Genomic DNA, 57,671 nt, shown 5'->3' on the forward strand with positions numbered 1-57,671 from the left:
CGCCAACATCGTCGAACACGGCGCCGCCGGCGCGCCGGCCGCGGCGGCGGACATCAACGCGCTGCTGGGCGATATCCACGCCAGCCTGCGCGGCGACGGCGCGATCGGCAAGCTGTTCCGCTTCGACATGCTGGCCAGCGCCGACCGCCTGAAGCACCTGGACCGGCTGGCCGTCTGCAATGCCGACGGCTCCGTGTCGGCATTGCCCGCGCCGGTCACGCCGGATGGCAAGTACATCGCGCCGGTGAGCCGGCTGGCGGCCCGGCTGCTGCAGCGGATGACACAGCTCGACAGCATCGGCACGCCGGCCCGCAAGCTGACGATGAAGGGCGACGCCGTGGTGCTGGCGCACCTGGCCTGGCTGAACGAGCAGCTGGACCGCGATGAATACTACGTGGAGACGGCGCAGGGCCGGCGCCGCGTCGGCAGGCTGCTGCTGATCAGCGGCTCGCAACTGCTGCCGCGCGCCATCCGCGACCTGGGGCTGGCGGAACTGGAACGCTGCGTGTTCACGCCGCTGTCGCTGCTGGGGCACCGGCTGATGGACGACTACGTGCAATCGTCCGGCGTCGATGCGCCGCCGCCGCGGCAAGGGACCGGCGGGGTCAGCGCGTCGTCGCTGATCAACTTCCTCGATTCGATGCGCATGTCGCTGGCGCAGGCGATCCGCGAGGACGACTACAACAAGATCGGCGAAACGCTGAGCCGCGTGCGGGGCGAGCATTCGCGGCTGATCGATTCGTGGCAGGGGCGGCAGCTGTTCGGCGAACACAGCCGGCCCGATGGCGTGAGCGCCGCGATCGCCGACCTGCACCGCCAGGGCTTCGAGCTGGAGGGGCTGGAAGGCTTCATGCAGCGCCTGTCCGTGAAAGCATGGCAGGCATTTGCGCGCTCCATCACGCTGCTCGGCTTCAAGCGGGCGGACCGTGCCGGCGTGGTGCAGCGCAACTTGCCGCCGCTGCTGCTGGCCGGCTACCCGAAGGCGGCCCGGCTTGCCGCCGAGCTGTATCGCTTCGTCCACCACAGCGCCTTCGGCCAGGAGGCGGAAAGCCCGATGAGCGCCGGCACGATCCTCTCCGTGACGAACGAGGATCCGTCGCATTACACGGAATTCCTGTGCTACGCGCTGTGGGCGCTGGCGCACCGGCTGCTGCGCAGCGCGCAGGGCTGCGCCGAGCTGGCGCTGTCGATCGCGGACCAGGAACCGGCGGGCGCGTCGCGCTCGGCCAAGCGGCTCGAAGCGCTGTACCTGCGCGCGCACGTGATGAAGCTGCGCGCCCTCACGGCCGACGAACTGGCCGCCGCGCGCCAGGGGCTCGATGAATGGCGGCGGGAGGCGCCCGGCCACGGCGACATCGATCGCGCCAGCGCGATCCGCGTCGACGGCGAACTGTTCTCGATCGATTGCCATGCCTGCTTCGTGATGGCGTTCGGTTCTTCCGGCAAGGTGGTTCCGGCGCCGCACGTGCGCACGCGACAGCATTGCCGGCAAACCTTCGAGCACGGCCAGGCGCTGCTGCGTTCGCTCGATGCCGCGCCGGACCGTTCGCACCCCGGCGAATACCTGGGCGAATTCGTCCGCCAGCAGGTGCTGGTCAACCTCGTGCAGCTCGCGCTGCTGTGCCGGTTCGGCGTGACGCTGAAGGACGATGGCGCCGTCGACGTGTTCGTGGCCCTGGAAGAAGATCCGGAGATCGGCGCCCTGGAAGGCGCCTTCGCCGCAGCGGCCCGGGAACTGGTGGCCCAGTACCGCAACCTAGACGCCGACAAGTCCGGCGACCTGCCCCGCCCTTCGGTGCTGATCGCCTGCGTGGCCGATGCGGCAAGCGCCGTCTGGGCCACGCAGCGCACCGGGCCCACCGCCGCGGAATCCGGTGCCGGGCACCTGGGCTCGTTCGACGACCGGCGTTTCCGGTTCCTGGAAGCGGTGTGCCGCTACCGGGCGCGGTGATGCTGCACCGGCGCAGGCGCAGGCGCAACCACGGATGCGGCCGGTTAGCTGCCGGGACGGGAAAAATGATGCTCGGTTAAGCACGTCAAAGAGCACCTGACAGGAAGTGTCCGCCAAATCGGTAGGATGCCAAGAAGTTTATCAAGGAATCACTGACCTAATTCGGACAGGAGAGAATCATCCTAAAAACCGTCTGGCAAGACGTGAATCATCGTCAACGTCTGGGAATCGACGATTATTTACAACGCAGCATGGTGCCTTTCTCGCGGCGCAGCCGCTTCCACGAATAAATCGGCGACTCCTTACGTCCTCTACACTATCATACGAAATAACGAGTTCTCGAAGTACGCTATTCTCCGACGATGGCGATACAGTGCGTATTTCTCTACCGGCTCGATGAGCTCTTTCATTATAATCTTACTGGCCTCTTCAAGTGGCGCACGCCAATCCATGCGTGTCACTTTTGGGAGATAAGTATAGGTATGCTCCACTCCGAATATCGCAATCAGTGCCAGCGTGCCCAGCATTTCGTCAAAACTGATTTCTTCCGCTCCTGTCGCAGCCTTGCAAAATCTGGAAAAGTCTTGGTGCAGTCGCTGCGGTGAAAGTGCTGGCAAAAAAGCAGCAGCAGGAAAGCAATTATGGTAGTGCAACTGCATAGCTGCACAATCAGCACTGTTCCATCCATTGCTGACATCGGCATCACCCGCAGGATGAATCGGTGCGATGCTAGCCCAGATACGGTCCAGTACCGAGTCGTGCAAAAATTCCGACGCAAGTTGGCGGGAACCGGGGTTAAGTAAAGGATGGCGTAATTGCACCGGTCGCAAGCGGTAAAAATTCTGATAGGAATTAGTGGGCGCAGTCGCGCCAATGGGCATGCTGTTGGCATACTGACCAGCCAACGTCAACCCTGCCGCTGCGGCTTCACTACGCATCCAGTTCAATGCAGCGTCGGCAAACACAGATGTCGTGCCGGGTGGTACGTCATACCCACCTCCAACATCGGCGTGAGCCCCGGCAAACCATGCTTGCTGAAGGGTCTGTGTGGCATCGTCATGGCCAGCCCACATCATTGGTTCAAATGCACTGCGCAGCTCATGCAGAGCAAGCGCATGGCGGATATGCCGAATCCACGTGGGCACATCCTGATCCTGCTCGCGCTTGACAATGGCGAGAAGACGCGCTTCGCTTGCAGCAGGCTGACCGAACGGTTCGAGCGCTGCGACAGCATCCCACTGTCCCAGGAAATGTGTGGGAATTCCGGCTTCCAGTTGGGTTTGAGTACGCTGCTGAATCTCTTTTAGAAACTCGGCAAAACGGTGGCCTGCTTCGTCTTTCCAATACAAATAGAAAGCGTATTCGATATATCGCTGTTCAGTATGGGTAGCCAAAAGCTTTCCCACTCTATCGAGAAATCCCGCAAGCATTCTGGCAATAAAAGCGCCACGACTGAATCCGAAAAGAAAGAGTGCATCATCATTCTCGAAGTTTTCCGCAACGATGAGATACGCGCGCTTGATGCGCTGGGTCGCACCGCGCCCAAACGCCAGGTCGATTTTCTTGGATATGTATGGAAAAATTCGTTGCTTTTTGCTGGCCGGGGCATCCTCACCTCGCCCGATACCTTCGATATAACGAACAATCTGATTTTCCTGACTGACTTGCTCATACAGCCTGTAGACGTTTGTGTTTTCCGGATGAGCAGCTCTCCCTTCATTATCCGTACCATCTATGAACAAGGCTAAATTTTTCATTTTATCTATGGGCATCGGGCGTCGGCAAATGGAGATAATTGTCTGGACAATTATTCTGCGGAGACTACCTATGAATGATCTCACATCCCGAAGCTGTATTTCAACGACATTAAAAAAATGGTAGAAAGCAATCCTTTCTATGGCTTTTTTACGATAGCAATGCAGCGGAACCGCACTCGACGGAATGTGGCTGCTCTTCGGTTCGGTCTATTCCACAGTCCGCTCGTGGCACACCCGGGACTCAGCTGATCGACGACTGCCCGGAAAATTCGTGGCCACGGCGCCGAGCAACTACTCCAGATCTATCAGCTTGGACACGTCGTGGATTTGTAGAAGCCGGAATGTGTCCGGCATTCCACATAGAACGGCGCGAGGGCGGCGGCCTTAATGTCCCGCGGCGGCTATCGGCGCGGGACCGTGAAGCCGACGCTGTAGGTGCTCCTTCGCCACCGCAAGCGCCCTGTCCGGCTTGGCTGCAATATCCGGGGTGACGCCCACGCCTTCCCAATTGGAGCGGGTAATCGGACTGATGCTGCGCGCGTCGGGTATCACGGCGAAGAAATGGTCGCCGAGCCGGTACGGGCGCGCCGGGTGGGCGCCGCCCCAGGTCCGTTCGCCGATTACCGTGGCGCGTTTCAGTGCCTGCATCGTGTAGGCGAAGTCTTCGCCGGCGGACATCGTGCCCGGGCCGGCCAGGATGACGACCGGCTTCTTGCCGCCATAGCGTTTGCCGTCAAGCTTGTCCACCGTCCAATGCTGCGTGGCGGTGCCGGTCTTGCGCGTCCAGATGTCGTTGAGGCGCGTACGCCCGTCGACGAAATAGCTGACCAGCAAGGCCACCGAGTCCGGTCCACCGCCGCCGTTCTCGCGCAGGTCCACGATGAGGCCGTCGGTGTCGGCGAGTTTATCCATCGCTGCCGCGTACTTTCCGGCCACGAGGAAATGCGGAGGGAACCCGGAGATTTTCAGGTAGCCCACATTGGAGCCCAGGTGATCCACCTCTTCCACGCCAAGGTTCGACACGTGGCGCAGCAGGCGCATCGGAAGGGGGGCCCGCTGTTCGAACTCCGCCAGCGTCGCAGGGGGCGGACCGAGCGCGTCGTCGGGCGGTACCAGCCCCGGGTCGTACCCGACCGTCATATGCTTGTCATGGACGATGCCGTCAAGGTCGGCCGTGAGCCGTTTCGCCAGCTGTTCGCCGTCCGTCATGCCATCGTAGCGGCCCTCGCGCTGGCGCTGGCGCAGGACCGCCTCGATCTGCCTGGCCTTGTCGGGGAAAACATAATGATCGTTCAGCTTCGCCACCAGCGCATCGATGGTCCGCGACCGCATCGCGCCATCGACGGGCACTTTCGGCGGTGGATTGAAGCGTTCCCACAGAGGCCGCCACATCGGCTGGGCGACAACCCCTCCGATCGCGGCAAGCACCAGCAAAGACGGTATGACGATCCATTTCTTTTTCATTTCTTTTCTCCTCCTGGTTGATGACAATGGGTGGTGCGGATCGAGCGGGCGTGCGCGATCGACGGCGTTGTCCACAGCCCGTCGGGCGGCGTCATTGCGCGCTTACAAAATTCTCGATTGACCGGTTTCTGCCGGCAGTGAACCTGTGGGATGGCACGACCGGACATCCCCGTGCCGGGCGGCGGCCCGGCGGCGCCAGCCCGGCTACATCTGGCGGAACTGCCGGGTAAATGCTTCGCTGACGGCCAGGCGTTCGGCCCGGCCTTTCAGGATCACCTCCAGGCCGCCGCCCCGCCCCGCGGGTTCGCTGCGTTCGATCCGGTCGACGGCCTGCAGGTTGACGATGGCGCTGCGGTGGATTTGCGCGAACTGCTGCGGGTCCAGCTGCTCGAGCAGGTTCTTCAGGGGCAGCCGGATCAGCGCATCGCCCCGCTCCGTCACTACCCGCGTGTACTTTTCGCTTGACGTGAAGTACAGCACTTCGCTCACCATCACCAGCCGCACCGTATTGCCGCTCGAAGCCTTGATCCACTTGAGGTACACCGGCGGACTATCCTGCTCGAACAGCTTTTCCCACACGGCCGGCGGCGGGCTCGCGGCCGCGCGCGACTTCAGGCGGCGGATCGTCTGCAGCAGGCGCGCGGTCGTCAGGGGCTTGACCAGGTAGTCGGACGCGCCGGCATCGAAGGCGGCCAGCGCGTAGTCGGCATAGGCCGTGACGAACACCACCTGGCAGGACTCGGGAATATGGCGCGCCACCTCCATGCCGTTCAGGCCGGGCATCTGGATGTCCAGGAACACGATGTCCGGCCTCAAGGCGTCGATGCACGCCACCGCCTCGATGCCGTTGTCGGCATGGCCGGCGATCCGCAGCCCGGGCCACAGGACGCCCAGCTGGTCCGCCAGTTCCGCCCGCAGCAGCGGCTCGTCTTCGACGATCAGGGCCGTCGGCATCAGGCGTCCTTTCCTGCCACGGGTACCGTCAGCATGGCCCGCACGCCGCGTTCTTCGCCTTGACTTTCGCCCGGACTTTCGCCCGGACTCTCGCCGGGTTCGACGACCAGGCCTGCCTTGCGCCCGTACAGCAGCATCAGGCGTTCCGCGATATTCGCCAGGCCCGTGCCCTGCCCGGCCTGTTCCGTCAAGCCGATGCCGTCGTCGACCACGGACACGGTCAGCAGCTCGCCGTCTGCGCTGCTCTCGCACCTCGCGCCGACGGTGATCAGGCCCGGCCGGCTGGCCCGCTCCAGCCCGTGCTTGACGGCGTTTTCCACCAGGGAGATCAGCATCGCCGGCGGGAACGGCAGGCTGCGCAAGGCCTCGTCCACGGCAACGCTGAAGTGCAGGCGTTCGCCCATGCGGATACGCATCAGGGCCAGGTAGTCGCCGACCAGATCCATTTCACGCCCGAGGGTCGAGGACACGGAGCGCATGTCCGGCAGCGCGTTCTGCAGGTAGCCGACCAGGTGGTCGAGCATGTCCTGCGCGGCCTGCTGGTCGGTGCGGATCAGGTACTTCAGGTTGGCCAGGGTATTGAACAGGAAGTGCGGCTCGACCTGGGCCTGCAGTGCAGACAGGCGCGCCTGCAGCGAAGTGCGTTCCAGCTCGCGTCCACGCCGCGCCGCTTCGAGCGCGGCCGCATGGCGCGCGAGCTGCTGGCGCAGCTGGGCGCACACGATCTCGGCGGCCTTCAGCGACTCGCCCTGCTGGATCGCGAACCAGGCCAGACCCGCGTGGCTGCGCAGCTCGATGTGGCAGCTGGGCCCCGGTTCGGACGATATCCTCACCTCGACATGGCGCCCCAGCGCCAGCGGACGCCAGCGGCCCAGCACGATCCGGCCCTTGAAAGGGTCGTGGAAGAACGCCGGCGGAGCGGCGTAGCCGAGCGCCATGCCGAGCGCCAGTCCCGACAGGGTCTCGGTGCACAGGTCGAAGGTGGTGTAGGCATTGAACGGCGCATCGATGCGGCGCGCGACCGTGGATGCCATCCCCTCCGCGCACAGCGCCTTGCCCTCCTCGCCCAGCCGGGCAAGATAGCTGCGGGCGATCCCGCCGGACACCAGCGCCAGCCAGGCCATCGTCGCCAGTGCGACGCCGCCGACGAGGTACGGATTGAGTTTGTGAAGCGTGAATCCGCCCGGCGCATCCATGCCGATTTCGAGCCCGAGCGGCAGCATCGCGATCGCCAGCGACAGGAACAGCAGCGAACCGGCGTTGAAGCGCAGCGCCGACTGCAGCAGATAGCGGCGCACCAGGCGGCGGTCGTGCACGACTTCCGGCACGGGAGGCGCGTTGAATGGCAGGAAAGCGGGAGAGCTCATCTGGTTCCTCGTGTTGGGCTTGCCCCGCCATTCTAGCGGTGCGCGCGCGCGTTCTTTCGCCCATGCGACGAATGGCCGCGAATCGTGGAGGAAACCGGTGCCGGCCGGATGAATGCTGTTGAGCGAATCGCGGCCCGGGCCTGGTGGTCTGTTTCGATGCGGGATGCGAACATGGGCTGGAGGACGCGCATTGCAGGCTGCGCCCGCCGCGGATCAGGCTGGACTGGACGCAAAGCTCACGCCTGCGTTGACCGTCGAGCGGGGTGCCACATCACAAATTGCTGACACATGTCGTGCGGAACTGGGCCGCTGACGTCGGGTTCTCGCCGCAACCGGATTCCCACCCGAACCAGACATTGTGGTTCGACAGGATTTGCACTCACCTAGTCACCGTCCAATGCTTCCTGCGTTCGCCTGACGCCTGCGCCGGACATTGCGAAATCGTCCCCCGCATCGAGATCCTGGCGGTATTTCCCGGACGGTTTCTCGGGTTTCCGATGCAAACCGAAGACGATCAGGGAGCCTAGTACCGGAATACCCCAAACCAGCGCCAGCTGGGCAATTTTTTGCAGGGGACTCGACAACTCATCGACAATGACCAGAATGCTTGCCCACATGGTCAGCAGTGCATACAAGACGCCTGCGAAGACGACAACTTCGATGCGCATTGCCGTCTCCCATTTCCCGAATCAGTACTCTGTAGTGAGAACGCCGTGCCGTATCAGTTGGCTGGCGACTATTGTTACTTCCAGTCCGATTCCATTCTAACTCCATTGTTCGAGCCAGCATGGCAACGCATCGCTCCCGCTGACTTGGCGGGTGTCCCTGCCTGGGGAGGCGCTGGGATCGCAGGTTGTCGTCATGGTCGAGACCAATCCTGCATGATTGCTGGGGATTGACGAAATCAGGACAAGCCTGGCGACAGCACGCCGATGCAAGCAGAAGCCGGTTCCACTGCAACGCTGCTGCGACAGCTTGAAACAACACGAACTTCGTGGCAAACCAACCCGGCAATTTTTAAACACATTAGTGAAGTATTGACTTCACAATGGCGCATTCTTAAACTGAAGCACCCACTTCACCAAACGAGGCTGATCATGACTGAGCGCGCGCAGTTCGATACCTTTTCCCTGGAACGTACCTTTGCCGTCCCGCTGGCGCGGGTGTATCGCGCATTCAGCGATCCACGCGAGAAGCAGCGCTGGTTCGCCGAAGGGGCGCAGCACGAGATCGAACGGTACGACATGCAATTCGAAGTTGGCGGGCGCGAACAGGCGCGCTATCGCTTCAAGCCCGGGACGCCGTTCGCAGGCGCAATGCTCGGAGCGGATGGGTACTTCCTCGATATCATTCCTGACCATCGGATCGTCAGCGCCGCCACGATGGCGATGGATGGACGGCGTTTTTCCGCCTCGCTCCACACCTTCGAGTTCCACGACGACGGACCGGACGCCACGCGCCTGGTCTTCACCCACCAGGCAATGTATGGAGACGGCGCGGACGGTCCCGAATTGCGACGGGCCGGCTGGCAGCTGCTGCTGGACCAGCTGCATGGCACCCTGTCGGTCGAGTAAGGAGCCTGCATGCTGCAAGTAAAGGCAATGCAGCCTGGCGTGGCGGACGAGGTTTTGGCCGCGCTGGGAGACGCCACCCGCCGCGCGATCGTCAGGCTGGTAACGGATGGACCGCAAACCGTGAGCTCGCTGGCCGCGGCGCTGGACGTAACGCTCACCGCCATCATCCAGCATCTGCGAGTGCTGCAGGCCTGCGGCCTGCTGCAGACGCGCAAGGTGGGCCGGGTGCGCATCTGCGAACTCGACCACCGTGGACTCGATGTCCTGGCGAGCTGGGTGGCATACAACCGCCGGATGTGGGAACAGCGCTTCGATTCGCTGGGCGCGATGTTGCAGGAGGATGCGGAGGGGAAGTAAAGCCTGGTTCACATGCCGATACAATATTTGCTTCCCTCGTGCGTCTATACAGGTATGGACACCAGCCGACCACTTGATGCAGAGGCAACCCGCGCGGACGACGCCGTGGCCGAGACCATACGGCGCGAGCGGCCGCGCCTGCGGGCATGGCTGCGCCGCCAGCTGCCGGACGCGCAGGACATCGAAGACATACTGCAGGATGCATTCTATGAACTGGTGCTCGCCTCGCGCCTGATCGAGCCGGTACGCAATGCCGGCGCGTGGCTATTCACGATCGTGCGCAACCGCGTGACCGACCGGCACCGCAGGCGCAGCCATCGAACTTTCCCGCTTTTCGGGAACTTGGGTGATTCGGAGGACGACGATGATTCCGGGACGCTCGACGACCTGATACCCGACGCCGAAGCCGATCCCGAACGTGCTTTCATGCGCGCGCGGCTGGTCCTGGCCCTTGAGGAGGCGCTGCGGGAACTGCCCGAGGATCAGCGGGTTGTCTTCATCGCCCATGAAGTCGATGGCTTGTCGTTCAAGGCTATTGCGCAGACCAGCGGCGTCGGCATCAACACGCTGCTGTCAAGGAAGCACGCCGCGGTCAAGGCACTGCGCACGCGGTTGCGGGCCGTCCATGACGAACTGTCCGATAACTGAGGTTAAGCCGGACAGGCCTTTCACTGTATTTCATCCACGGAGGTAGCATGAAACGTCGCGCGCACAAACTGACTCTGCTGATCGTTGTCTGGGGCACGATTGCCATCGCCGGCTTTGGCTCGGCCGTATGGCAACTATGGAACTTGCTGATGCCAACGCTGTTCCACCTGCCAGCGATCGGCTTCTGGCAAGCCGTCGGCCTGATGGCCCTCAGCTGGCTGCTTTTCGGCGGGTGGCGCGGCGCTGGCGGCCTGCGCAACGATGGTCGACATGCCCGCCGTCACATGTTGACGGACGAAGAACGCGACCATCTGCGTGCGTCGATGGCGCGCGACGGTCGCTGACGGTCCGTGCGGTTGCTTGTGTCGACAACGCCGGGTGACTCGCCCATGTCCTGATTGCCTCCTGCCGGCATGGTGCAGCATCGCACCGATCCCCTCCAGCCTTCGGCGTATGGTGAGGATGCAACCGAACGCCCCTCCCGGGCCGAGGGTGGTTCGTCATTCACTTTTAAATAGGAATTTCATGGAAAAGCACAAAGCAGCAATATTGGGAGGACTGGTCGCCGGCGTCGTCACGACCGTGTTCATGGTCGCGGGCCGCAAGACCGGACTGCTGACCAAGACGCTGGACCGCGACGCCGTCGACTGGATCGACCGTACGACCGGCTCGCGGGACGTCATTGGCGACGCCGGCACCAGCGTCGTGGAATTCGCCAATCACCTGGGCGCTTCTGCCGCCTTCGGGGCCGCCCTGCCAACGCTGCGCGACTGGGCACCAAACCTGTCGCCCGTGGCGCTGGGCACGCTGTACGGTACCGCGCTGTACGCCGTCAATATCGCCGGCATCGCACCTCTGATCGGCATAACCCAAGGCGAAGTGCGGGCCGGACCGCGCAAGGCGGGCGAGCGCTGGGCCGTGCACGTTTTACAGGCCATCGTCACGGCGCTGGTCGCCGAGCGGCTGGAACGAGAGGCCGACTGATCCTAGGCCCCGGCCCGGCACGCATGGCGAGTTTGCAGTATTCGCATAGCCTGCGGACGCCATCCATCGCGGAAGACCGGAACCGGCGCGTGTCCGCCCACATGGGCGGAACCCAATCAGCTCGTAGCGCGCGACATCGCATGGGCATCTGCACCAGCCGGTAGACGTAGCGGGACTGTCGGGTCGGTTGCTGCCTGCCAGATCGCTTCCGCTACGTCAACGGGGTGCGTCACCATGGTGGACTCGCCCATCCGACCAAAAATTCCCTGTACGAATTCGCTGTAAGCTTCTGGAACCGCGCCTTCCATACGGGACTGCGCGTTCCTGCTGAATGGGGTTTCCGGCGCACGGCCTGGAATGACCAGATTGATCCGGACATTGAACTGCGCAAGCTCCAGTGCCAGCGATTCCGAGAAAGCATTGACAGCGGCTTTGCTGGCTGTATAGACCGCCAGCAATGGATGAGGTTGGTATGTCGTCGCCGAGGTCACGTTAACGATCACACCCGAACGCTGTTTTCGGAAGTGCGACAACATGGCATGGGTCATTGCGATAGTCCCCAAGGTATTTGTTTCGAATATTTCCCGGATTGTCTCCATCGACGTCCCTTCGACAATGCCGAGCAGGCCCACGCCGGCATTGTTCACCAGGACGTCGACCGGTCCGATCGATTCGACCGCTCGTTCAATGCTTTCCGGGTCGGTAACGTCGAGTTTCACGACGCGCAGATTTGGAGATTCGAGAAAATTGTCGGGCTTCGGCGAGCGCATCGTTGCAACGACTTGCCAGCCTTTGGCCAGGAAGTATTCTGCTGTTTCCAAGCCAAAACCCGAAGAAGCTCCGGTAATCAAGACGGTTTTCATTATCGATCCTTTCAATTGTGTGAAAGCAGAATAGACGATGCCGCCCGGACGATCTACAATTGGAGGTCCGCAATTTGTGCGCAGGAGTCCAGAATGGTAGATCCGCTATCCGAAGTCGTCTCACTCCTCAAGCCAAGCGCCCCTTCCTCGAAAATCGTCAGCGGGTCTGGCGAGTGGACTGTGCACAGGACCGAATCAGGGGGGCCTTTTTTCTGTGCAGTCATGGAAGGGGAATGTGTGATCGCTGTGGAGAAGCGGGAGGCCATCCGTTTGCAGCAAGGCGACTTCGTCCTCATCCCTGCCGCCTACAGTTTTGACATGTCGAGCATCCAGCGGTGCGAGAACAAGACATATCGTCCCGAAGATGTTTGCGTTCTTGATGGCGAGACCAGGCACGGCGACCCGTTGGGGCCCGCAAATGTCCGGCTGCTGGTTGGCTATTGCGTTTTCGAGTCGCCGGACGCGATGTTGCTGGTGTCCTTGCTTCCGGACATCCTGCACGTGCGCGGAGAAAATCGCCTGCAGTTAATGATGGAACTCGTCGTCAGCGAGTGTCGTGCAAATCGCCCGGCCCGCGACGTGGTTCTCGGACACTTGCTTGAAGTGCTGGTGATTGAAGCATTACGGTCCACAGAGGGCGTTTCTTCCTCGCCCGGGTTGGTACGTGGCCTTTCCGACGAGCGGCTCGCAAAAGCCATACGTTGCATGCATGAGGCACCACAGCATCCCTGGACCGTGGCACAGCTCGCGAAGGAAGCCGCCTTGTCACGCTCGACTTTCTTCGAACGCTTCAGTCGAGCAATCGGCTCTGCACCAATGGAGTATCTGCTTGCGTGGCGCATGGCTTTGGCAAAGACCCTGCTGGGACAACCGGACCACAGCGTGGCAGACGTCGCTGAGCGGGTAGGCTATAGCTCCGCGAACGCCTTTAGCGTCGCCTTCGCCAGACAGGTGGGACACCCACCGGCCAGATATGCCCGGTTGTATTGTGGCGCGTCCCGGGGATGACGCGGGCATTGGCTTGATTGACAGGAGTCGCAGCGCTGTCGCGCCGCAGATATGTTGTAACTCAACATTGCGATAGTCCGCGTTTGGCCGAACTCGACCGTTCGCCGCAGAATATCTGGTTGGAAATTCACAGACTGCCACGACAGGCAGCTGCCGGCCCAAAAGCAGACTGCCACGGCGCCCGTTGCAACCTCGATCAGACCCGTTAAGTCGCGCGAAATCCATTGGCGGGACAGCGCGCGACTTCGAGGTTGCATCAAGCCTTGTTGTCCAGTTCAGGGATGCCACTGCTACGATCCGCATACGCGGCCCGGAAGCTCGGACGTTGCTGCCAGCGCTGCCAGTAGGCATCCAGGAACTCGAAACGCTCGTCCAGCGGCGTAGCGTTCACCGGGAATTTCGAGAACGCAATTGCGGTTGCCAGCGTGATGTCGGCGAACGTAGGCTCGTCGCCCCCCAGCAACCATTGCCGTCCGTCCGAAAGATGTTTGTTGACCAGGGCGGCATGGGCCAGTGCTTCTTTGCGGCAGTGTTCGCCCCAAGCTTCGTTCTTCGTCAGTTCGAGTTTGAAGCCGAGACCGGTATGCAGAACATGGAAAGCCGTGACGATGCGATACAGGATGTGAACCCAGATGCGGTTATCCCACATGTTGTCCAGGCCCTGTTCCAGCGGCGTGTCCCCCATGATCTTGCGGCCGGGGTAGGACTGGTCCAGATAACGGACGACAGCCGCCGTTTCGGAGATGTAGCTACCGTCAGCGAGCTCGAGGGTCGGTGTCTCGCCCCAGGCATTCATTTTCAGATGACGCCAACCACGCTGCTCACCAACCGGGGTCATGTCGTAAATGGTCTCCTGGAACTGATCGGCGATCCCCTTTTCATGCATGAACAGGCGCAGGCGTTGCGGGTTGGGGAAAGCCGACGGCGAGGTGAAAACGTTCAATTTGCTGGTCATTTTGAATTCCTTTAAGTATGTCGAGGTGTAGGCCAAACCGTGTACTGCTTCAGTAGCGAGGCTCTCGGTGCGTTGTTGCTGAAGCAGTGGACGTACTTTAATACGTTGTTCCTGGTCGATAAACCATGTGATAATCAATTCATTTATTACAAATGGTAATGAATATGGCAGCAGGCAACGCACTTCAGCTGGGCAGCATCGAACAGTTTTGTAGAGCAGCGGAGACTGGCAGCTTTACCAGTGCGGCCGAGATTCTTGGCTTGACGCCGGCCGCGGTCAGTCGGTCGATCAGTCGGCTCGAGCAGCGCCTCGGTGTACGCCTTTTTTTAAGGACTACCCGCGCCGTCAAGCTGACAGCCGAAGGCGAGCTCTATTGGAAGGAATGTCAGCTCGCACTCGAGCAAATCGCCGAGGCCGAGCGTGCGATTACAGGTGCCCAGACTGTCCCGAGTGGGCCGCTGCGCATCAGCGTCAGTGCTGCTTATGGAACGTTTCGGTTGCTGCCTTTGATGCCTGCGTTTACGGGGCTTTATCCGCAGATCGACATCGAGATCAGCATTTCGGACAAGATCATTGACTTCGTCGAAGAAGGCTTCGACCTGGCAATCAGGCTTGGCATTCCACAAGATTCACGTCTTGTCGCGTTCAAACTTGAGGACGCCACGCTAGGTGTATTCGGTACCCCAGCATACCTTGCAAAGAAAGGCGAACCACGCGGTATTGATGATCTCGGTGAACACGATTGTATCCAGTACATATCGCCGAATACCGGGCGGCCGCTGCAGTGGCAGTTCACCGATGATCAAGGTACTGCAATCGAGAAGCCGATAACCAGCAGGATGCGTGTACTTAACGATGCGTTGGGGGCTGTCGCTTGGGTAAACGCGGGCGGAGGTCTTTATCAAACGTATCGCTTTGCAGTAGGCGACGCTCTGCAGCGTGGTGACCTCGTGGAAGTCCTCCAACAGTACGGTGGCCGCTCCCGCCCCTTTTCGATCCTCTATCCCCAGAACCGTCACCTATCGGCGAGAGTGCGTGCATTTGTCGATTTCTTGCGCTCAGCAGTGAAAACGTAAACGATCTCAACCTTATGAGGACTCCTGTTCCCAAGGGCGGTTGCGACGCCCGCTTCCGGGCGGTTGCTGCCATCCAGTACAAGGCAGCTTCCGCCACAAACGGGACATGCCCGTCCGCTATTGATAGTCTGGCTGGTCAGCCTGGTTGACATGCGCGGCCAGTGCGCCGAGCGTCACCTCTCCCATCCGTTCAAGCATGAATTCCTCTGTTCGTTGAAATACGGCGCCCAGTCTGGCCACCACGGCTTGCTCGACCGGACAGGTCTTGTGGTCGACCGCTACATTGATCGCCAAGGCGGCAGGTGAGCCGAGTGCCTCGTAGACCTCACGCACCGTGACACCATGGATTGCACGAGCAAGCGACCAGCCGCCGCCGGCACCGCCATCTGAGGTCACCAGCCCCGCATGCTTTAACGGCGCCATGGTGCGGCGAACAACCACCGGGTTAGTGCCAAGCATGAGAGCGATCGTCTCGGATGTAGTCTTGCCGCCACGTTTGTCCATGTGGATCAGTACATGAAGCATGCGCGACAGCCTGCCGTCGTGTCTCATTCCTACCTCGCGTAGTTCTGGTCAAAATTCGTAACCCGATATGTTACGCCACTTGACCGACTGAAATGCGCAACATATGATGTTACGCATTCGAACCCAGGAGAATGACATGCAGCGCAGGTCGGTGGATGTGAATGGAATCACGTTGTCGTATCTCGAAGCCGGCGAAGGCCCCGCAATACTTCTTTGCCACGGCTTTCCGGAAACGTCGCAATCATGGCGCAAGCAGATTCCCGTACTTGCTGCGGCAGGTTATCGCGCCATTGCCCCGGACCTGCGTGGGTACGGGGAGTCCTCCTGCCCGGAAGCAAGCGACGTGTACACGATGTTTCATATTGTGGGCGACTTGATCGGCCTGATGGATGCCCTCTCGATCGAACGCACTGTCATCGTCGGCAACGACTGGGGGGCGTCGGTCGCGTGGCAGATGGCACTCATGCGCCCGGACCGCATACGTGGCGTTGCCGCCTTCGGCGTACCCATGATGGCTCGTGCTCCCATGCCTCCGACAAAGCTTTTCCCGCGCACGAAAGAGGCGATGTTCTACATCCTGTATTTCCAGGAACCTGGGCTGGCCGAGCGCGAAGTCGAACGCGATATGCCGACCACGCTACGCAGGATCTATCATGCGGCATCTGGCGAAGCAGGACCGCGCCAGCCGGGAGACGATACGCCCAATCCTTTCGGGATGGTCGTGCCGGAACGCGGGATACTGCGCGACCTTCCCGAGCCGGTAAGCTTACCCGCATGGCTATCCAGTGCCGACTTCAACGCATTCGCCGCTGCTTTCGCGCGTAGCGGCTTTCGTGGTGGACTTAACTATTATCGCAACCTGGATCGAAACTGGGAGTTGCAAGCCAGTCTTGAAGGCATGCACGTCGAAGTGCCGGCGCTGTTCGCCATCGGCTCACGCGATGTCGGACTGACCATCCCCGGAATGGATCACATTATCGCTGGAATGTCGAAGCTCGCTCCGCACCTGCGCCGCTGCGTTACCATCGACGATGCCGGACACTGGATACAGCAGGAGCGCGCCGATGAAGTCAATGCATTGATCCTGTCTTTTATGCCGACTTTGGATGACAGTACGCCCGCCAGGCCGTGATCACGCCGGCAGCGCCTTCGACCACCGGGATCAGGGCCTGTACGTGATGGATGTCGAGGTGCGCTTCAAGTACTGGGTCGAACAGGCCGTGGGCCAGCAGGCCATAGGCATCTCCAAAGTCACTGGTACCAAGGTCCGCTTTGGCCGGTTGCTGCCGTCCACTGTACGACAGCGCAATCCGTCCGCGACCAGCGCAGCGTCTGCAATGGAAGTTTTGCTCTACACTTCCCACCACCCTATGGACCAACAGCGCCGGCGCATACTTCGCGGTGCGTGGGTGGAGAGAGCGCACACGGTCGTGAAGTACATGCGCAGCTCGCGGCCAACCCGAACGTTCGGCGCCGTTGAAGCCACCGTGCCGGAAGCATCCGCATGCCGAGCCGGCGCAATGGCATACCTTACGCCCCAACAACCTGGCGTCAATCCGCGAATGGAGATCTGGAAAACATGAATTTGAACATGCCCGGCCTTGCCACCACTTTCTCGCTCGCCCTGCTCGCGTGCGCCGCCGTCCCGGCGGCCGCGAACGCGCAGGCCAGCGCATCCGCGACCGGCGGCCTGCCCTTCGAGGTCAAGCCGGTCGGCACATTCAAGAGCCCATGGGCCATGGCATTCCTGCCCAACGGCAACGTGCTGGTTACACAAAAGGAGGGGACGATGATCCTGATCGATCCCGCAACCGGTACCAGGCGGACGGTGTCCGGTACACCCGCCGTCAGCAGCAGCGGCCAGGGCGCGCTGATGGACATCGTGCCCGCTCCCGATTTCGCGGCCAGCAAGCGGCTCTACTTCAGCTACTCCGAGGCGGGTCCCGGCGCCGGCACCCGGGTCGTGCTCGCCACCGCGACACTGGATCAGCCAGGCGGCACACTCAGGGATACGAAGGCCATTTTCCGCAGCCAGGATGCTTCGACTGGCGGGCACTATTCGGGCCGTATCGGCTTCTCGCCGGACGGCAAGTATCTCTTCTTCACCAGTGGCGACCGCCAGCTTTTCGATCCGGCGCAGGACCCCGGGTCGACGCTCGGCAAGGTGCTGCGCCTGAACCTCGACGGCACGCCGGCCGCCGACAACCCGCTCGCGGCCAGGGGCTTCCATGCAGCCGTCTGGTCGTATGGCCACCGCAACCTGCTGGGCATCGCCTTCGACAGGCAGGGGCGCCTGTGGGAAATGGAGATGGGGCCGCGCCATGGCGACGAGATCAACCTGATCAAGCCAGGCCTCAACTATGGCTGGCCGAAGGCATCGAATGGCAGCCACTATGACGGCCGCGACATCCCCGACCACGCCCCTGGTGACGGCTTCGAAGCCCCGAAAGTGTCCTGGAATCCGGCCATTTCACCAGGCGGCCTCGCCTACTACGACGCGGACCTGTTCCCGAAGTGGAAAAATTCCCTCTTCATCACCGGTCTCTCGGGCAAGTCGCTGGACCGCATCGCCCTCGACGGCGAGAACGCGACCAAGGCGGACCATTGGGACATGGGCGAACGCATCCGCGCCGTGCGCACCGGGCCGGATGGCGCGATATGGCTGCTGGAAGACGGGCCGCGCGGCCGGCTGCTGATGCTGACACCGAAGAGGTAGGCCAGCGGGAACCGCGTGGCGCGGGCATGCCACTATCTGGCGGTCCGGAGAGCCCAGGTCCAGCACCGTTCGCCAGACGCCAGGGTTTCACTCCCGTGCCGGAACGCGGGTCAGCCTTGATGGCGATGCGAAGATCGCGTGTCAGCTGCCCTCGCGCGGCAAGGCGCCGTTTCCGGCCGCCGATAGCAATGGGCCGAAAGGTATCATGTCGTTCGAGCCCAACCGCCGGCCGCCGATCCCTATTGCCACTGGTCCTGCTCCATGATGCCGACGCCCAGTTGCTCGCACAGGCGCAGGAACTCGTCGCCCTGTTGCTCGTCGACCAGCACGACATTCCAGCTGTCGTCCTCGTCGTCCAGCACGATCATCCGCTTGCCGAATCGCGGTGCGTGTTCCAGCAGCGTGTCCAGCAGCACGCTGATCCGCGCGGGTCCCTGCGGCGGTTCGTCGGGCAGGTCGGGTGCCGGCAGCTGGCGTGTGCCGCACATGGCCAGCATCATCTCCTCGAACGTTTCGTCATCCTTGATGTCGGCCTGCACGGCCAGCCTGATCGAGGCCAGCGCTTCCATCAGGCTGAAGAACTCCGGCATGGTCTCGCTGTCGTCAACTGCCGAGCGGGCCTGTTCGGCCAGCTCCGGCGTGCCGCTTATCAGTTCGAGCCAGCGTGCGAACGCATCGCTCTCGCTGACCTGGCCGGTCTGATTGTCGGAGGAGGCGCCGATGTCGCGGGGTGTCGTCATGGTCGAGGTCAATCCTGTAAATTTGTTATGGAAATGACACCATCATAACAAGCTCCCGGCTCGCCTTGCCACTTTTCATGGCATCATTTTCATTCATTCACGGCGTCGATCCTCACCCGCTGCACTGGCACACCCTCACCGGCGAACTCCACCTCGATCGGCCCCGCCTCGAGCCCGGCGCGCACCACGGCAACCAGGCGGCCGTGGAACGTGGTCCGCTCGCCGGACTGCAAACTCGCGGCATCCATCGGGTTGCCGTTGCCGGCGCCGGCCAGCGTGCCGGCACCCTTGACGGACACGCGGAACTTGCGGTCGCCATCGCGTGCGTAGACGGGCACGCCGTCCGCGTCCACCAGTTCGGCGCTCACGTAGACCAGGTCATCGCCGTTGGCGCGCACCTGCCGGCGGTCCGTTGCCAGCTTCACCGCGGCCGGCGCCCCGGCGGTGCGCAGCTCCCACTGCCCCGCCGCCTTGCCGTCGCGGTAGCTCACGGCGGCCAGGCGGCCCGGCTCGTACTTCACGGAGTACGACGTCCGGTATTCGGTCTGGCGGTTGACCGCCTTGCGCCCGAGGCTGCGCCCGTTCAGGAACAGTTCCACTTCCGGATGCTCGGAATAGACGACCACCTTCACCGCCTTGCCCTCCTGGCCCTTCCAGCTCCAGCTCTGGTGCAGGTCGTGCAGCGACCAGTCCAGCTCCGGGTGCTCCTTGAAGTAGTCGCGGTCCGGCAGGTCCTCCGTCCCGGCCGGCTGTTCGACGAAGGCCGCCACCGGATCGATGCCGGATTTCCAGATCACCTGGCGGTAATACGCCGCCGGGCGCTTGCGGCCCGTGGCATCGATCTCGCCGCAGTAGGCCAGGTGCCACGGGTATTTGCCCAGCTCCTTCCAGTCCTTCGAATAGCCCATCCAGCCGATGCCCGTCTCGCCGATGTAGTCGACCGACGTCCAGACGAAGTCGCCGATCACCCACGGCATCGTTTCGACCGGGTCCCAGTAGCGGAACGCATCCTTCGACGTGGACTCGGACGTGTACATCACCCGCTTCGGATGGGTGGCGTGGTCGCTGCCGAACAGGTGGGCGCGGTAGTTGTAGCCTGCCACGTCGAGCTCCGCGAACTGGATCGCGTTGGCCGGGCTGTCCACGTTGACGCCCTGCGTGACGGGCCGCGTGGTGTCGAGCAGGCGGATGCGGGCCGCAAGGTCGCGCGCGGTCTTCGCGCCTTCCGGCGTGGCCTGCTCCGGAATCTCGTTGCCCACGCTCCAGAAGATCACGCTCGGGTGGTTGCGGCCGCTGACGACCAGGCTGTCGATGTCGCGCCGCCAGTTCTCTTCGAAGAACCGCGAATAGTCCGCGTCGCGCTTGGATTTGCGCCACATGTCGAATGCTTCGTCGATCACCAGCATGCCCAGTTCGTCGGCCGCCGCCAGCGTGGCCTGGCTGGCGGGATTGTGCGCGCTGCGGATCGCGTTGTAGCCGGCGTCCTTCATCAGCAGCACCTTGCGCCGGTCCGCATCGGGCGAGCCGGCAGCACCCAGCATGTAGTTGTCGTGGTGGATGTTGCCGCCCTTGAGCACGTATTTCCTGCCGTTGATGCGCAAGCCGTTTTCCGCATCGACGGTCACCGTGCGGATGCCGAAGCGGGTGCGGCGCGTATCCTTCAGCATACCGCCCACGCGCACTTCCTGCACCAGCGTGTACAGGTTCGGCGCGTCGGGCGACCACAATTTCGGGTTCGGGACGGCCAGGCGATGATCGATATCGACCTTGCCGCGCGCAGGAATCGTCAGCTGCCGGCGCTCCCGTGCGACAACGCCACCGTCCGCACCCACCAGTTGCGACAGCACCTCGACCTTCGCTGCCGCGGCCGTGCGGTTGGCGACCGAGGCGCGCACATCGACTTCACCCTTTTCCGCGGAAGCGCTGCGCGTGCTGACGAACACGCTGTCGGGCGCCACGTGCACCGGATCGAGCAGGTCCAGCGTGACCGGGCGGATCAGGCCCGAACCCGCATACCAGCGCGACGACGGGTCGACGTGATTCACGCGCACCGTGACCACGTTGTCGCCCGTTTTCGCCTTGCCGGTCAGGTCCAGCGTGAACGCCGTGTAGCCGTAGCGGTGCCTGCCCACGTGCTCGCCGTTGAACCAGATGTCGGCATCCATGTAGACGGCTTCGAAGTTCAGCCGCAGCACGCCCGCGGCATCGGCCGCGTTCAATGCCAGGTGCCTGCGGTACCAGCCCTGCCCGCCCGGCAGGTAGCCGGAATCCTGTCCGCCCACCGCCTTCGCATCGAACGGCGGCGTGCCGTCGGCCTTGTCCATGACCGAGAAATCGTGCGGCACCGCGACCTTGCGCCAGCCGGCATCATCGAAGGATGCCTTGTCGGCACCTTTCGCTTCGCCGGCCTGGAACAGCCAGCCCTGTGACAGGCTGCGCTGTTCGGCGGCGGCATGGCCGGAGAGCAGCGCCACGGCGAGGGCAAGCGGCAGGAGACGGCGGCGCGGAGCGATCTTGAACAGGGTCATTCGGGCGAGTCCTTGGTTTTCGATAAAAATTTTTCAATCGTAACAGGCTGGCAACGCGCGCCGGTATTCCATTTTTCAGCCGAGGAATGCCGAGTTGGCATAGCGTGGCTTTTTCACATCCCGCGAACCTCCCATTTCGCAACCGCGTGATTATTTGCCAGTCTGGCAATTCGCGCCCTCCCCGGCTTTCATAAGATGCGTGTGATCGCAACAACAAGCGACACCGAAACCACGAGGAGAGACATGCAGAACCACCCAAACAACCGCCCGGCCGGAATCCGGCTCACCACCCTGGCGCTGGCCGCGGCCGCTCTGGCATCGTCCGCGCAGGCCCAGCAGGCACCGGCAGCCGAACCCGCCAACGTGGTGACGGTGACCGGCTTTCGCGCCAGCCTGGACAGCGCGCTGAACGCCAAGAAAAGTTCCGACGGCATTCTCGACGTGATCAAGGCCGAGGACATCGCCAAGTTCCCCGACGCCAACCTGGCCGAATCGCTGCAGCGCGTGCCCGGCGTGTCGCTGGCGCGCGGCGAAGGCGGCGAAGGCCGGCAGATCACCGTGCGCGGCCTGAACGCCGGCTTTACCCGCGTGCGCATCAACGGCATCGAAGGCATGTCGATGACGGGCGCCTCGGACATCAATGGCAATTCGAACCGGGGCCGCGGCTTCGACTTCTCGGTGTTCGCCTCCGAACTGTTCAACAGCCTCGAAGTGCGCAAAACCTCCGAAGCGGCCATCGAGGAAGGCTCGCTGGGCGCCACGGTCGATTTGCGCACCGGCCGGCCGTTCGACTTCAAGGGCCGCACGATCAGCTTCGGCGTGCAGGAAGGCTGGAACTCGGTATCGCGCAAGACGCAGCCGCGCCTGACCGGCCTGGTCTCGGACCGCTGGGACACCCGCTTCGGCAAGGTGGGCGCGCTGGTCTCGGCCGCGTATTCGAAACGCCGCGCCGTGGAGGAAGGCTACGAGGCGGTGGACCTGTACCCGGCCCATTTCGACGACGGCTTCTGCTCGCCGCTCGGCGCCGCGCCGCAGGTCCCCGCCAGCAATGCCGCCAATGCGGCCAAGGGCGTCGATGCCGCCAACTGCGGCTTCGGGGTGCCGCGCACCAGCAACCCTGCGGAATATGCCGAAGTGATGGCCCGCACCGACAACTTCGGTGGCACCGTGGCCAGTCCCGTACCGGGATCGGGCGCGTTCGCGCCGCGCATCCCCCGCTACCGCCGCTCGCAGACCGACTACGAGCGCACCGGCATCACCAGCTCGTTCCAGTGGCGCCCGGCGCCCGGCACGGACATCAACCTGGACCTAATGTACGGCAAATTCAGCAACACCCGCTACGACAACTACATCGGCGCGATCTCGTTCGGGCGCAGCATGGCGGCCGCCAACGGCAAGCCGCAGACGTCGATCCTGGAAGCGGAATTCGACGGCAACGGCAGCTGGACCTACGGCCGCTTCAACGGCGTGGATATCCGCACCGAAGGCCTGATGGACGTGTACGAGACGAAGTTCCGCCAGAACGTGCTGTCGGCCAGCCACCGCATCGGCGACACGCTGAAGGTCGATTTCCTGCACGGCATGTCGAACACGAACCTCGACAACCCGATGCGGGCCACGGTGATGTTCGATGCGCCGAATGTCAACGGCTACTCGTTCGACTTCCGCCAGAACCGCAACGTGCCCACGCTGAACTACGGCATCGACGTGGCCAACCCGAACAGCTTTACCTTCGCGAACACGGAGCCGAACGGCACGTGGCACGGCCAGTTCTTCGGCCGCTACCTGCAGTCCGACAACAAGCTCAAGACCACGGCGGCCAACCTGGCGTGGGAAGCGAGCGACCGCCTGACGCTGCGCACCGGCCTGTCGGCCCGCAAGAACACGTGGGCCAACTACGACGTGGGCAACGGTTCGACGGGCGGCCTGAACCTGCCCGCCGGCGTGGGCATGAACGACATCTCGCGCCAGATCGCCGGCTTCGGCCGCGGCCTGGGCGGCACGGGCGTGCCGAACACGTGGGCGGCGGTCGACCTGTCCAGGCTGCTGGCCGTCTACAACATCGAGTGCCATTGCGCCGACATTCCCGGCTCCGAATTCAACCTCGCCACGCCGGGCGTGACACGCATCGAGGAAAAGATCGATGCCGTGTACGGCATGGTCGACTTCAACTACGACCTGTGGGGCATCGGCTGGCGCGGCAATGCGGGCGTGCGCGGCGTCGATACGCAGGCCACCTCGATGACGCTGCAGCGCATCGCCGGGCAGCTGCAGCCGATCACGTTCACGAAGAAATACCGCGACTGGCTGCCGGCCCTGAACCTGACGGCGCAGCTGCCGAAGGATGTCTACCTGCGCTTCTCGGCGGGCAAGACGCTGTCGCGCCCGGAATACGGCGACCTGCGCCCGTCCGCCAGCGTGAACCAGCAGTTCCAGACCGTCACCGTGGGCAATGCCAACCTGGACCCGATCCGCGCGCGCACGTACGACCTGCAGGCCGAGTGGTACTACGAGAAGAACGCGATGGTGTCGCTGGGCTTCTTCCGCAAGGAGATCAAGTCGTTCATCCAGAACGTGCAGCAGCGCGAAGTGTATTCGTCGCTGGGGCTGCCGAACGAACTGCTGACCGATGCCGGCTGCTCGATCACCGGCGGCACGCCGGCCTGCAACGTGCTGCCCGATACCACGGTGGTGGTGAACCGCAAGTTCAACACGCCGGGCGGCCCGCTGAACGGCCTGGAATTCAACCTGCAGGCGCCGTTCAGTTTCCTGCCCGGCATCGGCAAGAATTTCGGCCTGCTGGCCAACTACACGCGCGTGAAGTCGGAAATCAACTACATCGTGCGGCCGGACAATCCGGCCACGCCGGCCAACGAGTTCATCGGCGACACGGCGGACTTCACCGGCCTGTCGCCACGCGCCCACAACATCACGCTGTTCTACGACGATCCGAAGTTCAGCGCGCGCGTGTCGGCGGCGCACCGCTCCAGCTATATCCTGGCGGTGCTCGGCGACATCAACGGCCACGACTACACGCGCGTCAACGGCTCGACCAATATCGACTTCAGCGTGTCGTACAACCTGACGCCGAACCTGCGCCTGTCGTTCGAGGGCCAAAACCTGACCGACGAGGCGCTGCGCTACGGCCGCGACAGCCAGCGCAACGACACGCTGCTGTACGTGCACTCGGGGCGGTCGTTCGTGCTGGGGGCGAACTACAAGTTCTGAACGGTGGCAGGATGAATGCAGGGGCCGGCCGCGTCGCAGCGCGGGCGGCCTCGCTCGTTTGGTCATGCCTCGATTTGCCAGCGGAGCCAATAGCTCCACGTGTTGCAGCCGATCGGCAAGCTTTTCAGATAAACGGCCCTGCTTCGACCGTTTTCGCCATCACTCGATCATCAGGATGGATGGTACGCACTGTTTGAGCTGTTCGACGAGCTCGGCATCCATGTACCGGTATTCGTCCGGAATATCGAGTACGTGGATGGCCTTGAAATCGAGTACCCGCGTGTATTCCGCCTTCAGCCGCGCCTTGTGCTTTTCTTCCATCACGCAGATGACATCGGCCCAGCGAATGTCGTCTTCCGAAACGTGGTGCCTGGCATTGGGGCTGGTTCCGCCGGAGCGCACATTCAGGTCCGGATGCGAACGCCAGATGGCTTCCGCCGTCGGGCTTCGCCATTGATTCTTGCTGCAAACGAAAAGAATATTTTTTCGACCGCCAGCCTCGGAGCCGGTTTTTCTTGCCAGCTGGGCATCGGGAATTCTGGGGTATTCGATACCGAGCTGTCTTGCCCGCGCGAGCTTCGTGGACCTGGTGTATAGATGCTTCCAGGTCTTTTCGCGTTTTTCTTCATTTTTCATAGTACCTGCCGTCGCTTGCCCAAAGGGCACTTTCCGAAGCTTGTTGCTCCCGCCATATATTTTACGACGGTGCTCCTTAGCCGGGTTGCTTTCTCTCCCCGGCATTTCGTGTTTGCCGCCGTGCGCGTGCGATCCCAGGCCGGCAGCCTACCTCGCAAGCGCCGGATCGAGCGCCTCGGCAATGGCGATGCTGTTGCCATCCGGGTCCTGCACCATCAGCGTCTTGACACGCTCGTTGCTGGTGCGATTGCCAGGCTGCACCCCCATCGCGGCCAGCTTGCGCGCAACGGCCTCGATGTCGCTGACCGCCAGCATGAAAGAGCAGTTTCCGGCGTGCTCGGCACCCTGATAGACCTGCAGCCCGCCGCCGCGGGGAAACGTCCATTCCTCGACTTCGGGCATGGGCCGGTGGCCCCTGGACCCCAGGAGTTCGGCGTACCAGGCGGCGGACTTGTCGACGTCCTTGACGGCCACGCTTGCCAATGCGTTCTCGATGGTCATGCTGGGCTCCTTCGTTTGCAGTGGGTTGACGATGGGGTGTCGCCTGTCTCGCCCAGGCGAAGCGTTCGAACGCGCTGCCGGTCCGCCCGAATGGCGCAGTTGCGCGCGACGGCTGCTGCGGCATGCATGCGGTCAGTCGCGCAACTGGATGGCCACTTCGATCCGCCATCGGTGCCGGTCAAGTTCAGTCCGGGCATCGGTCAGGAAGGTCTCGTAGCGGGCCTGCAAGACCTCGCCCTTCTCCGACGCGTGGGCGATGGGCTGCTCCCCCTGCGCTGAGATCCGGTCGATGAGCTCCCTGTTGGCCGGCACGCCGTTCTCCACTCCGTGCAGTCGCGGGGCACCGGCGTGCCGGGCGGCAGGCGGCGCCGCTGTTCGGCGACGGCCCCGGTCAGGCGGCGCAGCGCGATCTCCTCCTCCAGCAGGCGATCGCGGGCGGCCCGGCATGGCGCGCTCTCCCGGGCGGCGGTTCCATTGTTCATGGCGCACTCTCCTGTGCAAGCGCGTCGTAGCGCATGTCCGCGGGCGTGTGGCGGGCGATCTCGGCCTTCTGGTCCTGCTCGGCCCGGACATGCGCGGGGCGGGCGAGTATCGACCGCTGCCAGGCCCCCAGCGCCGGCAACTCGTCGAGCAATGCGAGCCGGTCGGCAATCTTGAGGATGGAGGCAAGCATCAGGTCGGCGACCGTGAAGCCGTCGCCCACGAACCAGTCGCGTCCGGCACGCGCCTGCTCGAGCATCGACAGCCGCTCTTTCGCCAGCCGCACGACGGCCGGACGCCTGGCGTTCCTCGCCGCTTCGTCCTCCATGAAGTACTCGACCTCGGCAACGTTGAACAGCATGGGTTCGACCGAGTTCAGGCCGGCGATCACCCATTGCAGTGCGGCGGCGCGCTCCGGGGTGCCCTCGGCGCCGATGCAACGGCCGGCGCGCATGGCGATGTCCAGCACGATGGCGCCGCTCTCGAACAGCGGCGGCCGGCCGTCTTCCTGCAGGACCGGCAGCTGACCGAAGGGCTGCAAACCGCTGAAGTAGGCGGCCGATTTCATCGTGGGCGCATCCACCAGCACGACTTCGTAGGGCCAGCCCACTTCGTTGAGGATCCAGCGCGCGCGATGGTCGCGTACCTGGCCGGCGGCGAAGGGCGGCGCCCATTTCATGGCGGTGACGGTGATCATGGAATATCCTCCAGGTGCATGTCGGCGCACGTGTGCGCCCGCATCTCGGCCAGCTGGTCTTCTCGCGCCTTGCGGTGGGCGGGCCGCTCGTACACCGCCCGTTGCCACGCCACGAGCGCCGGGTGGTCGCCGAGCAGATCGAAGCGCACGGCAAGCTCGAGCACCGAGGCCATCAACAGGTCGGCCACGGTGAAATCCTCGCCCACGAGCCACGGCCGCTCGCCCAGGGCACGCGACAGGTCGCGCAACCGTTCCTGCGCCGCCTCCACGACCACTGGCCGCCGTCGCTCGCGGACGACCTCGTCGTCGGTAAGGCATTCGACTTCGGCGACGGCGAACAGCGCCGGCTCGACCGTGTTGAGCGCGGCGAAGCACCACTGCAGCGCCTGCACCCGCTCGACGCTGCCTTCCGCCGCGATGCAGCGCCCGGCGCGCGTCGCCACGTCGATCACGATGGCGCCGCTTTCGAACAGCGGCGGACGGCCGTCTTCTTCCAGCACGGGGAGCTGGCCGAACGGTTGCATGGTCCGGTGCCGTGCCGACTTCAGGCCGGGCGCGTCGAGCAGCACGACGCGGTATGGCCAGCCTGCTTCGTTCAGGATCCAGCGCACCCGCATGTCGCGCACCATGCCGGCCGGGAACGGTGGCGCCCATTTCATGCCGGTGACCGTGATCACCACAGGCTCCGCGCCTTGCGCTCGAGCTTGTCGAGCGCGCCGTTCCAGCCATGCTCGTGGCTGTCGCGCGTGGCGTCGTCCTGGAGCCGCGCGTGCACGAAGGTAAGCTCGGTGTGTTCCGTGCCGACCGGCTTGAAGGTGGCCTGCACGCGCGACGCCGGTGCATCCTCGTCTTCCCACGACCAGCTCATCGCGAGGCGGTGCGGCGGCTCGAACACTTCGAAGTTGCCGAAACAGCCGTGTTCACTGCCGTCCAGCATGCGAAAGCGCACAAGGAACCGGCCGCCGGGACGGGCATCGACTTCCGCGTGCGTGACCGGCCCGTCGTCGGGCCCCCACCACAATGCGATCTTGTCGGGTTCGACGAAGGCGGCGAAGACGGCCGCGGGCGGTGCCTCGATGACACGGACGATGGTCAGGCTGGTCACGAAGATTCCTCCTCGGATGTGGACGGCCCGGGCGGCCGCGGGGATTCGACGACGGCTGCAAGCCGGTCCAGGCGGCTCGTCCAGAACGTTTCCGTGCGCTGCAGCCAGGCCATCGCCTCGGCCATGGCGGCCGGCTGCAGCGTCACGGTAACGGTGCGGCCGGTCTTGTGCCGGCGCACCAGCGCGGCGCGCTCCAGCACCTCCAGGTGCTTGAGCACGGTCGGCATCGCCAGCGGCAACGGTGCCGCCAGTTCGCTCACCGTGAGCGACCGCGCGTGTGCCAGCCGTTGCAGCATCGCCCGCCGGGATGGATCGCCGAGCGCACGATAGATGGCGTTGAGCCGTTCCGTTTGCATTAGTTCACTATAGGGTGAAGTATTTGGCGTTGCAAGGTGAAGTTGCTTTGAAGTGCGCGATGTCCGGGGCGGCCTGGCGTACTTGCCACGAGTGCTGACGGTGCGGATGTGCAAGTGCGATCCATTGCCGCTCGCTTTCGTCCATGAAATGTGTTGAGTTAACACAATGCAACTTGTAAAACTTGTAATGTGATATGGACATTGCCTTAAGGTTGGCTTAACTTGTCGACTCCTGTAGTTAATAACCCTTCGACGAGGTAAAGAATGAAATTGAAATCCATCGTACTGGCAGCTGCGCTGCTGCCCGCCTTCGGCTCCGCTTTCGCTGACGACTTCACCGTGGACCTGATCGGCGGTCCGAACGTGTGGTCCGCATCCCTGGGCGCCACCCACACCACCGGTGCTTTCTCCGACACGTTCACGTTCAGCAACTACAGCGCCGACAACGGCACCGTGTTCGCCAGCCTGATCAACACCGCAACGACGTGGAGCGACCTGTCGTTCGACACCGTGACGCTGAACGGCGTGAACATCTCCACGGGCGATATCGGCCCACTGTCGATCGCTGCAATCCTGGGCCAGAACGTCACGGGTCCTCTGACCCTGGCGGTCAGCGGTACGGTCACCGGCCAGGTTGCCAGCTACGGCGGCGACTTCAACGTGACGACCCCGGTTCCAGAACCAGCTACCTACGGTATGCTGGCTGGCGGCCTGGCCGTGCTGGCTTTCGCAGCACGTCGCCGCAAGCAGTAATCCACACCCGCATCACTAAAAAGGCGCTTCGGCGCCTTTTTATATTTCCGTCCATAGTCGGTAGCTCGTATCGCCGCAGTTGAACCGCAACTGGAAGGCCGACACGCAGTGCAGTGGAATGCGTCCCCGACGATTCACGCCGGCGGAATCGGCAACCATGATTGCCTCGGGCCGTGCGCGTTCTCGTCGAAGGCCAGAGCGAGCCCCCTTTGCAAGTCGTGCACCCGCAACGCATTTGCCCCATCCCTCGTTACACCCCCTGGAAAATTCGCAGCGACTTGCCACAGAGACCTCAGAGCGACGTAAGATGACTTTTACGCAATAAGTCGCTGCACAGGCTTGCCTGCCTCTTTCGTCGCATTCCCTGGAGCCCCCATGGCCGAACAGATCAGTTTCCGCGTAGCCGGCGCACGGCTCGACAATGGCGCCGTCCAGGCGCAGGTCGGCGGGCGCAGCATCGGCCTGCGCTGCGCCTATGGCGTGCACGGCCACCGTGCCGCAGGGCAGCCTGCCATTGTCGACGTCCAGGCCGGGCACGAGGTCGTCGTGCTCAAGATCGCCGACGGCCCCACGCTGCTGCTCCACCCGGATCACGCGCGCACGCTGCTCGGCGGCCCCGTTCCGGCCCCCACGCGAAGCGGTGGCGCAGAGAATGACCGGGACGGTGGCCACGACGGCATCGCGAATGCCCCGGTCAACGTGACCGGGCAGCTGCCGTGGTCCTGCGTACCCGGCGCCCGGCGCGACGGACGCCCGTCCGCCGCCACCGCTGTCCTCGAATGGTTCGGCGTGCTCGATACGCCGGACGAGCAGGAAGATGCCGCCCTGGCGATCGCCGACGCCATCGACGGGCAGGTGACCGAGGGCCTGTACCGGCTCGATGCCGGTTCCCTGCCCGACCGGTTCCCGCCCGAACAGCGCATCGCCGCATGGCCGGACGATCACGGCGCGGCGCCCCTGCTGATCCTGATGCACGGCACGTTCGTCGACACGGGCAGCACGTTCGGCAAGATGTGGCTGCGCAATGCCGCGCCGGTCGAGCAGCTGCTCCAGGCGTATCCGGGCCGCGCGTTCGCCTTCGACCACCCTACCATCGGCAAGACCCCGATCGGCAACGCGATCGCGCTGGTGGACAGCCTGCCCCGCAATGCGACGCTGCACCTGGTGACGCATTCGCGCGCCGGCCTGATCGCCGACGTGCTGCTGCGCGCCGCCCGCTTCGAGCCCGGTGGCACGCTGGACAGGCTGTTTGCCGGCGAGCCGGCGGCGCGGCGCGAACTCGACACGCTGCGCCAGCGGCTGCGCGAAAAAACCGTCACCGTGCAGCGGGTGGTGCGCTTTGCCTGCCCGGCGCGGGGCACGCTGCTGGCATCGCGGCGGCTCGACGCCTACCTGTCGGTGCTGCAGTGGCTGATGGGGCTGGCCGGCGTGAACGTGACCACGCAGTTCGTCGACCTGCTGTGCGCGGTGGCGCGGCGCCGCACCAGCGCCGCGTCGATGCCCGGGCTGCAGGCGATGATGCCCGACAGCGCGCTGATTGGCTGGCTCAACGCGCCGCTGGACGGCGTGGACAGCGAACTGTACGTGGTGGCCGGCGATGCCGAAGGCGACGGCGTACTGTCCTGGCTGAAGACGCTGGTGGCCGACGGCTTCTTCTGGACCGACAACGACATGGTGGTGCAGACCCGGTCGATGTATGGCGGCGTGCCCCGCGCCAGCGGTCCACGTGCGCCGAAGTTCCGGCTGTTCACCGGAGCCCAGGCCACGCATTTCAGCTACTTCGCCCGGCCGGACGTGATGGGGCCGGTGATCGCCGCGCTGCGGGGCGAAGCGGCAGACGACTGGAAGCCGATCGGCTCGCAATCGCGTGCCGGGCTCGATTCCAGTGGCGTGCGCGGCGTTCCGCATACCGCTGCCGGCACCGGTGCGGGTGCGGGTGCGGGTGCGGGTTTAGCTGCGGGCACGGGTGCAACGTCGGGCGCGGGTCCGCGCACCGGGCGCGCCGAGCCCGGCCACCCGCACCTGATCGTGATCCCCGACCTGTTCGGATCGGCACTCGCCACGGCGGAAGGCGACATCCTGTGGATGAACGAACAGTCGCTGGGCCGCTTCGCCGAACTGGCGCCCGCGCGGCATCCGCTGCTGCGGCCCATCGGCCTGCTGCCCGGCCATTATGACGACCTGTGCCGGCACCTCGCCGTCACGCACAACGTCACCCCGTTCCCGTACGACTGGCGGCTCGATATCGACGCCGCGGCCGGCGACCTCGCCGCCACCGTCGCCAGGCTGGCCGGCGCGCGCCAGCACGCCGAACAGCCGATCCGCATCGTCGCGCACGGCATGGGCGGCCTGCTCGTGCGCGCGCTGCAGGCGCGCCATCCGGCCGCCTGGCGGCTGCTGACGGCGGCGCCGGCCGCGCGCATCGTGCTGCTCGGGGTGCCGAACGCCGGCTGCTGGCTGCCGCTGCGCATGCTGTCCGGCGACGAAACCTTCGGCCGGCTGTTCAGCGCGCCGGGCCCGCTGCCGCAGGAACGGGCCGTGCGTGAAACGCTGGCCGCCATGCCCGGCTTCCTGCAGTTGCAGGCCGGCCTGACGGACCCGGAAGCGCGCCTGCACCGGGTGGCGGGCTGGGACGATGCCGCCGCCGCCGAGCTGAAGGCCGGCGGCGCGAACGGCTGGCACGAACGGCCCGATGCCTGGGCCGTGCCGGACGGCACCTTGCTGGACAGGGCACGGCTCTTCTGGCAGCAGCTCGAGCACGCGCTGCCGGCGCTGTTGCGGGATGCCGCCACGCTCGTCACGGTGACCGGCCATGCGCCCGGTACCGTGGCCAGGCTGGAAACCGGCGAGGCCGGCGTGCGGCTGGTGACGGTCGACAGCGGCGACCGGCACGTGACGCTGGAGAGCGCGCTGCTGCATGGCGTGCCGGCCTGGCGCATGCCGGTCCCGCACGACGCGCTGCCCCGCACCGCGCAGTATTTCGATGCGCTGGCCGACCTGCTGGCCACGGGTACCACCACGCGCCTGCCCGCCATCGCCACGCTGCGTGGCGGCAGCGCCGCGCAGCCGGAGCGCACCGGCCGCCGCCCGGTCTGGCACGGCAGCCGCCTGGCGGCGGCGCACGAGGCGTCAGGCCAGATGACGGCGCCGGCCGGCGCGGAAGAAGCCGCGGACGACGGCCGCCTGACGATCCGCGTGCACCACGGCGACCTGCGCTTCGTGAAGGCGCCGCTGCTGCTCGGGCATTACCAGTCGGGCACGCTGTCGGGCACCGAGGCGGTGGTCGATACGCTGGTAAACGGCCGCATGGCGAAGGCGTTGCGGGCCGGCGTGTACCCGGAACGGCTGGGCAGCTTCCAGATCTTCGAGAACGGGCGGCACCACCATGCCGGGCGGCGCAAGCAGCGCCTGATCCCGCGGCCGCGCGCCGCGGTGATCGTCGGCCTGGGCGAGGAAGGCAAGCTCAATGCCCAGCACCTGGCCTACACGATCCGGATCGGCGTGCTGGCGTTCGCCGAACGGCTGACCGAGACCGGCGCGCCGCCGGCGCGTTTCGAACTGGCCGCCACGCTGGCCGGCAGCGGCGGCTCCGGCGTGTCGGTCGGCGCGGCCGCGCTCGCGCTGGCGCAGGGCATCGTCGATGCGAACGTGCGGCTGCGCGAGATCGGCTGGCCGGTCGTCGAGTCGCTGACGATCGTCGAAGTCTACCTGGACCGCGCCACCGACGCCTGGCGCGTGCTGCGCCTGCAGGCCGAAAGCACGCCCGAGCGGATTGCCGTCGACGGCTACCTGCGGCAGGGCGACGGCGCGCTGCGCCGCCCGCTCGAAAGCAGCTACCGCGGCGCCGCGTACGATTTCATCAGCGCCATCCGCATGGAGGGCTCGTCGAAGGACATGCCGCTGATCGCCTATGCCCTCGACTCGCGGCGCGCGCGCACCGAGGTGCGCGCGCAGCAGGCGCAGGGCGCGCTGGTGCGCGATCTGGTGGAAGGCGCATCGAACACGGCACGCGCCGATGGCGAGATCGGCCGCACGCTGTTCAACCTGCTGATCCCGGTGGAGATCGAACCCTACCTGGCCGGCTCCGCCAGCATGCTGATGGAGCTCGATGAAACCACGTCGACATTGCCCTGGGAACTGCTCGATACCGACCCCGAGGTGCCGGCGGCGCGGCGCGGCGACGTGCCGCCCTGGTCGATCCGCTGCAAGGTGATCCGCAAGCTGCGCACGAGCGGCTACCGCGAACGGGTCGTGGATGCCGGCAGCGAGGACAACATGCTGATCATCGGCGAGCCGCTCGCCGACGACGCCTATGGCCGCCTGGCCGGCGCGCGCAGCGAAGCCGATGCGATCGCCAGGACGGCGCGCACCGCCTTCGGCATCGAGGCCGACCGGGTGACGGCCATGGAGCCGCTGGCCAATGCCCGCCGCGTCATCAACCAGCTGTTCGCGCGCAATTACCGCATCGTGCACATTTCCGGCCACGGTACCGGCCCTGGTTGCGGCAACGAGGACGGCTACGGCGGCGTGGTCCTGTCCGGCAAGGCCACGTTCCTCGGCGTGCACGAGGTGCAGGCGATGCGCGTGACGCCGGAACTGGTCTTCCTTAACTGCTGCCACCTGGCGCAGGGCAGCCTCAAGCCACCGTACGACAGGGCGGCGTTCGCGGCGGGCATCGCCGGCGCGCTGATCGATATCGGCGTGCGCTGCGTGATCGCCGCCGGCTGGGCCATCGAGGACCGCGCCGCCGAACTGTTCGCGACCACGTTCTACGAGGAGCTGTTCTCCGGCCAGCGCTTCATCGAGGCGGTGGGCGCCGCGCGGCTGGCCGCGTGGAACCACGACCGCGGCGGCAACACCTGGGCCGCCTACCAGTGCTACGGCGACCCGGACTGGAGCTGGAAGGCCGCCAGCGGCAGCCGGCAGCCGACTCCGGCAGAGGAATACGGCGGCGTCGCGGCGCCGGTGACGCTGATCCTGGTACTGCAGGCGATCACCATCGACGCGCTGTACTCGCCGCAGCAGGACACGCAACGCAACCGCACCCGGCTGCGCTGGCTGGAGGAGACCTTCGGCCCGGAAGGCTGGACGCAGCGCGGCGACGTGGCGCAGGAATTCGGCGCCGCCTACGCGGCGCTGCCGGACAGGACCGAGGCGCTGAAATGGCTGCACCGCGCGGTGGGCGCCGCCGACGGCCGCTCGTCGCTCAATGCCGTCGAGCTGCTGGCAGAACAGGCCAGCCTGCCGGGCGCCACTCTGGACGAGTTGCGCGAGGCGATCGGCTGGCTGGGCAAGCTGGTGGACCAGCTGCCGCCGACGATTGGCCGCCTCAGCCTGCTGGGCAACGCATGGCGGCGGATCAGCGTACTGCAGCACGCGGCCGGCGATGCCGCCGCCGCCGATAGCCTGGAACAGGCGCGGCGCCATCTCGAACTGGCGGCGCAATGCCCGCCGCAGGAGAACCCGCACAGGTACTACCCGATGCGTGCGCGGCTGGCATGCGAGGTGCGCGCGAACCTGCTCGCATCGGCCGCGGACAATGCCTCGACCGGCACGCCGCCCGGCATGCCGGGCGCCCCGCCACCGGCTCCGCAACACGGCCGCACCGCCGAACAGCTGGCACCCGACCTGGCCGCGCTGTCACGGGAAATCGACGTCGCCGCCAACGCCGACCCCAAGTTCTGGTCGATCGTGGCCCAGTCCGAATACGACATCCTGAAAGGCGTGCTGCACCGCGACCTCGCCGCCGGCGCGGTCGACATCGTCGAGTCGATGAAGGACCTGCACAAGCGCATCCGCACCAGGCGCTACTGGGTCCACGTGGAAGACGATGCGCGCGCGCTGCTGGACCCCTACCTGGCCACGCTCGCCAATGAAACCGACCCTGGCCAGGCGGAGGAAGGCGCGGCGGTGCGGCGCCTGCTGGAACTGCTGAAAGGGTATGCGGCCACGGTGGACGCGCAAGCCTGAACGGCGGCCAGCCGCACCGTGGCGGACATGGCGCGCGGTTCGTCAGCGCAGGCCGCTCATCAATGCTCCCGCCCGGTTGCCGACCGAGGCAGGCAACGCCAGTTCGCTGATGCCGCACAGCGTTCCGACCAGGTAGGCCAGCATCGGCCTGGCGGCGATGTCGGTCAGCTCCACCGTGCCGATCTTCAGCTCGAACACGCCGAGCGTGAACAGGATGCCCAGCAGCATCGTCAGCAGGCCGGCGAAGATCAGCCGGATCTGCGGATCGAGGCGGTCCTCGTCGGTCGTCACCAGGTCGGCCAGCGAGACTTTCGCCTTGCGGATGCCGTAGGCGAGCCAGACACCGGTGAAGCAGCCGATCCACAGCAGCGCGAACGCGGCCAGCGTGGGCGGGTCGATCGCCAGGTCGCGCAGGCCGGCCACGAAGAAACCGTTCGGCGACAGGCCGATGATCAGGTACAGCAGCGCGAACGGCAGCGAAAATTTCAATGCGTGCACACCGAGCGCGCGCAGGTGCGCGTTCTTCACCCGCCCTGCCTCGTCGTCGAGCAGATCCGCCGTCACCACTGCCAGCGCGGCGGCAGCGATGTCCGGCTGCGCATTGCCCTGGAGCCCGAGCTGGGCGATGTGGAACAGGCGCACGTAATAGATCCGGAAGCGCTCCGGGTTCCGCACCGCGCCCCGCAGGTACAGGCGCTGGACCACGCCCAGCACCTTGTCGATTTCGCCCTGCAAGGCGGCCTGCTCCTTCGGCGGCGGCGCCTCGACGACGAAGACGATATCGACCGCCTCGGGCTTGCCCGGGTTCTGGTGCGGTTGCGCGCCGTCGTCGCCGGGCGGATCGATCAGCGCGCCGGCGTCGTCGCCCAGCCAGACGCGGTAGGCGCCGGCCGGAGCCGCCATAGGGACGGTTGGCGCCGCATCGGCCCCGGGGGCCAGTGGAACGTGCCCTGGCGGATGTTCGTCGGGGCCGGGATTCGGATCTTCGAGCGGCATGACAACCTCCGTGGTCAAGCCCGCGGCGGGGCTGCGCGTGTTCAGGGATTCGGCTTGGGCGGCGTGTCCGGCTTGCCCTGGCCTTTCGGGCCTTCGCCGCCTTTCGCCTTGCCATAGATGGACGGGCCTGCCACGATACCGCGCAGGCGGCGCGGCCCGTCCCCGCTGCCGAAGCGCTTTGACCTGGCAAGCAGGTCGCGGGCCAGCTGTTCGTATTGTTCCGCGCGGTTTTCCAGCGCACCGATGAAATCCGTGCCCATCAGCGCATCGAGGCGGCCGCCGTTGCGAGGCTCGATGTCGACGGCGCCTTGCGCGAGCATGCCCTGCAAATGCGCCAGCCATTGCAGGAGCGACACGTCGACCTTGCCGAGATCGAGCATCGCATCGGTCAGGTCGTGGTGATGGCGCACGGTGCTCAGCCGGATGTCCTCCAGGCGGTGGCGGAACTTGTCCAGCGCGCCGTATTCGGCGTCGGGGAGCCCGGCGCCGGCGATGTGCAGGCACAGGTCGAGATACTCCCACTCGGCCTGGACGAGTGCGAACCCGTGCAGGTACTCCCTGATGAAACCATAGCGGCTTTCCATGGCATCTCCTCGCCTTGCGCCCGACATTGCTGCTGCCCGACAATACGGTTCCGACCGGAAGCCGGGCCGACGGCAGCATGCCCCGGAATGCGGATGATTCCACGATACAGGAAGCCGGGACCGTTGTAACTGCCCGTCGCCCCGGAACAACATCCAGGCACGGGCCTGCCATCGGCAACGCGTGCCCGACGTCGAATCCCGCGAGCCGCCGGCCGGTCAGGCGTCGATGATTTCCATGCACTTCCGGATGCTGCGGAACTTGTCCTGTCCCGGCGCCGGCGTCCATTCATGGCTGATGAAGCCCCCGTAACCGAGTTCGGCGATCGCTTCGGCAATGAAGCGGTAATTCAGCTCCTGGGTTTCGTCGATCTCGTGCCGGCCGGGCACGCCGCCGGTATGAAAATGGCCGATCCAGCGGATGTTCTTGCGTATGAAGTGAACGATATTTCCATCCATCAGTTGCGCGTGATAGAGATCCATCAGCAGCTTCACATGGGGCGAGTCAAGCTGCCGGACGATATCGAGGCCCCACGCCAGATGGTCGAACATGCTGCCCGGCGGCTCGGGCGGCCCGCCCGGAAAGCCCGAGTTGATATTTTCCAGCACCAGGGTGACGCCCCGCGATTGGGCATGCGTGCGAATCTGCTCGAGAAACCGGATCGCGTTTCGTTTGCCCTCGTCGTACCCGAGCGCTGCCCGCGTGCCGCAGGTAACGATGATGTTCGGAATGCCGTTTTCCGCCGCCGCATCGATGCGGTCGCGCAGCGCCGCGGCGAAGGCGCCGCCGGTATCGGGCACCGCGATCGCATTCCAGCCCGGCGGGCCGTCCGGCGCTCGGCCCGGAGTCGAAATGCCGCCACCGAAATCCACGCGCAGGACGGGAACCGCCAGGCCGTGTTTCTTCACCACTGGCCAATCGGCAGGATTGCTGACGAAATCCAGGCCGCGGATACCGAGCGCCACCGCCATGCGGCAAGTCTCCTCGATAGTGCCCTCGAACAGATGTGGCGTCAGCCCCTGCTTCAACCGCCCCTTCAACGGCGGCAACCGTGGATACCGCCCGGCTTCGGCGCGCGCCCCGGCCTGCGGCGCGATGACCATGCCGCCCAGCGCGGCCATCGATGCCAGTAGAACACGGCGCTTCATGGCGTTCCGGAGCGCCATGCCCGGGCTATCCGGCGATGATCGTCGTTGCCGCAACTGCTCGAATGCTGCATGGTCGTTTCCTTGAAGCTGGTCGTTCAGAAATTGTAGGCGGCCCGCACACCATACGTGCGCGGATCGTTCAGGAAGAACGAGCCCGGCACGCGGCTCTCGATCTTGACCGTGTCCTCGATGTTCTTGACGAACAGCTGCACGTTCCACCTGCCGTCCGGGTTCGCGTAGCCCACCGACGCGTCCGACTTCCAGTACGACGGCTGGCGATAGCGGATGCCCTCGACCGGATCGCTGATGTAGTACGACGTGGAGTGGCGCGTGCCGGCCGTGGCCGTGATCTCGCCGCCGTTGCCCAGCGTGAAGTGGTGCGTATAGCCCAGGCTGATCGTCGACGTTGGCGCACGGTCCAGTTTCTGGCCCGAGAAGTCGATCGTGGCGGTCGGGTGGTAGTTCTTGAACTTCGCGTCGGTGAACGCCAGGCTGGCGCGCAGCATGCCGTCCTCCAGCACCTTGACCTTGCCTTCGAGCTCGGCGCCGTCGACCTCGGAGTTGGCGGCGTTCGCCGTGAACGAATGGCACGAGGCCGGATCATTGGTGCGGCAGGTGGTCGTGGTCAGCTGCTGGTCTTCATAGGCGTAGTGGAACACGTTGCCCGACACCTGCAGCATGTTGCCGAAGAAGCGGCCCTTGATGCCGGCCTCGTAGGCCTTGAGCGTTTCGGGCCGGTACACGCCCGTATCCCGTTCGGCGTTGAAGCCGCCGGCCTTGTAGCCGGTCGAGATGCTGCCGTATACCATCACGTTCGAACGCAGGTCGTGATCGAGGCCGATCTTCCAGCTGGTGTTATTGAAGCGCACGTCCTCCGTGTAAGCCTTCGAGCTGCGGGTGGCGGGCGCCACCGCCGCCTCGCCGCTGAGCGGATCGTCGCCGGACTTGCGGTCGCGCGTGCGTCGCACGCCGAGCGTGAGACGGGTATCGTCGCGCAACGCATACGTCGCCTGCCCGAATGCGGCGGTGGACTTGTTGTTCAGCGTGGCCCGGAACGGCAGCACGATGTTGAACTGGCCGAACGGCGCCGTAACATAGGTGGTGTACGCGGCCTCGCGGAAGATGTCCTCGTCGAACGTGTAGACGCCGGCCACCCAGCGCAGCGGGCCCGTGCCCGTGGAGTTCAGGCGCAGCTCGTGCGAGACGGCGTCGCTGTCGCCCCTGTTCAGGGTGGTGAACGGGAAGCCGAAGTACACGCCGTTGTTCAGCTGGTCGAGTTTCAGCCGCATCCTGGCCAGCTGGTAGGTGAGATCGACGGCGCCCAGGCGCGTCTTGAATTCGCCGCGCAGCGACGTGGCCTCGTTGTCGCGGTGCGATCCGGCATCCTGCTTGAATGCCCAGGCCGCGGTGCGCTGCACGTCCTTGCCCAGGTCGACATAGACCGGATCCTTGATGTGGTTGCCGGTGCCGGCCGGCGAGAACGGCAATGTGCCGACCAGCTCGCCGGTGAAGAAGTTCGTGATCGGCACCGGCGACGATGCGCCGCCGCCGATCCTGTTCTTTTCCGCGGTGAGCAGCAGGCTGGTGTCCTTGCCGAAGTTGCCCAGCAGGTGCAGGCGCGCCGACTTGTCGTCCTGGCTTTCCAGTTCGATCGTGTTCGGGCCGGCGTTGTAGTAGGTGTCATGCTTGTTGGTGTTGACGGCCGCGCGCATCGCCCAGTTGTCGCCGATCGGCACGTTCAGCATCGCATCGACACGGCGCGTGCTGTAGTTGCCCAGCTCCACGCCGACTTTGCCTTCGAGCTTACTGGTGGGCTTGTTGGTGATCAGGTTGATCGCGCCGGCGGTGGCGTTGCGGCCGTACAGCGTGCCCTGGGGCCCGCGCAGCACCTCGATGCGGTCCAGGTCGAAAAACGCGGCGGCCTGCGCCTCGTAGCGGGGAATATAAGCGCCGTCGACATGGAAGGCGGCCGACGGATCGCCCTTTTCCGTCATGTCCAGGCTGGTCACGCCGCGGATCGATACCTGCAGCATGCCGCTTTCCTGGGCGATTTCCACGTTGGGCAGCGTTTCGGCGAGTGCGCGGGGATCGTTCGTGCCGGCGTTCTTCAAGTCCTCGCCGGACATCACGGACAACGCCAGCGGCGTCTTGCTGGCCGGCTGCGCCACTTTCTGTGCCGTGATGATCACTTCGGCGATGCCGCCGCTGCCCTGGTTCGGGTCGGTGGCCTGCGCCATCGCGAGGGTGGCGCCGGACAGGCACCCGGCGGCGCACAGCGCGTGGGTGATCGAGCTCAGTTTCGGATGTTTCATTCGCGTCTCCTGGTCATTACGGCAATCTTGCGTGTGCCGTTCGGTGTGTTGGTTCGGAAATGATAGATACTAAGTTCGCAATGCGGGCGGCCTGCCGGCGGTGATTGTTTGCATGGCTGGCATCGATGCGATGGATACCGGCCGGCCCGCGACAAGGCGTGACGAGGCGGCCGCCCGGGCGCGGCACCGGCGCAAACAACCCGGGCCGACTGCCCGCCGCCGCTCAGCGGCTATACCGCCGCATCGATCGTGCAGCTGGTGACGGGGCTCCACGGCAGATACGAGATGCGCAGCTGCACGGCCGCCGTGACCCGGTGGCTGCCCGGCGCCAGTCCCCCGGGCTGCAGCACGGAGATCTCGGCCACTTCGCCGAACTCCCACCGTTCCACGTATTCGGTTTCGAGCTGTTCGAGCGTGAAGGTCCTGCCGCGTACGGTGAAGCGCACGTGCTCGCGCGGCACCTTGTCGCCGTCGACGGTGAGCGCCACGTCCTCCACGGCCGAGAGGATCTGGCCGCGGTAGTAAGGCAGGCGCGCGCCCAGTCGCCAGCCGGAGCCGTCTTCCGCATTGCGCACGCTGCCTGGAAAGATGATGTGTTGGTCGTACATGGTGGCTCCTGTTTGTTTAGACTTCGCCCAGCAGGCGCTTGAACATTTCCTGCTGCCGCCGCACCTGCTCGCGGCCATCCACCTCGAATGCATCCTCGATGTGGCGCTGGCCCTCGTATTCGCTGGACAGGTGGCCGTCATAGCCGCCCTCGATCAGCACGGGAATGATTTCCTCGTACGGAATTGCCGGTTCGCGGCCGCTGTCGTCGATCTCGTAGAACTTGGCATGGATGTTGAAGATCCACGGCATGAACTCGAGCATGCGGCGCGGATTGCTCCAGATGTTGTGGCGCAGCGTTTCGGCCATCTGCAGGTCCACGGCATTGCCGCCCAGCTTGCGCACATCCATCAGCACGTAGTCCGGCAGCACGCGCGCCGCATGTGCTTCCAGGATGAATTCCACGATTTTCGACGTGGCGCCCAGGCGCAGGAAGCGGTCCCGGAACACGGGCGGGTAGTTTTTCGTGTACATGCCCATGTCCGGCACGTAGCCCACGTGATCGGAGCCGGTGGCGCGCGTCAGCTCCGTGTAGCGCAGGATCCACGGGTGGTCGAAGTGGAACGGCGAATGCACCTCGATGCCCATGCGCACGTCGAGTTCCTCGGCCAGCGGCACGCAGGCCACCACCACTTCCGGCGGCGTGTTGACGATCACGCGGACGTTGCGGCAGCCCAGGCGTTTCGCGAAGCGCAGGTCGCGCTGCAGCGACGCCACCATCTCGCCGAAGTTCAGCTTGCGGTCCTTGTAGAGTTTCACGTCGAGGAACATGTCGTGGCACTGCGCATAGGCGCCGTGGCGTTCGAGCGAAGCGAACCAGCCGGCGATCTGTTCCTCGGGAACGTCCGGAAAGCCGGTGAAGGATTGTTCGCTGACGACCTCGATGCCGCGCGCGCCGAGGCCGGCGGCATGGGCGACGCAGTCGTCGAGGGTCATCTTGCGCAGGAAGGTCTCGTACTGGTAGCTGTACAGGGAGACGCCGCGCCGGATGTTATGGGGTTTGGTCATGGTGGGTCCTTGGTTGAATTTGGGATGCAGGGGTCCCTGGCCCTGGCATCGGGCCATTGGTGGTTTGCACTGGAAAACCGGTGTCCGACACCGAAGGGCCGGTGTCCGACACCAGATGCTCAGACGTTTCCGGTAACTCCGGCGTCGCAGGCGTTCAGGAGAACGCTCCGGAGGGCGCGGGCGGCCGCCGCAGCCGCAGCAGGCACGCGCCCAGCGCGAACACGCCGGCGACGATGCCGAAGGCGAGGAAGGCGCCCTGCAGGTCGCCGACCCAGCCGCGCATCACGCTGACGACGGCGGGCGACAGGAACTGCGCCACGAAGAACGAGCTGGCCCACCAGCCCATGCCGCGGCCGCGGTGTTCGAACGAGAACTTGCTCTGGGTCCAGGCGATCAGCGCCGGCACGATGATGCCGTTGGCCAGTTGCTGCACGAAGGCGAACGCCAGCGCCACCTTGTAGTCCGGCGCCAGGCCGATGCCGCCCAGGCCGATCGCGTAGCACAGGAACACGAGGAAGATCTGCGCGCCGGCGCCGTAACGCGTGGTCAGCTTGAAGACCACCGCGCCGATCGGCACGCCGATGCTGGGGATCGCCATCCACAGGCCGATCGACTTCGGATCGCCGACCCCCATTTCCTTGAGCAGCAGCGAGAAGTTGATCACTTGGACGTAGTAAATGGTGGACAGCACCACGGTCACGCCGCAGACCATCAGCGCCACGGCGTATGGGAACGGCGTGCCGGGAGCCGCGTTTTCCGCCTTGCCGGCGCGCCGCCCGCGCGCCTCCGGCTCGAACAGGAACGCCAGGCTGGCGAGGAAGATCGGGATCGCCACCCCATACACGAGGAACGGGTATTGCCAGCCCTGCGCGGCAAGGAAGCCGGAACACGCGATCGTCAGCGTGCCCAGCATCGAGCCCACCACGCCCTGGATCATCAACCAGCGGTGCCGCGCCTGTTCCTCGTAGTAGTCGGCCAGCAGCGTGTTCACCACGGTGAGCACGCCCGCCTCGCCGATGCCGATCACGAAGCGCCCGGCCACCACGGCCCAGAAATCGTCGATCAGGAACGGCAGCAGGCCGCCGCAGCCATAAAGCGCCATCGACCAGAGCAGCAGCCTGCGGCGGCCGAAGCGGTCGGCGATCGCGCCGGCCGCCGGGGCGAACAGCGCGATGCATGCGCTCGGCGCCGTGATCAGCAGCGGCACCATCAGCTTCGCATTGGGCACGTCGTGGAAATGCGCCAGCAGCGTCGGCAAGGTGGGGGCGAGAGCGATGATCGCCATCACCGGCAGGAAGCCGGAGAACACGAGTATCCACCCCTGGCGCCAGTCGGCCTGGCGTGCTGCTTGAGAACCGTTGCGATGCATCGTTTGTCTCCTGGATTGGTGTGCGGCTCTGCGGCCGTTTGATCTGGTTAAAAATCAGAATTCGAATTATGATATCGCTTCCCGGCGGCTTTTCCCACCAAAAAATTTATCCATGCCACCGGATTGTATGGATAGCACGTATCCAAAACTTGAATACGACGGGAGGGCCGCCGACCGGCGTCGTTTTCGCTATATTCGAACCGCTTTTTCCACCAACCGCGCATGGAGATGCAATGCGTTTCAACAAGCTCGACCTGAACCTGCTGGTGATCCTGAATGCGCTGCTTACTGAGCGCAATATCACGCACGCGGCGGAAAAAGTCTTCCTGAGCCAGTCGGCCACCAGCAGCGCGCTGGCGCGTCTGCGCGCCTACTTCAACGATGAACTGCTGGTGGCCGCCGGCCGCCAGATGATGCTCACGCCCCGGGCCCGGGAGCTGGTCGAACCGGTGCGCGAGGTACTGATGCGCATCGACACGACGATCGCAGCCCAGCCGCAGTTCGAGCCCGCCACCGAGACCCGCGCGGTCACGCTGCTGGTCTCGGACTACACGACCGCGGTGCTGGTGCCGCCGCTGCTGGAGGCGCTGTACCGTGAAGCCCCGGGCATGCGTATCCACCTGCGCGAGCAGCACGACAAGCCGGCCGACTCGCTGGAACGGGGCGACGCCGATTTTCTCGTGATCCCGTCGCAGTACCTGTCGAAGGACCATCCTTCGGCGGCCCTGTTCGAGGACGATTACCTGTGCGTGACCTGGGAAGGCAACAGCCGCGTGCGCGACCGCCTGACCTTCGACGACTACCTGGCCTGCGGCCACGTGACCGCCGCGTTCAGGAGCGGCAATCCGCTGTCCACGTTCGACGGCTGGTTCATGGAAAGCTTCGACGTGAAGCGCCGCGTCGAGATCACCGCGCCGACCCTGACCGCCCTGCCCTCGCTGGTGGTCGGCACCGATCGCATCGCCACGGTGCACCGGCGCATCGCGCTGCAGGCGCAGAAGACCTTGCCGATCCGCGTATGGGAACCGCCGCCCCGCATTCCGCGCCTCGTGCAGATGCTGCAGTGGCACAAGCACCGCCACAACGATCCGGCGATCCGCTGGCTGCGTGAACGGATCGTGAGCGTTGCCGCCACCGTTTGACACCACCCCGCGCCGGCAACGGCGTTGAACCAACCTGGAACATGCAATGAACGATACCGTCATCGGCACGGAGGGCAGCGCTTTTGCCGCCGCGGCCTCCTTCAGCCCCCGCCGCCGCACGCTGGCCCTCGTGGCGGTCGCCCTCGCCTTCGTGATGGACCTGCTCGATACCACGATCATCAACGTGGCGATCCCCTCCATCGAGTCGGGCATGGGCGCCAGCAAGGCCGCGCTGGAATGGATCATCGCCGGCTATGCGATGGCGTTCGCGGTGCTGCTGATCGTGGGCGGCCGGCTCGGCGACAGCTACGGCTACCGCCGCATGTTCCTGTCCGGCATCGCGCTGTTTACGCTCACATCGATGGCCTGCGGCCTGGCGCCGGACGCGCTGTCGCTGCAGGTGGCGCGGCTGCTGCAGGGCGCGAGCGCGGCGCTGATGGTGCCGCAGGTGATGGCCCTGGTGCAGGTGATGTACCCGCCGGAACAGCGCTACAAGGTGTACACGGTGTTCGGCTTCCTGGGCGGGTTCTCGGCCGCGCTCGGCCCGATCGTCGGCGGCCTGTTGATCGACGCCGACTGGTTCGGCCTGGGCTGGCGCCTGACGTTCCTGATCAACCTGCCGATCGGCCTGTTCAGCCTTGCCGCCGGCTGGCTGCTCCTGCCGCCGGGCCGTGGCGTGAACGCCACACGAATCGACATCGGCGGCGCCGCGCTGTCGGTGCTCGTGCTGTTCGCGCTGCTGGCGCCGCTGATCGAAGGGCCCACGCGGGGCTGGCCGGCCGGCCTGGTGCTCATGCTGGCCGCCACGGTGCCGCTGGCCTGGGGCACCGTGCGCTACCTGCGCTGGCGGCAAGCCACGCACGGTGCGGCGCTTGTCGACCCCGCGCTGCTGAAGCGCCGCAAGGTCGCGCTGGGCCTGCTGTGCACGCTGTGCATTAACCCGATCCTGCCCGGCCACCTGCTGGCGATGACGTTCGTGCTGCAGTCGGGTATCGGCATGAGCGCTTCCGACATGGCCTACGCCTGCGCGCCGATCGCCCTCGGCGCGATGGCGGGCATCATCCTGCTGGGTCCCCGGCTGTTCAAGCGGCTCGGCGTGCGCGTGATGATGGTGGGGATCACCGTCTCCTGCACGGGCCTGGCGCTGGCCGCGCTGTCGGTGCATGGCGGGCAGCTGCTGTATCCGCTGCTGCTGGTCGCGCAGTTCGCGATGGGCCTGGGGATGGGCCTGTGCGGCCCGCAGCTTTCCAACGCGACGCTGCAGGATGTGCCGATCGCCGATGCCGGCGTGGCCGCCGGCCTGTTCACCGCCGTGCAGCAGATCGCCGGCGCCGTGGGCGTGGCCCTGACGGGACTGCTGTTCTTCCACGCCGCGGGGATCGGGGACGATGCGGCGGAGCGGTACGCGGATGCCTACCTGCACGCGCTGCCGCTGCTGCTCGGCCTGCTGGCCGCCGCGCTGTTCTTCACGGCACGGCTGGCGAAGGTGATGCCGGCCGCGGGGCATCGGCCGGAAAACAGGCTTCAGGCGGGGCATTGAGTTCATGGAACGGCTCGATCATGCCGGTGCCGATCCCGCGCACCGCGCAAGCCGGCCAGGCAGCATATCCGGCGCCAGGAAGACGCCCGCCGTACCATCCGCGCCGCGCGGCCTTGCGGGCCGCGCCGCATGAACAATGGTGCCGTCGCCCCGGGCCATGGCGACAGCGCAAAAAAAAAGGCGCTGTTTGCGTTAGCTGGGCATTTCCTTCGAGTACGGAACTATGTCTGCTGATTGATGTCAGTCCCGGTCAGCGCCATCGCTATCCAGGTGCGACGGCGACGCGCAGCCAGTGCGCCGGGGCCGTCAGTGCAGCCGCATCGAGCACGCGCTGCCAGCCCGTGTAGTTGGCCAGATAGCGGCTGGCCACGCCGTTGAAGCGCCGCAGCCAGGTCTTGAAGCGCCTGTGCCATCCGTTGACGCCTTGTATGTGAACCGCGCCACGGGCACGGATACCAGCCTGGACATTGACTGCTTCGTGGGTAACGCCGGCCTGCTTTGCAAAAACCTCATAAGCCTTGGCCGAGTCGCTCACGAGAAGCACGTCATGCGCCAGCACCGGCAGCAGGTGCGTTGCCAGTTGCCGGGCAGTGACCGGTCCGCGCCCGGTCACGAAGTCACAGGTGTGCCGGTTGCGGTCGCGGGCGACCAGGATGCAATCGAATTCCCGGCTGATGCCACGCCGCGTGGCCTTGCCGCCGCGCTTGCGCGCCGGCCGGTCCAAGTGACGTGATCCCTTCTGCGATTCCAGGTGATAAGGCGAAGTAGGGGTTTCAGCGAGCTCCGCTCGCTGCCTACGTAGCGGTGCTCGCTTGCAAGCGAGCACTCCTCCTTCATCACTCTCGGCGATGCCGGACAAGCGCGGGCGCCGCTCCTGGCGCACTGCGGCGATGAAGCGATGGCGCCACCGGAAGCTGGTCGATTTCGCCACTGCCACCCGCTCGGCCGCTGCCCGCACCGTGCGCGACTCGATCAGACATTGCAGGTTGGGCAGCCATTTGTCGCGCAGGCGCAAACGGGCCAGCGGCGTTCCTGTCAGCGCATTGAAGCTGTGCCGGCATCCGATACAGCGATAGCGCTGCAGGCCGTTGGCCTGGCCGCAGCGGTGGCATCGACTGCCGCCGCAATGGGGACACGGCCGCTTCTCCGCCGCCGCCTCGATCAGGGCCAGGCATTGTTTTGGATCGACGGCGGCGGCAAGGAATCCCTGCAGACAGGCGATCTCTTCCGGGGAAAGCTGAAGTTGCGCCAGCGCCTTGAACACCACGTGGAAACTCGCCATTTCCATGATCGCCTCCCTGATACACATGAAGTATCTCAACAGGAAGTCAGACAGCGGCTGAGAACGGGAGTTTCCCAACTTTACGCGAACAGCGCCAAAAAAAAACGCCGCGATCCGCGGCGTATGCACTGCAACTTGCCCGTCACCTCGTCAGGCGATACCCAGCGCCTTGCGCGTCATCGCCAGCGACTCCGCATCCGCCATGCTCGGAAAGTACTCCAGCCCGATCTCGCCCGCGTAACCTTTCTCGCGCAGCACCGCCATCACGGCGGTCCAGTCGATATCGCCCGTCCCGGGTTCGTGCCGCCCCGGCGTATCGGCCACCTGCACGTGCGCGACCAGCCCCATCCTGTCCCCCACGGCCGCCGCGAAATCCTCGCCGGTCTGCGCGGAATGATATACATCGGCCAGCAGCCGCAAGGCGGGACTGTCGACGGCGGCCACGATATCGAGGCCGCGCCCGATCGTGTCGACGAACATGCGCTGCCCGCCGACGACCATGTACACCGGCTCCAGCCACAGCACGGTGCCGGCATCCCGGGCCAGCGCGGCGGCGCGTTTCAGCACGGCGACGACGGCGTCGAACTGTTCCTGCACCGGCACATCGGCCCGCGTGAAGCCGGAGGCGAGCACCATGCCGGCCCCGGCGAACCGCTGCGCGACGGGGATCGCGTCGGCCACGGCGGCCAGCACCCTGTCGTGATCGGCGGGATCGACGAGGCTGCAGCGCGGCTCCACGCAGAAGCTGCGCAGCCGCACGCCGGTATCGTGCAGCGCGCGTTCGATGTCGTCGAGCGGCTTCGTTTGCGCGTTCTCGCGCCACAGGTGGATTTCCACGCCGGTCAGGCCGGCGGCATGGGCGGCGCGGATGCGCGAGGCCAGGTCGTCGCCGGCGCCGGCGAACATCCATTCGATACAGGCTGCGAAATTCATGGTTTTCCTTGGTTGGATTGAAGACGGTGCGCGGCGATGATCGCGGCGGCGGCGGCCAGGCAGGCCGCGCCGATCACGGCCACGCTGGCCAGGAAGCCGGAGGTAAACTGGCCGATCAGCGTGACCAGCGGCGGGCTGAGGAACTGGCCGAGGAAGAACGCCCCACCCCACATGCCCATGCCGCGGCCGCGGTGCTCGAAGCCGTAGTGGGCCAGCGCCCACGTGACCAGGGCGGGGAGCAGCAGGCCGCCGCCGACCTGGCCCAGCGCATCGAGCGGCAGGCCGAGCGCCAGGTTCGGCGCCCAGGCCACGCCGATGTAGCAAACGCCGTAGGCCGCCAGCGAACAGGCTAGCCACAGGTTCACCGGCACGCCGGCGAAGCGCTTGAACAGGTAGCCGCCGATCACCGTGCCCATGCTGGCGATCGTGGCCAGGATGCTGATGCGTTCGGGCGAGGCCACGCCCATGTCCGCGAAGATGCGGCCGTGCTGCACCGCCTGCACGAAGAACACCAGCGAGAACAGCACCGTCACGCCGCACACCAGCGCCGTGGCGCCCCATGGGAACGGCGTGGCGGCGGCTTGCGACTCCCTGCCCTGCCGCTGCGGCTCGAAGCAGGCGCATGCCGCCAGCGCGAACACCGCGAAGCCGCTCAGGTACAGCAGGAACGGATAACGCCAGTGCAGCCCGGCCAGGAAGCCGCCGGACAGCAGGATCGCCGAGCCGATCACGGGACCGAACATGTTCTGCCAGCCCAGCCAGCGCTGCCGCGCTTCCCCTTCGAAGTAGTCGCCCATCAGCGCGTTGCCGACGGTGAGGATGGCCGCTTCCGCCAGCCCCACGATCACACGACTGGCGACGATCAGCCACAGGCTGTCGAAGAACATCGGCGCCAGGCCCAGCACCGAGAACGCCAGCAAGGCCGCCAGCAGCAGCGGGCGCCGCCCCCAGCGGTCGGCCACGGCGCCCATCGCGCCGGAGAACAGCGCCACGCACAGCGAGGGCACGGTGATAATCATCGGCACCAGCAGTTCGAACCGGGGCACGCCAGAGAACTGCTGGAACAGTTGCGGCAGGCCCGGCACCAGCGCGGCCAGCGCCAGCGTGGGCATGCTCATGATCGCCATCAGCGCGATGCCTTGCAGCGTGCCGGCGCCGCGGGCAGTGCCGGCGCCTGGGCCGGCGCTGGCGCCGGCCTGGAGGGATGGAATGGATGCCACGGGAATCCTCTATGTGAAGTCCGCCTTGTTGAAATCCTCAGGGTCAGGCAGCCGGCGTACAGTACCGGCGGGTGAAAGTCAGGCCGCCTCGAGCACGTGCTTGCGGTACCAGGCGTTGAGCATCATGCCGCTGGCGATGGGCGCCGGGCCCTTGTCGCTTTCGACGATGACCCAGCCGGCATAGCCCAGTTCCAGCATGGCCGCCAGCAGCGCCGGGAAGTCGACCAGGCCGGTGCCCATCTCGCCGAACCAGCGGGGGATCTCCCGCTCGCCACCGGCCGCGATCATCGCCCGTTCGGCGTTCTGCAGCCGGTATTCGCCCAGCGTGTCGACGGCCAGCGCATCCTTGAAGTGGAAGTGCCATACCCGCTCGTGCAGGCGCCGGTACAGCGCTACCACGTCGTGCCCGGCGATCGTCAGTTCGGCCGTGTCGAACGCCAGGCCCACGTTGTCCCGGTCGCACAGCTCCAGCAGGTGCTCGAACTCGTCCACGGTGCGCAGTGCCGACAGCGCATCCACGTGCAGCACCGTCTTCAGGCCCAGCGACGCCGTCATTTCGCCCACCGCGTTCCAGCACGCGGCGGCGGCCGCCATGCGCTCCCCGTTCAGCGCGCCTTCCTTCCAGAACGAGGGGAACGGCCGCACCACCAGGCAGTCGCCGCCCAGTTCGGCCAGCATTTCCGCGTGGATGCGGGCCTGTGCGAGGATGCGCGCGTGATCTTCCCGCCGCGTGCTCATCAGCCCGAAGTGCAGTTCCTCGAAGCTCATCACGGTGGGATCGAAGAACGTGCTGGCCACGCGGCCGATGCCCCAGTCCTTCAGCTTCAGCCGGAAATGCGCCGGCGAGCCGAAATTGATCGCCACGTTTTCGGGCCGCCCGATCGGGTCCCAGCGCCCGCTGCCGCCATTGAGTTCGATCGATGAAAACCCGCACGCGGCGGTGACCTTCAGCGCCCGCTCGATTTCCTCCAGCCGCGCGAAACTCGTGAAGCCGGCCTTCCACTGGTTGACCGCGTAACCCCATTCGATTGCCATGCCCTGCTCCTCAAGCGTAGATTTTGGTGAGCACATGCTGGATGTACCAGGCCGACAGTGCCGTGCTTTCCGGGTAGTTGCCGCCGCCGACGTCCGCCTTGTCGTGCTCCACGCCCACCCAGCCTTCGTAACCGCAAGTCTTCATCGCCGCCATCAGCGCCGGGAAATCCACCAGCCCCTGCGGCGTGCCCATCTCGTGGAACCAGCGCGGCGTGGTCGGCGCCATCACCTCGGCATCGGGCTTGCGCCGGTAGTCGCCCGTCAGGTCCACGTGGTGCGTGTCCTTCAGGTGGAAGCCGCCGCAGCGGTCGTGCAATTTCAGGTACAGGTCGACCGGATCGACGCCGGCGATCACGTGTTGCGCCGTATCGCAGTAGAAGAACACGTAGCGCGGATCGGTCCATTCGTAGAATTTGCGCAGCTGCTCGGCGCTGCGGATGCCGCAGAAGAACTCGTGGTGGCAGCATGTCCGGACGCCGTATTCCAGCGTCATCTTGCCGACGCGGTTCCACAGCTCGGCGCAGGCGCGCAGCTTGTCGTCCGTGACGGGCTCCACGTCGTAATACAGGCCGGCCGGCATCACGATGAAGTTCTCCACGCCCAGGCCGGCCGACGAGCGCATGATGTGCTGCGCATAGTTGACGATGTGGTCGTGCGTGGCGCGCACGTGCGGCGCGCTCTGGCGCTCGTCGTACATCACCGCGTGGAACAGGCTGAGCACCTTGTCGATGCCCCGCGCCTGCATGAAGGCGCGGGCGTTTTCCAGCGAGCCGAACAGCTCTTTCAGCGGGCCGAGGTGGAAATCGAAGGTCTCGATGGCCTCGAAACCGATGGCCGAGATCTGCTTCAGGAATTCATCGAAGCGCTTTACCGACGTGTACTGCGACAGCTGGCCCTGGGGCGTGTCGATGCGCCAGTGGTCCATGTAGGCCCAGCGCAGTTTGCGGGTGGTCATGCGGTCTCCTTCGGTTTAAATAATTAGAATTCTGGTTATATATCTGAAGTGCAGACTGCCGATATCCCGGCCGCTGGTAGCGGGCACCTTTTCCTGGACAAGGCTTCCAGAAAAAAGTGTCAGACACCAGCCGGCGCAACTTTCCAACAGCCTTTCGGTTTTTCGGCTTTTTCGGCTCTTCAGCGTTTTACCGCTTCGGCACGAACAGCAGGAACGCCAGCATCATGTCCGACAGGTCCCCCAGCAGCTGGTTCCAGCTGCCGGCCTCGTCGAGCCGCCCGATGCTGTCCAGGCCCAGGAAGCGGGCTTGGGTGGCATAGATCAGCAGCATGCCCGTTTCCACGGCCCGCTCGGGATCGGGGTGGCGGATCTCGTCGCGGCAGGACAGCAGCAGCTTGTTGAGCTTGGCATTGTTTTCCAGCGCCGACTTCTTGCCGGCCGCGCCGATCGCCGCGTCGACCGAGCCGCGCAGCATGAACGAACGCAGCACGCTGGCGTTGTCGCGCAACAGGTTGCCGAACCCGCTCACGACGGCCGGCACCATCTGTTCCAGCCCGCGCGCCTCGGCGGCGATGCGGGTCGACTCCGCGGTGAACTGCTCGCCGAGCCGCTCCAGGTAGCGCACCTGCACCACGCGCAGCAGTTCATCCTTGCCGTCCACGCGCCCGTACAGCGAGCCGGTGGAGACCCCCGAGCGCTGGCAGATTTCGGCCAGCGTGATCTGGTCGTAGGCGCGCTCGCGCAGCAGTTCGATCGTGGCTTCGATGATCCGTTCGAACGACTGGCGGCTGCGGCCCTGCTTGGGCACGCGGGCATGGGTACTGATGGAAGGCATGGAGCTCACTGAAAAAAGGGTGTCCGATTATAGCCAATGCCATGTCGCGAGGGAACGCCGGCACGGTTGGATCGCAGGCGCCGACGTCACAGCCGCCCCGCCTTCAGTTCGGCGACCGCGAAGTCCACCGCCCGCGCGGTCAGCGCCATGTACGTCAGCGACGGATTCACCGTGCCGGCCGACGCCATGGCCGAACCGTCGGTGACGAACAGGTTCGGCACACCGTGCACCTGGTTGCGGCCATTGAGCACGGACTGCGCCGGGTCGTGGCCCATGCGGGCGCCGCCCATCTCGTGGATCGACACGCCGGGCAGCGTGCGCACGGGGATCAGCTGCACGCGCTGCGCGCCGGCCGCCAGCAGCATCTGCTCGGCCTGCTTGCCCGCGTCGACCGCCATGCGCCGTTCGTTCTCGCCATACGCCACGTCGAAGCTCAGCTGCGGCAGGCCGAAGCCGCCCGGATTCTTCTCGTTCAGCGTGACGCGGTTGTGCGCCTGCGGCAGCTGCTCGCCGAACGCGCCGAGGAAGGCGATCCACTTGCCGGGCCGGGCGATGTTGTGCTTCATCGCGGCGCCGAAATCGTCCGTCATCGCCGCCGTGTTGGTCCAGTCGTCGCGCATCGCGCCGCCCTGGAAGCCATAGCCGCGGGTGAAGTCGGCATCGGCATCCTGGCCGCCCAGGTTGCGGAAGCGCGGCACGTAGATGCCGGTGGGCCGGCGGCCCTTGTAGTTATGCTCGTCGAAGCCCGGGATCTCGGCGAAGGCGCCGATCCCGTGGTGGTCGATCAGGTAGCGCCCCAGCGCGTCGCCCTGGTTGCCCAGGCCGTTCGGGTGCAGCGCGCTGCGCGACTGCATCAGCACCTGCACGCTGCCGTAGGTGGACGCGCAAAGGAATACGATGCGTGCATGGTAGGTGGCGCGCTGCCCCGTTCTCGCGTCGATCACGCGCACGCCGCTGGCCTTCTTCGTCTTCGGGTCGACCTCGATCGCCTCGACGACGCTGTCGGTGCGCACCGTGAGCAGGCCGGTTTTCTCGGCGGCCGGCAAGGTGGAACTGAGCGAGCTGAAATACGCGCCGAATGAGCAGCCGCGATTGCAGATGCTGCGGTTCTGGCACGGGCCGCGGCCGTTGTGCTCCGTGGTCAGGTTGGCGACGCGGCCGATCGTCACCTTGCGGTCGTTCCACTTCGCCTCGATGCGCGCCTTCAGCGCCCGTTCCACGGCCGTCATTTCCATCGGCGGCAGGAAGTGCCCGTCCGGAAAACTTGCCAGCCCCTCGGCCTGGCCGCTGACGCCGATGAATTTCTCCACGTGCGTGTACCACGGCGCCAGGTCGGCATAGCGGATCGGCCAGTCGTTGCCGTGGCCGTCGCGCGCGTTCGCCTTGAAGTCGTCGTCGCCCCAGCGGTAGGACTGGCGGCCCCACGTCAGCGAGCGGCCGCCCAGCACGTCGGTGCGGTGCCAGCGGAACGGTTTCGCCTGTTCGTACGGATTCTCCCGGTCGTTGATCCAGTAGTGGCGGTTGGCCCAGCTGAACGCGCCCCGTTCGATCCTGCTTTGTACCGGGTAATCGCGCTCATCGAGCTCGCGGTCCGGCAGGCCATGGTCGGGCGCGTCCCATGGCGACGTGAATTCATGGATATAACCCTTCTGGTGTTCGACCAGCTTGCCGCGCTCGAGCACCAGCACCTTCAGGCCCTTCTCGGTGAGCTCTTTCGCGGCCCAGCCGCCGGTGATGCCCGAACCGATGACGATCGCGTCGAATTGTATGGCGTTCTTTTTCACGGATGCTTCCTCAGATGACGGTCTGGTACGGCCAGGTCTTCATGTCCAGGTTGGCCTCGAACTTGCCCGGCACCGGCAGGTAGCGCAGCTCCTGGTTGCTGCCCGCCTCGGACGTGAAGTAGGCGAACACCACGAGGTCGCGCAGGCGCAGATAGAACGGCGCCTTCGGGTCGAGGATGCGGTCGGCCAGCGAGAAAGTGCGGCCCGCATAAGGGCTCGACGCCTTCAGCGCCGTCATCAGCTCGGCGCCCTGCTCCGGCGTGCAGGCCGCGAAGCCGCGGCCGAAGCGTTCCCGGGCCGCGCTGTCGAGCCCGGCGAGGCCGGCGCAGAACGCGGCCGCCTCGTCCGGCCGCATCCAGTGCGCCGCCAGCGCGCCGACGAATTGCGGCACGCCGGCGGCATTGGCGCCGGGCGTTTCCGTGGCGGGGATGATGACTTCGGCCGCGCTGGCCAGCACCGCCGCTTCGCCCGCGGACAGTGCGGGATTGGCCGCCGCGGCCCCGGCCGCCTTCACGGCCGCCGCCGCGGTGGCATTGCTCCACACCGCCGCCACCGCGCCACTGGCCAGCAGCGCGGCCAGCACGTCGCGCCGCGACACGCCGCCCTGCCCGCCCGGGCCGAACTGCACCTTGTGAATCTTCATGTCGTCTCCTGCCATGTGTTTTATGCCGCCGGTATGAATCCAGCATAGCACGATATTAGAACAAGAATTATGGTTTTTTTACCGGGCCGGTGAATGGCGATTCAGGGCCGGTTCGTGGCGGGCAGGCGCCGCGCGCCCACCACCTGCTCGGCCAGCAGTTTCAGGCTGCCGGCCACCTGCTCGTCGAGGCACTGGCCGTCGCCGTCGAACAGGCGCACGCCGGCCGTGTTCAGCGTCACGCCCAGCGGCGTGGGCCAGCCGCGCAAGGCATGCACGATCGAACGCAGCGCGCCGAGCGTGGTGTTGCAGCCCTGCCAACCGGCGGCCGTGACGATGCAGCCGACCGGCATGCCGTCCAGGTATACGCGGGGATCGCCGCGCAGGTCTTCCAGCAGGTCGATCGCGTTCTTCACGAGGCCGGACACGCCGCCGTGGTAGCCGGGCGACGCGAAGATCACGGCATCGGCCGCGCGCACGGCGTCGACAATCGCCTGCTGGCCGGCGCTGCGCGCGGCCTGCTCCGGCGAGTAGCCTTCGAGCGCCGCCAGCGCTTCGCCGCCGAACAGGCGCGTTTCCGCGCCGAGCTGCCGCGCGTACTGCAACGTGGCGCGCAGCGCGCTTTCGGTGCTGGAGCCCGGGCGCGTGGTGCCGCCGATGCCGACGATGAATGGGGCACGGGTCGTGGTGGTGTGGTTCATGGTGTGTCTCCTCGGGTTGTGGGTGGCAGTGACATCGGCGCGGAAAACCGGTGTCCGACACCAAAAAACGGTGTCCGACACCACATCGCCGACGCTGCCGAAAACAGACGGATTTCCTGGCCTGGAAATACCAGTTCAGGCGGCGGTCACGCTGACCGACAGCGGCAGATCGTCGCTGGCCCGCCCGACCAGCAGCTCGACCGGCCCATCCAGGTTGCGCCATCCGTCGCGCCAGGTCTGCAGCCGCCGGGCGGCGACGGGGATGCCGACGGTGCGCGACTCTCCCGGCTGCAGACCGACCTTCGCGAACGCCACCAGCGTCAGTTCCGGCACGGTGCGATAGACCTGCACGACCTCCGCACCGGCGCGCGTGCCCGTGTTGCGCACGGTGAGCGATACGACCCAGCCGCCCTCCTCTCCCGGCGTCGCCGCCGCATCGCCGAGGGAGAACGTCGCATAGCCGAAGCCGCTGCCGAACGCATGCCGTGGCGCGATGCCCTTCGCCGCCAGCCCGCGGTAGCCGACGCGCACGCCGTCGCTGTAGTGCAGGTCGCCCTGCGCATCGGGCCGCAGCGACAGCGCCGGGTAATCGCCCTCGTCGCACGCGATGGTGACGGGCATGCGCCCGCCCGGCTCGCGGTCGCCCGCCAGCACCTGCGCCAGGGCCGGGCCGAACTCCTGACCCGGGTACCAGCAATGCAGCACCGCCTGCGCCAGGTGGTCCCACGGCGTATCGAACGCATGGCCGACGTTGGTGACGATGACGGTATGCGGATTCGCCGCGCACACCGCTTCGATCAGCGCGACCTGCTCCGCCGGCAGCCGCGTATCCGGCCGGTCCTTGCTCTCCACGCTCGCGTCGGAGGTTTCGCCGACGACGAGGATCACGGCATCGGCGCTTTCGGCGAGCCGCAGTGCGCGCGCCATCATCTCCAGCGCGCCGCCCGGGCCGCGCACGCCGTACCACAGGCCCTGGCAGCGGGCCGCCGTGTAGCGCAGTTCGACGACAACCTCCATCGCCCGGCCTTCCTGCAGCGGCACCGCCACGCAATCGGCGTCGCCGCTTTTCAGGCGGCCCATCACGTCGCCCGGAGCGAGCTCCCCGTCGCGCCGGTAGACTTCGACGCCATCGAGCAGCAGCCGCAGCGCGCCGGTGCCGCCGACATGGAATACATGCTCGCCCGACCGGGCGGGCGTGAACGTGCCGCTGGCGCGGGTGCCGGCCGCGCATTGCAGGGCGCCCGCCTCGTGCACGCCGTGGAACCAGGTCAGCGAATTGGTGTCCCGCGTTTCGCTCAGCACCGGCGCGCCGTCGAAGGCGACGTTGTCGAAGTAGTCGATGGTCATGCCCTGCGCGCACCCGTCGCCCAGTGCGCGGGCCGGCGCCACTGGCATGCGCGGCAGCTTCGGCTGCGGGTCGACGCCCGGTTCGTAGCCGATGACCGCGTCGCCGAAGCGCGCGCGCAGCGCATCGAGCGGCAGGATGGCGTCAGGCTTGAGTGCGATCTTCGCGAACGTGCCGCCCTGGAAGCACGGCGCGCTGGCGTTCGGGCCGATCACGGCGATGCGGCCGAAGCGGCGCGGGTCGAGCGGCAGCATGGCGCCCACGTTGCGCACCATCGTGAAGCCGGCCGCCGCCGCTTCGGCCAGCAGTGCTGTCGCCTGCGCCTCCGGCATCGGCGGCGCCTTGCCGGCGGCGAAACGCCGGGCGGTGGCGGCCACGCGTCCCGCCGCGTCGTGCAGCCGGGCCAGCGGCACGGCGCGGTCGCGCACCGCCGCCGCACTGCGCGCGCCCAGGAAGCGCGCCGGCCCCGGCATTTCCAGGTCGAGCCCGCCGAGCAGCGAACCGGCCGTGGAATGGGTGCCGAACCAGTCGCTCATGAACACGCCGGGGTAGCGCCACTCGTCCTTGGCGATGGCCTGCACGATGTCGCCCGCCTCGGCGCACCAGCTGCCGTTGACCTTGTTGTACGCGGTCAGCATGCCCGCGCACCCGGCTTCGGCCGCCATCTCGAACGGCAGCAGGTAGACTTCGCGCAGCGTGCGCTCGTCGACCACGGCGTTCATGCTGTCGCGCGCCGTTTCGCTGTCGTTGCAGACCAGGTGCTTGGCGACGGCACCCGTGCCGGACGCCTGGCAGCCCTGCACCCACGCGGCGCCCAGCGTGCCGCACAGCAGCGGTTCCTCGGAAAAATATTCGAACGCGCGGCCGGCCAGCGGGCTGCGCGCCAGGTTCACGTTGGGCGCCAGCATCAGGTCCACGCCGCGGCGCACCGCCTCGCCGCCCACCAGCCGGCCAACCTTTTCCACGAGCGCCGCATCCCAGCTTGCTCCCAGCGCCACCGGCGCGGGCGTGAGCATCGACACGTCGCGCTCGTCGATCCGCGCGC

At 65.7% G+C, this 57,671-nt stretch carries 50 protein-coding genes (1 of these 50 running past the window's edge); 16 read left to right on the top strand and 34 right to left on the bottom strand.

The features are described from left to right. A partial coding sequence (locus tag GJV26_RS29745; RefSeq protein ID WP_173346098.1) for a hypothetical protein occupies positions 1-1,951 on the top strand: 1,951 nt, incomplete at its 5' end. A 311-nt stretch (positions 1,952-2,262) separates the two neighbouring features. On the opposite strand, the gene GJV26_RS00260 is transcribed toward GJV26_RS29745, so the two are convergent. The 5 genes from GJV26_RS00260 to GJV26_RS00280 all read right to left on the bottom strand — a co-directional run bounded on the left by GJV26_RS00260 (position 2,263) and on the right by GJV26_RS00280 (position 8,161). Continuing rightward, positions 2,263-3,708 (bottom strand): T6SS phospholipase effector Tle1-like catalytic domain-containing protein, encoded by a 1,446-nt coding sequence (locus GJV26_RS00260; RefSeq protein ID WP_173346099.1) that lies wholly within the window; start codon positions 3,706-3,708, stop codon positions 2,263-2,265. A gap of 384 nt (positions 3,709-4,092) precedes the next feature. Then, positions 4,093-5,172, bottom strand: a complete 1,080-nt coding sequence (locus GJV26_RS00265; protein ID WP_155706624.1) for a S41 family peptidase — start codon at positions 5,170-5,172, stop codon at positions 4,093-4,095. A gap of 204 nt (positions 5,173-5,376) precedes the next feature. Continuing rightward, entirely contained in the window at positions 5,377-6,126 is a 750-nt protein-coding gene (locus GJV26_RS00270) for a LytR/AlgR family response regulator transcription factor (protein ID WP_173346100.1), read from the bottom strand. Continuing rightward, positions 6,126-7,493, bottom strand: coding sequence for a sensor histidine kinase (locus tag GJV26_RS00275; RefSeq protein ID WP_155706626.1), 1,368 nt, complete (start codon positions 7,491-7,493; stop codon positions 6,126-6,128). Before GJV26_RS00275 ends, GJV26_RS00270 begins: the two co-directional genes overlap by 1 nt. A gap of 383 nt (positions 7,494-7,876) precedes the next feature. Then, positions 7,877-8,161 carry a hypothetical protein gene (locus tag GJV26_RS00280; protein WP_155706628.1) on the bottom strand — a complete coding sequence of 95 codons (285 nt, stop codon included), beginning with the start codon at positions 8,159-8,161 and terminating at the stop codon, positions 7,877-7,879. Positions 8,162-8,425: 264 nt separating this feature from the next. Between GJV26_RS00280 and GJV26_RS00285 the strand changes: the two genes are divergently transcribed. The 5 genes from GJV26_RS00285 to GJV26_RS00305 all read left to right on the top strand — a co-directional run bounded on the left by GJV26_RS00285 (position 8,426) and on the right by GJV26_RS00305 (position 11,056). Continuing rightward, entirely contained in the window at positions 8,426-9,067 is a 642-nt protein-coding gene (locus tag GJV26_RS00285) for an SRPBCC domain-containing protein (RefSeq protein ID WP_155706630.1), read from the top strand. A gap of 9 nt (positions 9,068-9,076) precedes the next feature. Further along, positions 9,077-9,424: an ArsR/SmtB family transcription factor gene (locus GJV26_RS00290; RefSeq protein ID WP_216643082.1), complete on the top strand. Its 348-nt coding sequence runs from the start codon at positions 9,077-9,079 to the stop codon at positions 9,422-9,424. Positions 9,425-9,529: 105 nt separating this feature from the next. Next, positions 9,530-10,072, top strand: coding sequence for an RNA polymerase sigma factor (locus tag GJV26_RS00295; RefSeq protein ID WP_371866432.1), 543 nt, complete (start codon positions 9,530-9,532; stop codon positions 10,070-10,072). 47 nt (positions 10,073-10,119) lie between these two features. Continuing rightward, positions 10,120-10,416, top strand: a complete 297-nt coding sequence (locus GJV26_RS00300) for a hypothetical protein (protein WP_155706634.1) — start codon at positions 10,120-10,122, stop codon at positions 10,414-10,416. 181 nt (positions 10,417-10,597) lie between these two features. After that, positions 10,598-11,056, top strand: a complete 459-nt coding sequence (locus tag GJV26_RS00305) for a hypothetical protein (RefSeq protein WP_155706636.1) — start codon at positions 10,598-10,600, stop codon at positions 11,054-11,056. Between the two features lie 116 nt (positions 11,057-11,172). Here the strand turns inward: GJV26_RS00305 and GJV26_RS00310 are convergent, their stop codons facing one another. Continuing rightward, on the bottom strand, positions 11,173-11,919 hold the full coding sequence (locus tag GJV26_RS00310; RefSeq protein WP_155706638.1) for an SDR family oxidoreductase: 747 nt from the start codon (positions 11,917-11,919) through the stop codon (positions 11,173-11,175). A 93-nt stretch (positions 11,920-12,012) separates the two neighbouring features. Between GJV26_RS00310 and GJV26_RS00315 the strand changes: the two genes are divergently transcribed. After that, on the top strand, positions 12,013-12,927 hold the full coding sequence (locus GJV26_RS00315; RefSeq protein WP_155706641.1) for an AraC family transcriptional regulator: 915 nt from the start codon (positions 12,013-12,015) through the stop codon (positions 12,925-12,927). Between the two features lie 256 nt (positions 12,928-13,183). On the opposite strand, the gene GJV26_RS00320 is transcribed toward GJV26_RS00315, so the two are convergent. After that, a complete protein-coding gene (locus GJV26_RS00320; RefSeq protein ID WP_155706643.1) occupies positions 13,184-13,882 on the bottom strand; it encodes a glutathione S-transferase family protein in 699 nt (232 codons plus the stop codon). A 158-nt stretch (positions 13,883-14,040) separates the two neighbouring features. Between GJV26_RS00320 and GJV26_RS00325 the strand changes: the two genes are divergently transcribed. Further along, a complete protein-coding gene (locus GJV26_RS00325; RefSeq protein ID WP_308807608.1) occupies positions 14,041-14,958 on the top strand; it encodes a LysR family transcriptional regulator in 918 nt (305 codons plus the stop codon). A 117-nt stretch (positions 14,959-15,075) separates the two neighbouring features. Here GJV26_RS00325 and GJV26_RS00330 read toward each other — a convergent pair whose 3' ends face one another. After that, the gene (locus GJV26_RS00330) at positions 15,076-15,510 is read right to left on the bottom strand and encodes an Rrf2 family transcriptional regulator (RefSeq protein WP_155706646.1); all 435 of its coding nucleotides are present in this window, start codon (positions 15,508-15,510) and stop codon (positions 15,076-15,078) included. Positions 15,511-15,619: 109 nt separating this feature from the next. Between GJV26_RS00330 and GJV26_RS00335 the strand changes: the two genes are divergently transcribed. Genes GJV26_RS00335 through GJV26_RS00345 form a run of 3 tightly spaced genes read left to right on the top strand, consistent with a single transcriptional unit; the run spans position 15,620 to position 18,199 of the window. Continuing rightward, complete coding sequence (locus GJV26_RS00335; RefSeq protein WP_155706648.1) at positions 15,620-16,615, top strand: alpha/beta fold hydrolase; 996 nt, start codon at positions 15,620-15,622, stop codon at positions 16,613-16,615. Next, on the top strand, positions 16,590-17,066 hold the full coding sequence (locus tag GJV26_RS00340; protein ID WP_155706650.1) for a hypothetical protein: 477 nt from the start codon (positions 16,590-16,592) through the stop codon (positions 17,064-17,066). Before GJV26_RS00335 ends, GJV26_RS00340 begins: the two co-directional genes overlap by 26 nt. Next, entirely contained in the window at positions 17,063-18,199 is a 1,137-nt protein-coding gene (locus GJV26_RS00345) for a PQQ-dependent sugar dehydrogenase (protein WP_155706652.1), read from the top strand. Before GJV26_RS00340 ends, GJV26_RS00345 begins: the two co-directional genes overlap by 4 nt. Positions 18,200-18,438: 239 nt before the next feature. Here the strand turns inward: GJV26_RS00345 and GJV26_RS00350 are convergent, their stop codons facing one another. Continuing rightward, the gene (locus tag GJV26_RS00350; RefSeq protein ID WP_155706654.1) at positions 18,439-18,939 is read right to left on the bottom strand and encodes a DUF6630 family protein; all 501 of its coding nucleotides are present in this window, start codon (positions 18,937-18,939) and stop codon (positions 18,439-18,441) included. Positions 18,940-19,028: 89 nt separating this feature from the next. Continuing rightward, positions 19,029-21,467 carry a glycoside hydrolase family 2 TIM barrel-domain containing protein gene (locus tag GJV26_RS00355; RefSeq protein WP_155706656.1) on the bottom strand — a complete coding sequence of 813 codons (2,439 nt, stop codon included), beginning with the start codon at positions 21,465-21,467 and terminating at the stop codon, positions 19,029-19,031. Between the two features lie 243 nt (positions 21,468-21,710). On the opposite strand from GJV26_RS00355, the gene GJV26_RS00360 reads away from it, so the two are divergent. After that, positions 21,711-24,695, top strand: coding sequence for a TonB-dependent receptor (locus GJV26_RS00360; protein ID WP_173346101.1), 2,985 nt, complete (start codon positions 21,711-21,713; stop codon positions 24,693-24,695). A 159-nt stretch (positions 24,696-24,854) separates the two neighbouring features. Here the strand turns inward: GJV26_RS00360 and GJV26_RS00365 are convergent, their stop codons facing one another. From GJV26_RS00365 to GJV26_RS00395, 7 genes are all read right to left on the bottom strand, one after another. After that, positions 24,855-25,331: a low molecular weight protein tyrosine phosphatase family protein gene (locus GJV26_RS00365; protein WP_229419119.1), complete on the bottom strand. Its 477-nt coding sequence runs from the start codon at positions 25,329-25,331 to the stop codon at positions 24,855-24,857. Between the two features lie 147 nt (positions 25,332-25,478). Further along, entirely contained in the window at positions 25,479-25,832 is a 354-nt protein-coding gene (locus GJV26_RS00370) for a VOC family protein (RefSeq protein ID WP_155706659.1), read from the bottom strand. 132 nt (positions 25,833-25,964) lie between these two features. Continuing rightward, positions 25,965-26,144, bottom strand: a complete 180-nt coding sequence (locus GJV26_RS30600) for a hypothetical protein (protein WP_229427960.1) — start codon at positions 26,142-26,144, stop codon at positions 25,965-25,967. Between the two features lie 166 nt (positions 26,145-26,310). Continuing rightward, positions 26,311-27,009, bottom strand: coding sequence for a glutathione S-transferase family protein (locus GJV26_RS00380; protein ID WP_155706663.1), 699 nt, complete (start codon positions 27,007-27,009; stop codon positions 26,311-26,313). After that, positions 27,006-27,686 (bottom strand): glutathione S-transferase family protein, encoded by a 681-nt coding sequence (locus tag GJV26_RS00385; protein ID WP_189442017.1) that lies wholly within the window; start codon positions 27,684-27,686, stop codon positions 27,006-27,008. The genes GJV26_RS00380 and GJV26_RS00385 overlap by 4 nt, the downstream gene beginning before the upstream one ends. Then, positions 27,683-28,114 (bottom strand): SRPBCC family protein, encoded by a 432-nt coding sequence (locus GJV26_RS00390; RefSeq protein WP_229427959.1) that lies wholly within the window; start codon positions 28,112-28,114, stop codon positions 27,683-27,685. Before GJV26_RS00390 ends, GJV26_RS00385 begins: the two co-directional genes overlap by 4 nt. Further along, complete coding sequence (locus tag GJV26_RS00395) at positions 28,111-28,470, bottom strand: ArsR/SmtB family transcription factor (RefSeq protein WP_155706666.1); 360 nt, start codon at positions 28,468-28,470, stop codon at positions 28,111-28,113. The genes GJV26_RS00390 and GJV26_RS00395 overlap by 4 nt, the downstream gene beginning before the upstream one ends. Before the next feature lie 264 nt (positions 28,471-28,734). Between GJV26_RS00395 and GJV26_RS00400 the strand changes: the two genes are divergently transcribed. Together GJV26_RS00400 and GJV26_RS00405 are read left to right on the top strand one after the other, a co-directional pair. Next, the gene (locus tag GJV26_RS00400) at positions 28,735-29,223 is read left to right on the top strand and encodes an FxDxF family PEP-CTERM protein (protein WP_155706668.1); all 489 of its coding nucleotides are present in this window, start codon (positions 28,735-28,737) and stop codon (positions 29,221-29,223) included. Positions 29,224-29,598: 375 nt separating this feature from the next. Then, positions 29,599-35,193 (top strand): CHAT domain-containing protein, encoded by a 5,595-nt coding sequence (locus GJV26_RS00405; RefSeq protein WP_155706670.1) that lies wholly within the window; start codon positions 29,599-29,601, stop codon positions 35,191-35,193. A 42-nt stretch (positions 35,194-35,235) separates the two neighbouring features. Here the strand turns inward: GJV26_RS00405 and GJV26_RS00410 are convergent, their stop codons facing one another. The 7 genes from GJV26_RS00410 to GJV26_RS00440 all read right to left on the bottom strand — a co-directional run bounded on the left by GJV26_RS00410 (position 35,236) and on the right by GJV26_RS00440 (position 43,214). Further along, on the bottom strand, positions 35,236-36,189 hold the full coding sequence (locus GJV26_RS00410; RefSeq protein ID WP_155706672.1) for a hypothetical protein: 954 nt from the start codon (positions 36,187-36,189) through the stop codon (positions 35,236-35,238). Between the two features lie 41 nt (positions 36,190-36,230). Then, entirely contained in the window at positions 36,231-36,773 is a 543-nt protein-coding gene (locus GJV26_RS00415; RefSeq protein WP_155706674.1) for a hypothetical protein, read from the bottom strand. 216 nt (positions 36,774-36,989) lie between these two features. Next, positions 36,990-37,919, bottom strand: a complete 930-nt coding sequence (locus tag GJV26_RS00420; RefSeq protein WP_173346102.1) for a TIM barrel protein — start codon at positions 37,917-37,919, stop codon at positions 36,990-36,992. Between the two features lie 95 nt (positions 37,920-38,014). Then, complete coding sequence (locus tag GJV26_RS00425; RefSeq protein WP_155706677.1) at positions 38,015-40,231, bottom strand: TonB-dependent receptor; 2,217 nt, start codon at positions 40,229-40,231, stop codon at positions 38,015-38,017. Between the two features lie 230 nt (positions 40,232-40,461). Beyond that, on the bottom strand, positions 40,462-40,839 hold the full coding sequence (locus tag GJV26_RS00430; protein ID WP_155706679.1) for a C-glycoside deglycosidase beta subunit domain-containing protein: 378 nt from the start codon (positions 40,837-40,839) through the stop codon (positions 40,462-40,464). Between the two features lie 16 nt (positions 40,840-40,855). Next, positions 40,856-41,845, bottom strand: a complete 990-nt coding sequence (locus GJV26_RS00435) for a sugar phosphate isomerase/epimerase family protein (RefSeq protein ID WP_155706681.1) — start codon at positions 41,843-41,845, stop codon at positions 40,856-40,858. A gap of 154 nt (positions 41,846-41,999) precedes the next feature. Next, a complete protein-coding gene (locus tag GJV26_RS00440; protein WP_155706683.1) occupies positions 42,000-43,214 on the bottom strand; it encodes an MFS transporter in 1,215 nt (404 codons plus the stop codon). A gap of 233 nt (positions 43,215-43,447) precedes the next feature. On the opposite strand from GJV26_RS00440, the gene GJV26_RS00445 reads away from it, so the two are divergent. Beyond that, positions 43,448-44,356, top strand: a complete 909-nt coding sequence (locus GJV26_RS00445) for a LysR family transcriptional regulator (RefSeq protein ID WP_155706685.1) — start codon at positions 43,448-43,450, stop codon at positions 44,354-44,356. A gap of 46 nt (positions 44,357-44,402) precedes the next feature. Next, the gene (locus tag GJV26_RS00450) at positions 44,403-45,896 is read left to right on the top strand and encodes an MFS transporter (RefSeq protein ID WP_155706687.1); all 1,494 of its coding nucleotides are present in this window, start codon (positions 44,403-44,405) and stop codon (positions 45,894-45,896) included. A 262-nt stretch (positions 45,897-46,158) separates the two neighbouring features. Here the strand turns inward: GJV26_RS00450 and GJV26_RS00455 are convergent, their stop codons facing one another. The 10 genes from GJV26_RS00455 to GJV26_RS00500 form a co-directional block, all read right to left on the bottom strand. Further along, entirely contained in the window at positions 46,159-47,184 is a 1,026-nt protein-coding gene (locus GJV26_RS00455; RefSeq protein ID WP_229419120.1) for an IS1595 family transposase, read from the bottom strand. Between the two features lie 144 nt (positions 47,185-47,328). Next, complete coding sequence (locus GJV26_RS00460; RefSeq protein ID WP_155706689.1) at positions 47,329-48,111, bottom strand: TIM barrel protein; 783 nt, start codon at positions 48,109-48,111, stop codon at positions 47,329-47,331. Then, the gene (locus tag GJV26_RS00465) at positions 48,108-49,331 is read right to left on the bottom strand and encodes an MFS transporter (RefSeq protein WP_155706691.1); all 1,224 of its coding nucleotides are present in this window, start codon (positions 49,329-49,331) and stop codon (positions 48,108-48,110) included. The genes GJV26_RS00460 and GJV26_RS00465 overlap by 4 nt, the downstream gene beginning before the upstream one ends. Before the next feature lie 78 nt (positions 49,332-49,409). Further along, positions 49,410-50,366, bottom strand: coding sequence for a sugar phosphate isomerase/epimerase family protein (locus GJV26_RS00470; RefSeq protein WP_173346103.1), 957 nt, complete (start codon positions 50,364-50,366; stop codon positions 49,410-49,412). Between the two features lie 10 nt (positions 50,367-50,376). Beyond that, the gene (locus tag GJV26_RS00475; RefSeq protein ID WP_229419121.1) at positions 50,377-51,321 is read right to left on the bottom strand and encodes a sugar phosphate isomerase/epimerase family protein; all 945 of its coding nucleotides are present in this window, start codon (positions 51,319-51,321) and stop codon (positions 50,377-50,379) included. Positions 51,322-51,508: 187 nt separating this feature from the next. Further along, positions 51,509-52,156 (bottom strand): TetR/AcrR family transcriptional regulator, encoded by a 648-nt coding sequence (locus GJV26_RS00480; RefSeq protein ID WP_155706695.1) that lies wholly within the window; start codon positions 52,154-52,156, stop codon positions 51,509-51,511. Between the two features lie 86 nt (positions 52,157-52,242). After that, positions 52,243-53,940, bottom strand: a complete 1,698-nt coding sequence (locus GJV26_RS00485; RefSeq protein WP_189442230.1) for an FAD-dependent oxidoreductase — start codon at positions 53,938-53,940, stop codon at positions 52,243-52,245. Between the two features lie 10 nt (positions 53,941-53,950). Next, positions 53,951-54,583, bottom strand: coding sequence for a gluconate 2-dehydrogenase subunit 3 family protein (locus GJV26_RS00490; RefSeq protein ID WP_173346104.1), 633 nt, complete (start codon positions 54,581-54,583; stop codon positions 53,951-53,953). A gap of 101 nt (positions 54,584-54,684) precedes the next feature. Next, positions 54,685-55,281 (bottom strand): NADPH-dependent FMN reductase, encoded by a 597-nt coding sequence (locus GJV26_RS00495; RefSeq protein WP_155706699.1) that lies wholly within the window; start codon positions 55,279-55,281, stop codon positions 54,685-54,687. 135 nt (positions 55,282-55,416) lie between these two features. Continuing rightward, positions 55,417-57,671, bottom strand: the 3' portion of a protein-coding gene (locus tag GJV26_RS00500) for a beta-glucosidase (RefSeq protein ID WP_155706701.1). It continues 130 nt past the right edge of the window; the window shows 2,255 of its 2,385 coding nt (coding positions 131-2,385); its start codon lies beyond the right edge, outside the window; it ends in the stop codon at positions 55,417-55,419.

The sequence above is a fragment of the Pseudoduganella dura genome (assembly GCF_009727155.1).
Taxonomy (GTDB): domain Bacteria; phylum Pseudomonadota; class Gammaproteobacteria; order Burkholderiales; family Burkholderiaceae_D; genus Rugamonas; species Rugamonas dura.

Coding starts and splice junctions, on each gene's coding strand:
- GJV26_RS00260 (WP_173346099.1), bottom strand. CDS start 3,708: ATGAAAAATTTAGCCTTGTTCATAGATGGTACGGATAATGAAGGGAGA.
- GJV26_RS00265 (WP_155706624.1), bottom strand. CDS start 5,172: ATGAAAAAGAAATGGATCGTCATACCGTCTTTGCTGGTGCTTGCCGCG.
- GJV26_RS00270 (WP_173346100.1), bottom strand. CDS start 6,126: ATGCCGACGGCCCTGATCGTCGAAGACGAGCCGCTGCTGCGGGCGGAA.
- GJV26_RS00275 (WP_155706626.1), bottom strand. CDS start 7,493: ATGAGCTCTCCCGCTTTCCTGCCATTCAACGCGCCTCCCGTGCCGGAA.
- GJV26_RS00280 (WP_155706628.1), bottom strand. CDS start 8,161: ATGCGCATCGAAGTTGTCGTCTTCGCAGGCGTCTTGTATGCACTGCTG.
- GJV26_RS00285 (WP_155706630.1), top strand. CDS start 8,426: ATGCAAGCAGAAGCCGGTTCCACTGCAACGCTGCTGCGACAGCTTGAA.
- GJV26_RS00290 (WP_216643082.1), top strand. CDS start 9,077: ATGCTGCAAGTAAAGGCAATGCAGCCTGGCGTGGCGGACGAGGTTTTG.
- GJV26_RS00300 (WP_155706634.1), top strand. CDS start 10,120: ATGAAACGTCGCGCGCACAAACTGACTCTGCTGATCGTTGTCTGGGGC.
- GJV26_RS00305 (WP_155706636.1), top strand. CDS start 10,598: ATGGAAAAGCACAAAGCAGCAATATTGGGAGGACTGGTCGCCGGCGTC.
- GJV26_RS00310 (WP_155706638.1), bottom strand. CDS start 11,919: ATGAAAACCGTCTTGATTACCGGAGCTTCTTCGGGTTTTGGCTTGGAA.
- GJV26_RS00315 (WP_155706641.1), top strand. CDS start 12,013: ATGGTAGATCCGCTATCCGAAGTCGTCTCACTCCTCAAGCCAAGCGCC.
- GJV26_RS00320 (WP_155706643.1), bottom strand. CDS start 13,882: ATGACCAGCAAATTGAACGTTTTCACCTCGCCGTCGGCTTTCCCCAAC.
- GJV26_RS00325 (WP_308807608.1), top strand. CDS start 14,041: ATGAATATGGCAGCAGGCAACGCACTTCAGCTGGGCAGCATCGAACAG.
- GJV26_RS00330 (WP_155706646.1), bottom strand. CDS start 15,510: ATGAGACACGACGGCAGGCTGTCGCGCATGCTTCATGTACTGATCCAC.
- GJV26_RS00335 (WP_155706648.1), top strand. CDS start 15,620: ATGCAGCGCAGGTCGGTGGATGTGAATGGAATCACGTTGTCGTATCTC.
- GJV26_RS00340 (WP_155706650.1), top strand. CDS start 16,590: ATGACAGTACGCCCGCCAGGCCGTGATCACGCCGGCAGCGCCTTCGAC.
- GJV26_RS00345 (WP_155706652.1), top strand. CDS start 17,063: ATGAATTTGAACATGCCCGGCCTTGCCACCACTTTCTCGCTCGCCCTG.
- GJV26_RS00350 (WP_155706654.1), bottom strand. CDS start 18,939: ATGACGACACCCCGCGACATCGGCGCCTCCTCCGACAATCAGACCGGC.
- GJV26_RS00355 (WP_155706656.1), bottom strand. CDS start 21,467: ATGACCCTGTTCAAGATCGCTCCGCGCCGCCGTCTCCTGCCGCTTGCC.
- GJV26_RS00360 (WP_173346101.1), top strand. CDS start 21,711: ATGCAGAACCACCCAAACAACCGCCCGGCCGGAATCCGGCTCACCACC.
- GJV26_RS00365 (WP_229419119.1), bottom strand. CDS start 25,331: ATGAAAAATGAAGAAAAACGCGAAAAGACCTGGAAGCATCTATACACC.
- GJV26_RS00370 (WP_155706659.1), bottom strand. CDS start 25,832: ATGACCATCGAGAACGCATTGGCAAGCGTGGCCGTCAAGGACGTCGAC.
- GJV26_RS00380 (WP_155706663.1), bottom strand. CDS start 27,009: ATGATCACCGTCACCGCCATGAAATGGGCGCCGCCCTTCGCCGCCGGC.
- GJV26_RS00395 (WP_155706666.1), bottom strand. CDS start 28,470: ATGCAAACGGAACGGCTCAACGCCATCTATCGTGCGCTCGGCGATCCA.
- GJV26_RS00400 (WP_155706668.1), top strand. CDS start 28,735: ATGAAATTGAAATCCATCGTACTGGCAGCTGCGCTGCTGCCCGCCTTC.
- GJV26_RS00405 (WP_155706670.1), top strand. CDS start 29,599: ATGGCCGAACAGATCAGTTTCCGCGTAGCCGGCGCACGGCTCGACAAT.
- GJV26_RS00410 (WP_155706672.1), bottom strand. CDS start 36,189: ATGCCGCTCGAAGATCCGAATCCCGGCCCCGACGAACATCCGCCAGGG.
- GJV26_RS00415 (WP_155706674.1), bottom strand. CDS start 36,773: ATGGAAAGCCGCTATGGTTTCATCAGGGAGTACCTGCACGGGTTCGCA.
- GJV26_RS00420 (WP_173346102.1), bottom strand. CDS start 37,919: ATGAAGCGCCGTGTTCTACTGGCATCGATGGCCGCGCTGGGCGGCATG.
- GJV26_RS00425 (WP_155706677.1), bottom strand. CDS start 40,231: ATGAAACATCCGAAACTGAGCTCGATCACCCACGCGCTGTGCGCCGCC.
- GJV26_RS00430 (WP_155706679.1), bottom strand. CDS start 40,839: ATGTACGACCAACACATCATCTTTCCAGGCAGCGTGCGCAATGCGGAA.
- GJV26_RS00435 (WP_155706681.1), bottom strand. CDS start 41,845: ATGACCAAACCCCATAACATCCGGCGCGGCGTCTCCCTGTACAGCTAC.
- GJV26_RS00440 (WP_155706683.1), bottom strand. CDS start 43,214: ATGCATCGCAACGGTTCTCAAGCAGCACGCCAGGCCGACTGGCGCCAG.
- GJV26_RS00445 (WP_155706685.1), top strand. CDS start 43,448: ATGCGTTTCAACAAGCTCGACCTGAACCTGCTGGTGATCCTGAATGCG.
- GJV26_RS00450 (WP_155706687.1), top strand. CDS start 44,403: ATGAACGATACCGTCATCGGCACGGAGGGCAGCGCTTTTGCCGCCGCG.
- GJV26_RS00455 (WP_229419120.1), bottom strand. CDS start 47,184: ATGGAAATGGCGAGTTTCCACGTGGTGTTCAAGGCGCTGGCGCAACTT.
- GJV26_RS00460 (WP_155706689.1), bottom strand. CDS start 48,111: ATGAATTTCGCAGCCTGTATCGAATGGATGTTCGCCGGCGCCGGCGAC.
- GJV26_RS00470 (WP_173346103.1), bottom strand. CDS start 50,366: ATGGCAATCGAATGGGGTTACGCGGTCAACCAGTGGAAGGCCGGCTTC.
- GJV26_RS00475 (WP_229419121.1), bottom strand. CDS start 51,321: ATGACCACCCGCAAACTGCGCTGGGCCTACATGGACCACTGGCGCATC.
- GJV26_RS00480 (WP_155706695.1), bottom strand. CDS start 52,156: ATGCCTTCCATCAGTACCCATGCCCGCGTGCCCAAGCAGGGCCGCAGC.
- GJV26_RS00490 (WP_173346104.1), bottom strand. CDS start 54,583: ATGAAGATTCACAAGGTGCAGTTCGGCCCGGGCGGGCAGGGCGGCGTG.
- GJV26_RS00495 (WP_155706699.1), bottom strand. CDS start 55,281: ATGAACCACACCACCACGACCCGTGCCCCATTCATCGTCGGCATCGGC.